Here is a 57,671-nt window from a genome sequence, read left to right on the forward strand (position 1 = left end):
GTCGCTGCCCGCAAACAGATACCGGCCCTGATACTGGGAGTTCAGGAGCGCGGTAAACTCCTCCAGCATCTCCTTGGCCGCCATTTGCAGCGCATCCGTATCCACCGATGACAGCACGGAGGAAATCTCCGTGCGCATCTCGGTCAGGATGTCGGACATGGAGCCCAGAACCGCGTGCTGTTCCTCGACGCGGGTCAGGATCGTCTCCGCCGCGCTGATGGTCGCCTTGGCGCGGGCCACGGAGACTTCCATGTCGACCACAGCCCCGGCGGAGGTGCCAAGCCCGGCATAGTCGGTCGCCAGCAGGCCGCTCGACTGCTGCAGCTGCTTTTGCGCCAGCTTGGCCTGGGTGTTGAGGGCATTTGCCAGAACGGTCGAGGTCTGGCCGAAGGTCGAGACGCGCATTACCATGACGTGGAGCTCCCGGACACTTACTGGACTGCGGCCATCAGGTCGTCGAACATGTCCTGGATGATCGCAAGGATCTGCGAGGCCATCGAGTAGAGCTGTTCGAGCGACGAGAGGGTGGCCGTCTCCTCGTCCACGTTCACCCCGTAGAGGGAGGTGATGGTGGAGGTGACGGTGGTCAGTTCCGTCCGGGTGACTTCCAGACGGGAGGTGGCAGCGGTCGCATCACTTACCACGCTGGACAGGATCTCCGTCGCGTAGCTGGCAAAGTCCGTGGTGCGGGTCGAAAGGGTGCCGGCCGCATCGAAGGTCCGGTCGCCCTGGGCGGCGGACAGGAAGCTCTCCGCCATCTGAGAGATCGACAGGGTGCCCGTGCTGTCGGTCAGGAGCGAGCCCGGGTTGTCCCGGAACGTCGCGCTCACGCCGATGTTCGTCGCGTCCGTTCCGGTCAGCAGACCCGGCTGCACGGCGTTGAAGGCGGAGATCAGGTTCCCGCTGAGTTCGTCCAGCATGTCCTGCACGCCCGGCAGCGTGTCGTCGCGCAGGTCGATCAGCGCCGCGATGGAGCCGGCGGACAGGCGGTCGGTGATGTCCACGCCGTCAATGGTCACGGCGGACAGGCCGCTCGTGCCGTCGCGCACATCATTGGCGGTGACGGAGCTGGCTTCCTTGAACGACAGAAGATGGGCGCTGTTGCCCACCAGAACCTGGCCCGAGGTCGCGTAGACCTTCATCGAGCCGTCGGAGCCGGAATAGCTCTGGACCTCGATGAATTCCGACAGCTGCACCAGCGCCTGGTTGCGCTGGTCCTCCAGATCGGCGGTGCTCGCGCCCCGGGCCTTGGCGGAGATGATCTCCGTGTTCAGGCCGTCGATCTTGGTGATCAGCTGGTTGGCCGCATCGACGGCATCCGCGATCTCGGAATCCGCGTTCTCCCGCAGATCCTGCACGGTTCCCGACAGGGACGTGATCGCCGAGGTCAGCTCTTCCAGCTGCGTGACCACCTCACTGGCCAGCGACGTGGATTCCGGCGTGTTGACCAGAGCCGCGAGGGCGGTCTCCACCTGGGCGATCTTGTTGCCGAGCGACGTGCCGGTCTCGTCGTCGCTTGTGGTCTTGCCCATGGCGGTCTGCAGCTGGTCGAGATAGTTCGCCAGCTTTTCCGCGGCCGCCGTCTCCGACGTTGCGGAGGACAGCTGCGAAATCAGCAGGGTGCTGACCTTGGAGACGATCGCCGCGACCTCGACCCCGGTGCCGACACCTGCCGTGCTGGTGGAAGAAGCCGACGCCTTCTTGGCGGTATAGCCTTCCGTGTCCGCATTGGCGATGTTGGCAGAAGCAACGCTCAGCTGCACCTGGATGGCAGACAGCGAGGAGCTGGCAATCGCGGCAGAGGTGTTGAGCGTCGTCATGTGCGGGGGGTCCGGGCCTCAGGGGCAGGCGTCAGATTTCGCGCGCCGGGCGCAGCGACGTGGAATAGATCGAGTGGGCGGTGAAGCGGCCATTCTTGGCATAGGCCGTCGGAGCCGCGCTTTCGGCGCGGATGGCCTGCATGATCACCTCGACGCGACGCTTGTTCACGGTCATCGCCTTCTTCAGCACTTCCTTGTTCTCGGCCAGCGCCTTGGACAGGGTGCGATTGCAGTCGAGAAGCTCGCTGAACAGGGTCGGGTTGGCATGCATCAGCACCTGCTGCTGCTGCGCCATGGCCTTGATCCACTTCTCGTATTCACCGACCAGCTCGCGCTTGCGCAGCAGAAGGTCCTCGATCTCGGCCTTGCCGCCGGCCTCGATCCGCCGGTTCTCTTCCTCGGCCACCGCCGTCAGCTCGGTCGCGACGCCGATCATGCGCATCACCGAACCGTCCAGCTGGGCGATCATCTCGGGGGTCAGGTTCACTTTCATGGCTGTCTCCACGGGTCTTCCGGACGGGTTCAGGAACGTTGGTTGCGCGCCAGGAAGGCGGCCTGGGTCACATAGGCGCTGGCGACGCGCGCCGACGCGGAAGAACGGGCGATCGTGACGGCCACCTCTTCCTGCGCCGCGCGCATCTCCTTCAGAAGGTCCTCGAAATCCCGCTTGAGCAGCAGCATCCGGAGCTTCTTGGTCGGCTCGTCCGCCGATGCCTCGAGACGGTGCATCTCGGAGGTCAGCCGGCGCAGGGTCGCCATGTGCTGGGGCAGACGGTTCTCGTCACTCATCAGCGGACCGCATCAAGCAGCTTGTCGAACATGTCGCTGGCGGTGGACATGATCTGGGACGAGGCGGAATAGGCCTGCTGGGCGGAGAGCATCGAGGAGAACTCCTTGGAGGTGTCCACGGTGCTGGCTTCCAGATAGCCGCCGTTGATGGTGCCTGCGCCGCCCATGCCGGCCACGTGCAGCGTGCTGTTGCCGGAGCTGGAGGAGCGGGCGTAGATGCCATCGCTCTTTTCCGTCAGGCCGTTGGAATTGGCGAAGGTCGCGACCGCGATCTTGTAGATCACACGCTCCTCGCCATTGTCGAAGAAGGCGGTGACGGAGCCGTCGTCGCTGATCTCGATCGAGGAGAGATTGCCGTAGGCCAGACCGTCCTGGGTGATGGACTGGATCTCGATCTGCAGGTCGTCCTCGTCGGAGGAATACTGGGTCAGGCCGTCATCGCTACCAGCCGTGCCCAGGCCGAAGTCGATGTCGCTGTCGGCGGCGCCCGTGGTCCAGCCGGTGATCTGAATCGCCGGATTGGCCGGGGTGGTCGAGGCCAGCGTGCCGTTCTCGTTGAACGCCACTTGGATCGTGCCGGTGGACACCGTACCGATGACCTTGCCCGCGTCATTCACCGCGTCGGAGAAGGACATTTCCCAGGCGTTTTCGGCGGTCTTGGTCCAGGTCACGGTGACCGTCGCCGAGGTGCCGAGGCTGTCATAGACTTCGACGGTGGTCTCGTAGGAGTCGCCCGGGGTCACGGTGGTCGTCCCCGTCGCCGTGCCGGTGCCGGAAATGCCCAGCGTGCTCAGATCGGCCGCAGCGAGCGAGCCCGAGCCGGTCACGTTGTCGACGGTGAAGGTCGCCGCAGAACCGGTCGCGGTGGAGGAGAGAACCAGCTCGCCATCCGTGTTGGTCGAGGCAGAGACGCCAGTGGTGGCGCTGGACCCGTTGATGGCGGCAACCAGGTCGGCCACGGTGATCGTGTTCGACGCGCTGGCGGTCGCGGTGATCGTGGTGCCGTTTATGTCGAAGGACAGGGTGTCGCCGCTGGTTGCGGCAATGTCCGTGCTCAGGCCGGTCGCGATCTCCGCGGCAGTGTTGGTGGTGGAGGTGGCAACCGCGTTTGCCGGCAGATTGGCCTGCATGTCCACGTGGGTCGTTGCATCCACCGAGCTCTGGATCGAGTCGATGTCGATCGTTGCCAGCGAATCCTCGGTCGTGCCGCCCTTGATGTTGCCGGCATCATCCGTTGCCCAGCCCATCAGGAAATAGTCGCCGTTCGTCAGGTAGCCGTCCTCGTCCACCTCGAACTCGCCGTTCCGGGTGTAATAGGCATTGGTGCCGTCGGTCACGACGAAGAAGCCGTCGCCTTCGATTGCCAGGTCGGTCGCGCTGCTGGTGGCGGTCAGAAGACCCTGCTCGGTCACGTTGGCCTTGCTGGTCGAGATCACGCCGCCGCTGGAGCTGTTCGCGGAGCCGGCAACAAGGCTGGAGAAGCTGGTGCCCGTGGTCTTGTAGGCGGTCGTATTGGAGTTCGCGAGGTTGTCCGAAACGTTGGCCAGTGCCTGGCTGTTGGCATGGAGGGAGGAAATGGCCGAGTTAATGGCGCCCATCAAGCTCATGACTGAAGAACCTTATGAAGTGTGAACGCTGAGGATGTTGTCGATGGCGACTTCCGCGTCGCCGATGTTCAGGACGGCCTCGCCGCCGGAGTAGTCGACGCCGGTCACCACGCCGATCACGGTCGTGAAGCCGTCGACGTCGTCGCCGTCGCTGTCGGTGGCATCGATCTGGATGGTGTAGGTGCCGCCGTCGGCCATCTGCTCGCCGCTGGAGGTCACGCCGTCCCAGGTGAAGGAATGGGCACCCGCGCTGGTGGAGCCGGTCTCGCTGTAGACGACGACGCCGGACTCGTTGAGCACCTTGATCTTCACGCTCTCGGCGTTGCTGTTCAGGGTGTAGTTCCAGCTGGCGGCGCCATCTTCGAGGGTGTTGGTGCTGCCCTTGGCCTCGACGGTCATGCCCACGTAGCCGATGCCGTTCGCGGCCAGCGTCGTGGTGATGTTGTCGACCACGTTCTGCAGGTCTTCGCTGATGGAAACCTGAGTGTCGTAGCTCGCGTAGCTGACCAGCTTGTCGAGGTAGGAATCCGTATCCGTCGGATCCAGCGGATTCTGGTTCATCAGCTGTTCGACCATCAGGGACAGGAAGTCAGAGCTGCTGATGCCAAGGCTTGCTTGTTGCGTCGAAGACGTCGACGAAGACGTTGTCGTAGTTGCTGCTGAATTGACAGTAGAGATGGTCACGACAACACCTTTTCGGCTTTACGAGGGATGTGGAGCTTGTCAGGATGCGCCGTGCGGCACGTTGACTACTCCGTCCTGTAAAGACAAACGGGTGAGTTCCGCTAATCAGGCGGTCAAAAATATAAGAAAAACTAGGCAAAACATGCCTGTTACTTCTTGCCGGGAAGTGTTGCAAATTGCGTCTGCGGAAAGCGCGGAAAGCAGCCGGTTTTCAGCTCTGGAAACACTTCGCACACAAAGACCTAGGCAAAAAAAACCGGGCAGGAAAATCGGGCCTGCCCGGGGGTAAGAGACGCCCCGCATGCTGTGCGGGCGTCGTCAGGATGCGGTCGCGATGCCCCATGGGAAGTGGAGGCGGCGCCGCACGGGAAATGGAGGTGGTGCCGACAGCGTATCGGGACGCGCTCGGTCCCCTCACATGAGGACAGGCTTGCTCGGGGGGGGGGGAAGGGTGCGCGCTTCGCGGGAGCCTGAGGGAGGCGTCGGAGATCCGGGTGGAGGCAGCTCGCTGCGCGCTGAGGTCAGCACGAGCGTCGGGTGCCCGGGCTGCCTGCGAGATCTTTATCGGGGATAAGCGGAAAAAGGGAAGCAGGGCGGGGCGCAGGCGCCCGAAGCGGCAAGATCAGGGCTTGGCGCTTCGGGCGGACGCACAGATGCGATCCACGAGCCCGCGCGGTGCGCGGGGGCGTGGAGCAAGCGTCAGGATCATCTGCAGGCGCTCTGCTTCTGAGTGAAGGAATTGCGCTTCCGGGTCGCCCTGGAGCAGGGTTTCGGCGCGCTTCCTCTCGTTGGGCGACCATGCGGAAAGATCCGGCCCCAGATCATCCAGGGCGTCGGAAAAATCCTCAAGTGTCATTGCCCGATCGGAAGCAGACATGCGAATCCCCCAACGGAAGGTGCGGTAAGGGTACATGTCTGAATATTTCCTGTCTACTGGTCAGCCAATATCGGAAATATTACCGATGCCGTAGATGTCGTTGAGCAAAGCCTCCTCGGATCGCTGGCTCAGGGTCGTCATTTCGGCCCATGCATTACGGTATACAATCAGGCCGCTCGCCAGCTTGGCATAGCGCTCGGTGGCGTCCTTCTTGCCGGTCACGGCCGAAAGGGCGCGGATGTTGGCGGAATACATGGCCAGCATCTGCTTGGCGACTTCCCCGCCCGCATCCATGTCGAGGTTCTGACGCAGGCCCTGGAGAATGCCCATCGCGCGGTTGGTGCGCAGGAAGGCTTCCTCGAATTCCTTGTTCCGGGTGTGCTTGGCGGCCAGCGCGATGGCGTTCAGCACTTCATCCAGAAGCAGGGTCACGGCGGCCGTCGGCGGAACGGTGGTCGTGGCTTGACGATAGGCGGAAATCGCCTGGTTCAACGCATAACTCATGATTAGTCGTCTCCGGCATTCAGGAGAGCCTCGAGATAGTCGAGACTGGATTGGGCGGCGTCGATCTGCGCCTGATACTCTGCGTAGAGAAGGGTGAGGTTGCTGCGGTAGGTCTCGGCCTTGGAGCGGATGTCGCTGGCTTCTTCCTCCAGATCCTCGTTGGTCTCGGTCAGGCTGGTGACGAGATTGGTGAGAATGCTGTCACTCGCATCGGAATACTTGTTCACCGCCGAATAGAGCTTCTCCAGGATGCCCGAAGAGAAGGTCATGTTGACGGTCTGACTGGTGTCGCCGGTGAAGACGAAGGTGATCCCTTCGTATTCGGTCCCTTCCACTCCCTTGATACGGGAGCCGCTGACCTCGAACATGCCCTCCTTGCCGTCCACGAGAATGCGGCTCACGGCCCCGTCTGCGTCCACCTCGATGTCGAGGGACAGGGAGGCCGGCATGCTGGCATTGCGTGACAGCAGGGCGATGTCCTTGGAATCCTTGGTCATGGTGAAGCTGATCAGCTTCTCCACTTCGTCCAGGTTCTGCAGCAGGGCCGAGTTGAGCGTGTCTTCGTCCAGCTCCAGATAGTTGCTCTCGTCGTAGCTCAGGCCGAGCATCGCCATGGACTCCTTGTCGATCACCGTCGACAGGGCTTCGGCCACGGCGGTGTTGACCGAGCGCAGGGTGGCGTCGCCGAAGAGGATCGCGTCGCTCGACGCGCCGCCGGCCGTGGCGGTCTCCGCCTGGGTCAGCGCCCATTCGCGATAGGCGTTGTAGGCTTCCACCAGGTTGGTGATGGCGGACTTGATGCTCGTCAGGTCGTTGGAGATCTCGACGTTGATCGTCGCGTCGTTCTCGGTCTCCTGATAGAGCGTGAAGGTCACGCCCTCGATCACGTCGTCCAGCGTGTTGGTCGAGCGGGTGATCTCGATGCCGTCAATGGTGACGATGGAATTCTTGGCTTCCTGCAGCTCATTGACCCAGTTCCCGTCCACATCGGTCAGGCCGAGGCTCTGGCCCAGCCCGCTGCCTGAGGTGTCCGTGATCTGGATCTGCTGCCCTGTTTGAGAGGCGCTCAGGATCAGGCGGAAGTCGCCATTCGCCACCTCCAGAACCGAGGCGCTGACGCCGCTCTCGTCGGTGGTCAGGTTGATCGCCTCGGCGATCTCCGCAAGCGTCATGTCGTCATCGACCTCGACGGTGACCTGCTCCATGTCCTCCAGCCCGATGGTGAAGGTGCCGGTCAGCCCGAGGTCGGTCGTCTTGTCCGCATAGGTGGAGCCCGCCACCTTCTGGGCGGTCGCCAGCTGCTTGATCTCCAGATCGTAGCTGGTGAGCTCCGCATCCGCGTCCACGGTGACGACCACGGCGGATTCCGCGTTCACGTCGCCGTAACCGGTCAGATAGGCCTCGCGCAGGGAAAAGGCGTCGTCGTTGGCGGTCAGACTGTTTTCCGTGCCGCGGATGCTGCCGGCGGCACTGGCAATCGCCTGGAGGAGCGTCTGCATCTCCTGATAGGCGGCAATCTTGGCTTCGTTCTGCTCGATCTTGGTGTCGATCGTGTCGGCCTTGGTGGTCTTCTGGGCGACGGCTGCTTCGACAAGCGCGCTCCAGTCGAGATCGGTCGACGACGAGGAGGACGAAGAGGAATAGGAGGAGTAGGTGTAGCTGCTGCTCGCCGTCGTCGTGGACGTGGTGCTATCCGTGGTCGCCATCGCAGAGCCTTGCCTTCAGATGAGGGACCGGACCGCACCTGTGTGCGGCCCGGATCCGGTGTCAGATTACTGCAGCAGTTTCAGCAGGTTTTCCGGCATCTTGTTGGCCTGGGAAGCGGCGGCCACGGCAGCCTGCACCTTCACGCTTGCGGCGGAAAGGCGAGCCTGCTCGGAGGCGATGTCCACGTCCGCAATGGCGGACTCGGACGCTTCCAGGTTCTCGATGCTGGTTTCCAGCTGGGTGGAACGGTATTCGAGCCGCGACACGGTGGCGCCCATTTCGGCACGCACGTTGGAGACCTTGTCGATGGCCATGTCCAGAACAGCCAGGGCTTCGCCTGCACCATCCTGGGTCGACACGTTCAGCTCGTCGATACCCAGAGACCCGGTGGTCAGCGAGGCGATCGTCAGGGTGATCGTGTCGGTGTAGTTGGAGCCGACGACGGTCTTGGAGCCGGAGGTGTTGACCGCCGTTTCCGTGCCCGTGTCGGTGGTGGTGGTCATGCCGAGGGTCGTCGCAGTGAATGCGGCGGTGCCATCGGTCGTGCCGGTGAAGTTGTCGATCGTCACTTCGGCCTTGGCGCCAAGGTCGCGCGAGGTGATGTTCACTTCGCCCGTGGCGGTATCCACCTTCGCGCTCAGATCGTAGTTGCCGGCTTCCAGCAGGGCGGTGTTGATCGCCGTTGCAATGTCGGAGGCCGAGAAGGTCGTCGCTGCCGTGCTGTCGGCGCTGCCCAGGGTCACCTTGACGTCGTTGACGTCGAAGGACACGACCTGGCCGGCGGTCAGGGTGAAGGCATCGCTTTCACCGGTCGCGGTCACTTCGCCAGCGGCGGTTTCGACGAGGCCCAGATCGGACGCGACGAAGGCGTCGGACGTGCCGTCGATGTTGCCGGTGAAGTTGTCGATGGTGACGGAGGCAGAAGTGCCCGTCGCCGTGGAGGTGAATTCCAGGCCACCGTTGCTGCCGAGGGCCACGGTCACGTCGGTGACGCCGGCGTCGGTCATGGCGGTCTGAAGGTCGGTCAGCAGGTTGGCTGCGGTGTAGTCCTTGCCGCCGGTCGGGCCTGTCAGGCTGACAGTGGTGCCGTTGACGTCGAAGGAGATGGTCGCACTGGCTGCCAGGGTGAAGAGCGTGTCGGAGCCGTTGACGGTTTCGGTGTCATCGGAACCGGTATCGGTGATGCCGAGCAGGGTGATGTCGGATGCAACGGTGGAGGTGGTGCCGCCGGCATTGTCGATCGTGATTGCAGCTGCAGCGCCGGTCGCGGTGCTGGTCAGCTCCAGGTTGCCGCCTGCGTTGATGGCAGCAGACACGCCGGAGTCGGCGGTCTTGGCGTTGATGCCGTCAACCACATCCTGCAGGGCAATGTTGCCCGAGCCATCGGCGGTGAGGGTAATGGTTTCGCCGTTCACGTCGAAAGCAAACGTCGAGCTCGCATCGACGGTAATCGCCGCGTTGAGCGAGGTGGTCAGCACGGCGGCAGAAGCGCCGGAGGAGCCTTCAACGGTCTTTGCCGCGCCGGAAATGCTGGTGGAGACTTCGGCTGCGGTCAGGATTGTGTCGTCCGCGAAGTCGGAGGTGCCATCGAGCAGGGACTGGCCGTTGTAGCGGGTGGAGGTCGAGATATCGTCGATTTCCTCCATCAGCTGTTCGAATTCAGCCTGGATGTAGGCACGCTCGGTATCGGTCACGGTGCCGGAAGCCGCCTGGGACGCCAGGGTCTTCATGCGTTCCAGGATGTCCGAAACGTTCGAGGCGCCGGCATCGGCGGTCTGCAGAATGGAGATACCGTGAGAGGCGTTGGTCGCGGCCTGCTCCAGGGCGGTCACGTCGGAGGACAGCTTGGTGGCAATGGCGAGGCCCGCCGCATCATCGGATGCGGTGGTGATGCGCGAACCCGAAGCCAGCTTGGCGAGGGAGTCCGACTGCTCGGCGGAGTTCATGTTCAGGTAGCGAACGGCCGTGTTCGCTGCGGTGTTCGTCGAAATAACAGGCATTGTCCACTCCAGTATCGATAGGGGCCATGCTCGAGAAGCGCGCGATCGACGCGCCAGCTTTCTTGCTCGGCGATACAACGGGGGCAGGTGCCGGTTTCAGGCGTTAATAAAAATGGGGAGCCGTTAACCCTTGTTAACTACTTGTTAAGGTAAGGATTAAGTAACTTTCCGCATTTTCGGTGAGGCGGCAGTTCCTGCCGATCACCTTGGCCATCTTCCGTTCGATCACTGTCATTCTCCCGGCAATTCCTGCCGCACGGACTGCCCTTGTCCGGGTGCGAGATGGATGGGAGAGGAACTGAACTCCAGAGAGGGGCCGAAATTTATTTTGAGGGCCGGGCTGCGAACGCGTGTCCGCAGCCCGGGTCAGTCAGCTTAGTTCAGCAGCTTCAGCAGGTTCTGCGGCATCTGGTTTGCCTGGGAAGCAGCGGCCACTGCGGCCTGCACCTTCACGGCAGATGCGGAGAGAGAAGCCTGTTCGGAAGCGATGTCCACGTCCGAGATGGCGGACTTGGCGGCTTCCAGGTTCTCGATGCTGGATTCCAGCTGGGTCGAGCGATACTCGAGGCGGGACACGGTGGCACCCATTTCGGCGCGAGCCTGGGACACGGTGTTGATCGCGCTGTCGAGCACGGCAAGAGCTTCTTCTGCACCAGCCTGGGTCGCAACGTTCAGCTTGTCGATGCCCAGAGCCGAGGTGGTCAGGGACTGGATCGTCAGGGTGATCGTGTCGGTGTAGTCGGAGCCCACGACAACGTCTGCACCGGTGGTGGTTGCGGCGGTTTCGGTGCCCGTGTCGGTGGTGGCGGTCATGCCGAGGGTCGTCGCGCTGAAGGCGGTGGAACCATCGGTCGTGCCGGTGAAGTTGTCGATCGTGACGGTGGCCTTTTCGCCGGTGGCGCGAGACGCGATGCTCACTTCGCCGGTGGTTGCGTCCACGGAAGCCTTAAGATCGTACTTGCCCGCGTCGGCCAGAGCCGTCGTGATGGCGGAGGCAACGTCAGCAGCCGAGAAGGTGGCCGCTGCGGTGCTGTCGGCGCTGCCGAACGAGACCTTGACGTCGTTGACGTCGAAGGAAACGACCTGACCGGCGGTCAGGGTGAAGGCATCGCTTTCACCGGCCGCAGTCACTTCGCCAGCGGCGGTCTCGGTCAGGCCCAGGTCGGAGACGACGAAGGCATCGGACGAACCGTCGATGTTGCCGGTGAAGTTGTCGATGGTGATGGTAGCAGCTGCGCCCTTGGCAGAGGAGGTGAACTCCAGGCCGCCGTTGGTGCCGGTTGCCACGGTCACGTCGGTGACGCCGGCAGCGGTCAGGGCAGCCTGGATGTCGGTTGCCAGAGAGGCCGCAGTGTAGTCGGTGCCGCCGGATGCGCCGGTCAGTTCCACCTTGGTGCCGTTGACGTCGAAGGAGACGGTCTCGCTGGCAGCGAGGGTGAACAGCGTGTCGGAGCCGTTAACGGTTTCGGTGTCGTCGGAGCCGGTGTCGGTGATGCCGAGCAGGGTGATGTCAGCTGCAACGGTGGAGGTGGTGCCGCCAGCGTTGTCGATGGTGATGGCAGCAGCAGCACCGGTTGCAGTGCTGGTCAGTTCCAGCTTGCCGGCGTTGAGGGCTGCGGTCACGCCGGAGTCGGCGCTCACGGCGTTGATGCCGTCGACCACGTCCTGCAGGGCGATGTTGCCGGAGCCGTCGGCGGTCAGGCTGACGGTTTCACCGTTCACGTCGAAGGTGAAGGTCGAGCTTGCATCGACGGTGATGGCCGCGTTCAGCGAGGTGGACAGCACGGCAGCGGTGCCGGATCCGCCTTCGGTGGTCTTGGCGGCGCCGGTGATGCTGGTGGTCACTTCCGCTGCGGTTTTCACCGTGTCGTCGGAGAAGTCGGAGGTGCCGTCGAGCAGGGACTGGCCGTTGTAACGGGTTGCCGTGGAGATATCGTCGATTTCCTCCATCAGCTCTTCGAATTCAGCCTGGATGTAGGTGCGCTCGGTGTCGGTCACGGTGCCGGAAGCCGCCTGGGACGCCAGGGTCTTCATGCGCTCGAGGATGTCGGCGGTGTTGGATGCACCCGCGTCAGCGGTCTGCAGAATGGAGATACCGTGGGAGGCGTTGGTCGCGGCCTGCTCCAGGGCAGTCACGTCGGAGGACAGCTTGGTGGCAATGGCCAGACCTGCCGCATCATCGGACGCAGTGGTGATACGCGAACCCGAGGCCAGCTTGGCGAGCGACGCGGACTGGTCGGCGGAGTTCATGTTCAGGTAGCGAACGGCCGTGTTCGCTGCGGTGTTCGTCGAGATAACAGGCATTATCCACTCCAGTAACTAACGGGGCCACGCCCCATACACAGGCGTGGTTCAGGCACGGGAATCCGCGCACCTGTCGTTACAACGAGAGGAGTTGCCCAAATCAGGCGGTATTATAGATGTGGAATTGCGGGCTATGCTTAACTGTTTGTAAACATCGCCAGTATCTCGCCGCCGTGATTTCGCAGCAAATGCCGTAGTTTCTGTCTTGCCCTCTTGAGCAGAGCTTCGACCGCGGACACCGATGTTTCCATGATTTCCGCGACTTCCGCGTTACTGAGATTCTCCGTGTAGGAGAGCACCAGGGCAATGCGCTGATGCTCGGGAAGGTCCTGGATGGCCTGGTTCAGAAGATCGCTCGCTTCTTGCCGTTCCAGCATCTCCATCTGGTCGCTGCTTTCGTCCTGCAGCTCGGGGAGATCGTCCATGACCTCCACTTTCGGACGGCGCAGCTGGTCGATGCAGCGGTTGGTGACGACCCGGTAGAGCCAGGTGGAGAACTTCGCCCGGCCGGTTTCCCACTTCTCGCGCTTCGTCCAGAGCTGCAGGAAGGCGTCCTGCACCACGTCTTCCGCATCCGTGCCGTTGTGCAGGATGCGCACCGCGACCGCATAGCCGCGATCCACGTGCCGCTCGACGAGCTGGCGGAAGGCGTCCTCGTCGCCGGTCTTGATCCGGACAAGAAGCTCGTCGTCGGTCATGCGGCGCCAATCGGTTGCTGAAAGACGGTGCGGAACAGCATTCGCAACGTCGCGCCCGTTCGCGTGCGGTGCCGCTGCAGGGTCGACCTGAGCGACTTCGGCGTGAGCCATGGACGTGTTGGCGATACCCATACGGGGATCCCTCGCGAAAGTGACATTGCGGGCCTTGATGGATCCGCTTCCACACTTTCAACGGGGGCTAGAAAGAAATCAGGCGCAGAAAATGAAGTAATTTTTTGAGATTTACTAGGAAAATATTGCCGAGTTGTAGGAAATATATGCCTATGTTGGATAATGAATTGATAAAATGCCGCATACATAAAGACGTAATTATGTATTGAGTGCGTATTGTACTCTTCGTTCCTTGCGGCGATGTGTCGGAGTGCGCAGGAGGACATAAGGGGCAAAGGTCGTCGCAAGAAAGGGAACGAAGAGGCATGACGTCAGGGTTAATAAAGCATTTAAACTTAAATGAGTTCCGGCGACAGGGCAGAACGTGAGGAGCGGACCTCTTTCCAGAGTTTTCACAATGGCGTGAAGAACGATCAGGCCCTGCAAGAGCCAGCGGTGACCCTGAAAAGACGAGGAAATTTGGGTGTTTTGCGGCAAATCATGTCCGCATGTTTCCCGTGCCGGTCTTGCGACGGGGACGATACAACTGGCGTGTTGCGGTTCGCGCGCAACAACGTAAATAGCTGATGATCGACCCGGCAGGATGTGCCGCCCGGTGGAGCGAAAAGAATAATGATTTTTTTCGCCTGGTGCGCGCGCGGCGTCGAACCGGTCTCCCGCTCGAGGGTTTGCCCCAGGGTTCGGGCGACCCGGGACCGGCGAGGCGCGGTGGGTTTCCGCAGACCGGGTCACAGGGTGCCAGCAGGAAAGAACGGATTGAATGGCTGAAGTGAAATCGGGTCGCCGACCCGGCAAGCGGGGCTTGCGCTGGCTCCTGATCACCCTTGGCGCGGTGATCGTCGGCGCTCTTGCTCTCTGGCGCTCCGGCACCCTCTCGCCGCAGGATCCCCTCTCCGGACTGATGATCTCCACCGCGCGGATTGGCACGCTCGAACAGACGGTTCTGGCCACCGGCATCCTCAAGCCCCGCAGTCTCGTCGCCGTGGGCGCCCAGGTGTCGGGGCGCATCACCGCCGTGCACGTCGCTCTGGGGGATGAGGTCGCTGCCGGCGATCTTATCGCGGAGATCGACAGCACGACCCAGACCAACGACCTGCGCACGGCCGAGGCCGCGCTCGCCCAGGTCCGCGCGCAGCTCGTCGAAAAGCAGGCCGACCTGCAGCTGGCGCGCAAGGTTCTGGAGCGCGAGAGGACCCTTTCGGATCAACGGGCCACCTCCGTTGCGGATCTGGAAAGTGCCGAGGCCGACGTGAAGGTGACAGAGGCTCAGATCGCGGCCCTCGAAGCGCAGGTCCAGTCGGCTCAGGTGTCTGTGGAGACCGCACAGGCCAATCTGGGCTACACGCGCATCACCGCGCCCATGGCTGGCACGGTTCTGGCCATCGTCAATCAGGAGGGGCAGACCGTGAATGCGGCCCAGTCCGCCCCCACCCTCGTGGTGCTCGGCGATCTGACGACCATGACCGTTCGCGCCGAAATTTCCGAGGCCGACGTGGTGCAGGTGAAACCCGGTCAGAAGGTCCGTTTCTCCATCATCGGCGAGCCGGACAAGGCTTACGAAAGCACGCTGGAAAGCATCGAGCCGGCGCCGGAGAGCATCACGTCCGACAGCGCGATCTCGTCGTCATCGTCCTCATCTTCCGACACGTCTGCGATCTACTACAACGGCATCTTCCATATCGCCAATCCGGACGGACACCTGCGCACCTACATGACCGCCGAGGTGGAGATCATTCTCGGCGAGGCGCGGGACGTGGTGCTCGTGCCCACATCTGCCGTGCAGAAGGGCGCGGGATTGGCCCGTCCCACTGTGAGCGTGGTCACCGCCTCCGGCTCGGTTGAACCGCGCGAGGTAGAGACCGGCCTCGACGACAAGATCAACGTGGAAATCCGCTCCGGCATTTCCGAGGGCGAACGGATCGTCACCGGACAGGCTTCGGGCACTGGCGCTGCCGCATCTTCGGGCCGCATGGGCCCGCCGCCCATGGGTCTGTGAGGGCGCTGCCATGGGATCGCACGAAATCCTGACCCAGCCGACAGACGAAATACCATTGCTGACCCTGCGTGGCATCGGCCGGGCGTTTCCCTCTGGCGATGGCGAGGTTGAGGTTCTTTCCGACATCGACCTGGACATCCGGCGCGGAGAGTTCGTTGCCATCATCGGTCAGTCCGGATCGGGCAAGTCCACCCTCATGAACATCCTCGGCTGTCTCGACCGGGCAAGCCGGGGCAGCTACCGGGTGGAAGGGGCCGAGACGGCGGATCTGGAGGCGGACGAGCTGGCGCGTCTGCGAAGGGAGCATTTCGGCTTCATCTTCCAGCGCTATCACCTGCTGAATGAATTGACGGCCCTGGAAAACGTCGAGATGCCGGCGATCTATGCTGGCCGCAGCCTTTCCGATCGCCAGTCCCGGGCAGCCGCGTTGCTGGAGCGTCTCGGTCTGGGAGATCGCACCCATCACCGGCCGACCCAGCTCTCTGGTGGACAGCAGCAGCGCGTGTCCATCGCGCGGGCTCTGATGAACGGCGGCGATATCATCCTGGCCGACGAGCCGACCGGCGCGCTCGACAGCCGCAGTGGCGAGGAGGTGCTGGCCGTGCTGAAGGAGCTGCATGCCTCCGGCCGCACCATCATTCTCGTCACCCACGACGCGGGCGTTGCCGCCATGGCGGAACGCATCGTCGAGATCAAGGACGGGCGCATCCAGTCCGACCTTCCCAACCCGGTCTCTGCCGACGCGCGTTTGCTTGAGACCGAGGCGGACATCGGCCCGAGCGGGTCTGAGCCCAGCGTCTCTTCGGGCGGTGGCTTCCGGCGCCGGATCGAGCAGGTCTCGGAGTCCTTCCGCATGGCCCTGCGCTCCATGCAGGCCCATCGGGTGCGTGCCCTGCTCACCATGCTGGGCATCATCATCGGCATTGCATCCGTCGTCTGCGTGGTTGCGCTCGGCACCGGGTCTCAGGAAAAGGTGCTGGAGAATATTTCGAGCCTCGGCACGAATACGCTCGAAATCTTCCCGGGCAAGAGTTACGGCGACGTGCGGTCCGGCAAGATCACCACCCTGTCCGTGGGCGACGCGGAACAGCTCGCCCGTCAGCCCTATGTGGCAGCCGTCACGCCGACGGTCTCGACCAGCCGCACCGCGCGCTACCGCGGCGAGGAGGCGTCCGCCCAGATCTCCGGGGTGGGGGAGGGCTATTTCGCCGCCAAGGGCTCGAGGCTTCTGGCCGGAAGCTTCTTCGACCGGTCCTCCGTGCGCAGCCGCGCCCTCGACGCCGTGATCGACGAGAACACCCTTGCCGCCCTCTTCGCCGATGATGCGTCACTGGCCCTCGGGGCGACGATTTTCCTCGGAGACATGCCGGCTCGGGTGATCGGCGTGGTGGAAACCCAGCAGGGGGGCTTTGGCGGCAGCCAGAACCTCGCGGTCTATGTCCCCTACACGACCCTGCAGACCCGAATGCTCGGCGACCTGAGCCTGCGCAGCATCACGGTGCGGGTCTCCGACGAGGTGGACAGCGATCTGGCGGAAACGGCGGTGACCGAGTTCCTCACCCTGCGCCATGGCACGAAGGACTTCTTCATTCTCAACACGGATGACATCCGCGAGACCATCACGGCCACCACCCAGACGCTGGCGCTGCTGATCGCGGCCATTGCGGTGATCTCGCTCTTCGTCGGGGGCATTGGCGTCATGAACATCATGCTGGTCACGGTCTCCGAGCGCGTGTCGGAAATCGGCGTGCGCATGGCGGTGGGCGCGCGGCGCGGCGACATCCTCCAGCAGTTCCTGATAGAGGCCGTTCTGGTCTGTCTCGTCGGCGGCGTTCTGGGCATCCTGCTGGCGCTGGCTTTCGGCTATGCCTTCTCGCTGCTCGGCTCCAGCTTCCGGCTCATTTACTCGACGGACTCCATGATCTGGGCCGTCGCCGTCTCCAGCCTCATCGGCATCGTCTTCGGCTATCTCCCGGCCCGCAACGCCTCGCGTCTGGACCCGGTCGCGGCGCTGTCCGGGGGCTGAGGGCAGGGAAAGGTTGGCGACCCTCCCCGAAACGCGACAAGGCCCGGAATTGCTCCCGGGCCTTGTTCTTGTTGCTCATGATCGTGTCAGCCGTAGACCAGCCTTGGCAGCCAAGTCACGATCTCGGGGAAGAGCATGCAGAGCACCAACCCCATGACCTGCAGCCCGAGGAAGGGCAGGGCGGACTTGAAGATGTCCGACATGGGGATGTCGGCCGGGGCCACGCCGCGCAGATAGAAGAGCGCATAGCCGAAGGGCGGTGACAGGAAGCTCATCTGCATATTGACCAGGTAGAGCACCCCGAACCACAGCACCAGGTCGTCCGGGCTGTCGAGGCCGAAGGCCTGGGCGCCGAGCGCCTTGATGATCGGCACGAAGATCGGCACGCAGAGCAGCAGGATGCCGACCCAGTCCAGGAACATGCCGAGGATGATCAGCACGATCTGCATGATGATCAGGATGCCCCAGGGGCCGAGGCCCGTGGCTTCCAGCGCCCCTTGCACGAACTGCTGGCCGCCCTCGAGCACGTAGAGCCCGACGAAGATCGTCGCGCCGAACATGATCCAGATCACCATGGCCGAGGCCTTGAGGGTGGTGATCGAGGCTTCCCGCAGGGTCTGCCAGTCGAGATTGCGGTGGATCGCCGCCACGATGATGGCACCGAAGGTTCCGATGCCGGCGGCTTCCACAGGGGTCGCCACACCGGTGAAGATCACCCCCAGCACGATGGCGATCAGCGCGATCGGGGCGGACATGCCCGACATCAGGCGGATCTTCTCCCGGGTCGAGACGCGCTCCTCCAGCGGGATCGGCGGGCCCTTCTTCGGGTCGATGTAGCTCATCACGATCACGTAGACGATATACATGCCCGACAGCAGCAGGCCGGGAACGACGGCGCCGATGAAGAGCTCGCCCACCGACTGTTCCGCCACCACCGCATAGATGATCGCCAGGATCGACGGCGGGATGAGGATGCCCAGCGTTCCGCCGGCCATGATCGATCCCATCGCGATCTTCGGGTCATAGCCGCGCTTGAGCATGGCGGGCAGGGCGATGATGCCCATGGTGACCACGGCCGCGCCGATCACGCCCACCATTGCCGCCAGAACGGTCGAGGCGATGATCGTCGCCGCCGCAAGGCCGCCCTTCACGCCGCCCAGCACCTTGTAGATGACGTCGAACATCTCGTTGATGATGCCCGCTCGCTCCAGCATGGAGGCCATGAAGATGAAGAGCGGGATCGCCGAGAGTTGATAGTTGGTCATCAGCGGGAAGATGCGCGAGGGGACGATGTTGAGCGCCCTCTCGTCGCCGAGGATGAACAGGAAGACACACGCGAGCCCCCCCGTGACGAAGGCCAGCGGCAGGCCTGCCATGAGCAGGACGAGCAGCGAGCCGAACATGATGAGTGTCAGCCACTCGATTCCGATATCAAGTCCCATCGGCTCAAGCCTTCTCCGTCAGCGCGCGGAGATCCTGCGCGAATTTCGAGATACCCTGCAGCACCAGCAGCAGGCCGCCCAGAACCATGACCCACTTCATGGGCCACAGCGGCACTTCCCATTCGTTGAAGCTGATCTCGCCCCAGCGGATGTTCGGATCGGTCCACTGCGCCAGATTGAGCGAGGCGATCATGTCGCCGAAGCTCATGGAGCCGCGGGCCCAGTCGGAGATTACGGAATTGCCGGTCGGCACGGCGATCGCGTCGAAGGCAAAGATCCACGACGTGACGAGCAGGGTGCCGGCGAAGATGAAGAAGAAGACCGAGGTCAGCAGGTCGACGAGCGCCTTGCGGCGCTTCGACAGCGGTGCATAGAAGATGTCCACCCGCACATGGGCTTCCGTCAGCGCCGCATAGGCCCCGGCGATCAGATACTGCATCCCGAACATGAGATACATGGCTTCATGGGCCCAGTTGGTCGGGCTGCCGAAGACATAGCGGCTCATGACTTCGAAATAATAGACGATCACCGCGATCACCGCCCAGTAGCTGACGAACTCACCGCAATAAAGCGAGAGCTTGTCGAGCTTGCCCGTCCAGCCGGTCGAGACGAAGCGGCTGTCCTCCTGGCGTTCCGCCGCCTCGATTTCCTTGAGCTTCAGCTCCTCCGGCGTGAGCGCACGCTCGGGCGGAATGTTGTCATTGGCCCGGCGAACAAGCCCGGGAAGCAGGAAGATGTCGATCAGCACGCCGGCCATCAGCAGCCAGAAGGCGTATTTCGCAACATTCGACCACTTGGCCAGATCCGCCTCGCTGGTTTCCAGCAGGGGGCGGGCGGCCGTTAGGTCGCCTTCGGCCTCGCTCACCCGTTCCCGGCCCTGTTCGATGCGCTGTTCGGCACGGCGCAGGTCCCGGTCGGCCCGCCGCGCGGCCATGGATCCCTGTTCGGCGGCCTGAACGGCGGCCTGAAGCGACGGAAGGTCGGCCTCGGCGGTCTTCACCCGCTCGCTCTCGCGCTCCAGCACCCGCTCGGCCTGACGCACCAGATTGGCGTTGTCAGAATAGACGGACCGGGCGTCATGGCCCTGGGAATTGGCATAGAGAATGACGATGAAGACCGGGATGTAGACCAACCCGATCATGCTTTTCACGTAAAGACGGTGAAGGCCGAGAATCCCGCCGGTCACCAGAATGAAATAGCCGAGCACGAGCGAATAGCGCCGCTCTTTCGGCTTGGGCCGCTTGGCGAGACTGGCGGCAATGATCGGAAAGATGATCAGGCCGAGCCAGTAGGCCCAGTGCGGCAGGGTGAAATCGATATGAGGCATGCCTCTGGCTTCCCTAAGGGTAGGAGCGGGCGTCCGAGGCGAATGGGGCCCGCGCAGTTGCCTGCGCGGGCCCGCGGTCCCCGGGCGCGCTGGGGCGCAAAAGGAACGTGATCAGAGCTTGAGCTCGAGTCCTTCGACCAGCTCGGGCGAGACGTAGCCGAGCGACCCGGACATCATGTAGTCCAGCTGGATCTTGAAGACCCGGGCGCTGTCCTTGTCGCGGTTCGCGTAGTTGAACCAGATCGGCACGGCGACCTCGGTCATCAGCTCCACGTCGTCCTGGCTGAGGCGGGTGATCTCGGTGCCGTCGGCCTCGAACTTGGCCCAGGCTTCCTGGTCTGCCTTCTGGATCGCCGCGTGATGCATGTCGGAGTAGACGTGGGTTTCCATTTCCACGAACTGCTGCATCTGCGGGCTGAGCTTGTTCCAGGCGCCCATGCCCACGGTGATGTCCATGATGTCCACCGGCTGGTAGAGGGACATGAAGCCCGGAGGGCCCATGGAGATGTATTTGGTCACCTGGGAGAAGCCGAGGGCGTAGTTCACCGCCGGGCCCACATAGTCGGCCACGTCGATGGTGCCCTTTTCCAGCGCCGGGAAGATTTCAGATCCCGGAAGAACGGTGGTTTCCGCGCCCAGCTCGCTGAAGACTTCGGCCACCATGCCGCCCGGCAGACGCATCTTGCGGCCACGGAAGTCATCGATGGAGCGGATCGGCACCTTGGAGTGGATGATGTTCGGACCGTGATGCACGGGGCCGACGAAATGCATGCCCTGGGCCGCATAGAGCTCGCGGGCAATCTCGAGACCGCCCAGCCCGTAGTAGAAGACGTCGAACTCATGCGGGTTGCGCAGGCCCAGCGGGATCGAGGTCAGGAAGGTGGCGGCGGGAATGATCCCCTGTGCGTAGATGGTGAAGGGGTTCACCGCGTCCAGCACGCCGTTCTTCACCGCGTCGAAGAGCTGGAAGTCCCCCACCACGTCATTGGCGCCGAAGGGCTGGAAGGCGAGTTCGCCCCCGGTCTTCTCGACGATGGTCGCACACCAGTCCTTGAAGATCTGGAGACCGGCGCCACCGGGCCAGCTGGTCTGGATCTTCCAGGTGGTCGTCTGCGCCTGTGCCGAGGCAATGTGCGGGGCGGCAAGGGTTGCAGCACCGGCGGCACCGGCGCCGGCAAGGCTCCGCAGAGCCTGTCTGCGCGTTGCAAGCTGTTTCATGTTTTCCTCCCATTCGGCCAGGAAGGAGAAACGGCGGGCAGGTATTGCGGAACATGAACGCCCTCCGGTCCTCCAACCGTCGGATGTCGACATTCCCTGCCCAGTGATTGTTCTGGGTCGCCGTGCGCTCCTCCAAGCTCCGGCGGGACAATCACTTGAAGCCTCCCTAGCGTGAACCAGTCTACAGCAGTTGCTCCTCCTCGCAAGCGGCAGTCGGTTTTGAGACATCTTTGCTTTCAGGGAACAAATGCGCTTGGTATTACTGTCGAAATCGCCAAGCCGTAACGGGATTGATGCGGCGGGCGGCTTGGCCGGGCAAGAGCCGGGGACCAGTCGAGAGACCATGGAAGGGGAGCACATGACGATGTGGATGCCGATGCGCGGAGCGATCCGCCTGCTGCCCCTTGCGGCGCTGGTCCTTGCGTCGCTGGTCTGGGCCGCGCCCGTGCAGGCGGGGGAGGCGACGGCCGATCCGTTCCGTGCCGGCCCCTCCTTCGATTGCGCCCGGGCCGCGACCCCGGACGAGAGGGCCATCTGCGCCGATCCCCTGCTCTCTGCGATCGACCGGACGGCCGCCGAAGCCTATGGCACCTATCAGGGCGAGTTCCTGCACCGGGACGAGGTCGCCCGGCGCTTTCTCTCCGACCGGGCGCTCTGCGGCGAGGACCGCGCCTGTCTGGCCGGGGTGATGAGCCGCGCTTACACCACCTATCTGGATGTGATGGAAGGCAAGGTCGCCCGCTGGATCGACCGTTACGCCGAGGCGCTGGTGGCGGCCAAGGCGCAGGGGCTTGCCGAGGATGCGCTCCGGTCGCGCTCAGCCTGGCTTCAACGCGCCCCGCAAGTCGTTGGCCAATGTGCCCTGACCCGCATTGCCGAAGTCACGACCCGGTTCGGTGCGCCCGCCAGCTGGGAGAACGAGAGCGAGGGTACGGCCATCCGCTATGAGAACGAGATCTGGCAGGTGTCCTATGATCGGGTGGGTCTCGATGAGGCGCAGGCCGGTCACCGTGTTGTTCTCTGCCTCGTGAGCCGGCCGCATGACTGTCCGGAAGGCGACACGCGCGGGGTTCTCTACTACACGCTCGACGTGGATGCCCGCCGCGACTGGGTGCTCGGCGACAGCCAGCATTTCTGTGGTGGCGCCTGACACCGGCCCCTCGTCCCTGATACGCCGGCAAAAGACCCTGCTGCGATTCTAGGCATTATTGCTTATTTTTTGAGCGAGGCGCAGGGTGAGGAAGCGCCTGTCGCGGCTCCCGTTCGGCGACGGGCGGAAATCCTGCGGGTTTCTCAATCCGACCGGGCGCATGACCTGCCGGGGGGTTTTTCCGCCCCTTCCGGAGGATGCAAGCCACGGGTGGTCGTCGCGGCACTGCACGACCCTTGGGCGTGGCGATTCTTTGTGCGTGCGCAACATTGACAATTCTGGCGGGCTTCGCGATGCTGATTATTACATAGCGGCCTCACGTGCCGCACGGCAATTGCGCCCCGATCTTTCGCGTGCCCCCACCGGGCAGCGGGTCGGGGTTTTTTTATGCCTGATGTCCGGCGGATCCCGATCCGCCTCATCGGGCCGGAGAGGCGGGACATGACGGACAGGGTCATTCCGATCGGCGTTTTATTTTCCAGCACCGGGTCCTACTCGGTGATTGGCCGTGAGGGCCACGAGGGCGCGATGACCGCCATCGCGGAAGTGAATGCCTCCGACCTCTTCGACTTCACCTTCGAGGCGGTCGCCGCCGACCCTGCCTGCCGCGCCGAGCAATACGCCGTGCTCGCGAACCGCATGCTGGGTCAGGACAGGTGCCGCCACATCATCGGCTGTCAGACCTCCTGGAGCCGCAAGGAACTGCTGCCCGTGCTGGAGCGCCATCAGGGCCTGCTCTGGTATTCCGTGCCCTATGAAGGGTTCGAGAGCCATGACCGGGTGATCTATTCCGGCGCCTGCCCGAACCAGAACGTGGTGCCGCTCTTTGCACAGATCCTGCCCCATTACGGCAAGCGCGCCTTCCTGCTCGGTTCCAACTACATCTGGGGCTGGGAGATGAACCGCATCGCCCGCGAGCTGCTGGCCGCCGAGGATGGCGCCGTGCTGGGCGAGCGCTATGTGGCGCTGGGCGATGTGGAGATCGACCATCTGATCGCCGAGATCTGCGACACCCGGCCGGACTTCATCTTCAACAATCTGATCGGGGACAGCAGCTACGCCTTCCTGCGTGCCCTGCGCCGTCTGGGCGAGGCGGATCCGGCCTTCAGTGCCGACGTGATGCCGGTGCTGAGCTGCAACCTGACAGAAGCCGAGCTGCCGATCATCGGCAAGGCGGCCGAAGGGGTCATCTCCACCGCCTCCTATTTCGAGAGCGCGGCCTACCCGAAGAACCGGGAGTTCGTTCAGCGGATGCACGCGCTGCGCGGGCGCTCGCGCGGTGTGTCGGCCATGTTCACCGGGCCCTATCAGGCGGTCTGGGCCTTGGCTCAGGCAATCCAGACCTGCGGCTCGCCGGATCCGGACATCGTTCGCGACATCCTGCCGACCCTGCCCCTGCCGACACCCGTCGGCGATTTGACGATCGACCGCTCCACCCAGCATGCCACGCTCACGCCCTTCATCGGGGTGGTGGAAAGCGCCGAGGCTCTGGGAGATGTGAAGGCCGGTTTCCGCATGCTCAATCCGCAGGCCCGCCGCCTCGCGCCCGACCCCTATCTGGTCAACCTGAATGCGGAGCGTCAGGAACGCGATTTCGCCGCGCCCATGCGCTCGGGGAAGGAGCCGGACGAGCCCGGCCGCAGCTTTCTGAGGGTGGTCAAATGAGACTGAAGGCCTTCAAGACACCGAATTTCCGCGGCCTGCACGCCGTCGTGCTGCACCGGCCCCACACGGATCTCGACCGGCTGACCCGGCAGCTGGAGCGGCTCGGCATGGTGGTGACCTGCGCCTGGCCTGCCCTGGCAGCCGAGCATCGCGACGCGGACATCGTACTCTTCGATGCGGACATGGGTCACGAGGAGCAGTTCCCCTGGCCCCAGTCCGAGCTGCCCATGCCCATGGTCGCCCTCATCGGCTCGGAAGCGCCGGGCCGGGTGGAATGGGCGATCCAGCGCGGTGCCGGAGCACACCTCAGCAAGCCGGTCGGCTCGACGGGCGTCTTCGGCGCTCTCGTGGTGGCGGTCCGGTCCTTCCAGACCCACTGGGAATCCGTGAACCGGATTTCCGATCTGGAATCCAGGCTCGCGCGCCGGCCCAACGTGGTGGAGGCGGTGCTCTTCCTCATGGACGTGCACAAGTGCGGATCGGAAGAGGCCTACGGCCACCTCAGGTCCCTGGCCATGACGGGCCGGGTGTCGATCGAGGATGCCGCGGATGCGCTGGTGGATCAGGCCCGCGGACGCAATTCGGAAATCAAGCGGGGAAGGGAATGAGCGTGGTCGAAATCGCCGTGACACAAGCACCGGCGCAAGAGGTGGAGAAGGGAGCCTTCGCGCGTCTTCTGACGCGAAAGCTCGCCCTCTTTGCCCTCGTTCTCATCGCCGTCATCGTCGGTGCCGCGCTCTTCGCGCCCTGGGTCGCGCCATTTGATCCGAACGAACAGTTCTTCGAGGGCCTGACCCTGGAAGGCGCGCCACTTCCGCCCGGCGCCACCTTCTGGCTCGGGACCGACCTTCTGGGGCGTGACCTGCTGTCCCGCCTGATCTACGGGGCGCAGACCTCGCTCATCATCGGCGTGGTGGCCAACGGAGTTGCCGCTCTGGTCGGCGCATCGGTCGGCATTCTGGCCGGCTTCTTCCGGGGCTGGGTCGAGACCGTGCTCATGCGCTTCACCGATCTGATGATGGCCTTCCCCGCCCTGCTGCTCGCGATCACCCTGGCCGCTCTCTTCCGTCCGTCGCTCTGGATCGTGGCCATGGTGATCGCCATGGTGAACTGGGTGCAGATGGCGCGCGTGGTCTATACGGAGACCCGCTCCCTGTCCGAGCGCGAGTTCATCACCGCCGAGCGCTCCATGGGGGCCGGGACCTTCCGCATCCTCTTCCGCCACATCCTGCCACACCTGCTGTCGTCCATTCTGGTCTTCGGAACACTCGGCATTTCGACCACGGTGCTGCTGGAGGCGACGCTGAGCTATCTCGGCATCGGCGTGCAGCCGCCCACCCCCTCCTGGGGCAACATCATCTACGAGAACCAGACCTACTTCACCTCCGCGCCCTGGCTCGTCTTCTTCCCCGGGCTTGCGATCATCGCGCTGGCTCTCGGCTTCAACCTGCTCGGCGACGCCCTGCGCGAGGTGCTCGACCCGACCCAGAAGGGGAGGCACTGACCCATGGGCAGCTACGTCCTGCGCCGCGCCCTGCAGTCGCTCCTGATCCTGCTCGGCATCTCCTTCTTCACCTTCGTGCTGCTCTATCTGATCCCGGCCGACCCGGCGCGGCAGATCGCGGGCCGCTCGGCGACCACCCAGACGGTCGAGAACATCCGTGAGCAGCTGGGCCTGAACCTGCCCTTCTACGAGCAGTATTTCCGCTATCTGTCTGGCCTCGTTCAGGGCGATCTCGGCCGCTCCTATCTGCAGAAGACGGAAGTGGGCGAGCTGATCGCCTCGCGCCTGCCCGCAACCCTGCTGCTCATGGTCGGGGCCATTGTCTGCGAGCTGCTCATCGGCCTCACCATGGGGCTCGTGGCGGCGCTCCGGCGCAACACGCCCACCGACACCTCGCTCATGGTGCTGTCCTTCGTCGGGGTCTCCTCGCCGCAATTCGTGATCGGCATCCTGCTGCTTTATGTCTTCGCGGTGAAGCTGGGCTGGTTCCCGATCGGCGGCTACGGCACCTTCATGCACATGGTCCTGCCCTCGCTGACCCTCGGGTTCCTGGGGGCCGGCTGGTACTCCCGCATGATGCGCTCGTCGATGATCGACGTTCTGCGCCAGGACTTCATCCGCACGGCCCGCGCCAAGGGCCTGAAGCGCTGGCAGGTTCTCTTCGGCCACGCGTTGCCCAACGCGCTCTTGCCCATCATCGCCATGATCGGCATCGACATCGGCCTCTTCATGAGTGGCATCGTCGTGGTGGAGAGCGTGTTCGGCTGGCCGGGCATCGGCCAGCTCGCTTGGCAGGCCATTCAGCGCGTCGACATTCCCATCATCATGGGCGTCACCCTCGTGTCCGCCTTCGCGATCGTCCTCGGCAACTTCCTCGCCGATCTGGTCGCTCCCCTCATTGATCCCAGGATCAAGCTGCGCTGAGGCGCAACCCCGGGCCGGCAAGCACCCGAACAAGAGCGCACCGGACCACAGACACCGAACCGGAGGTATTTGAAATGAAGAAGGCCCTTCTGGCAGGAGCAACCGCTCTGCTCGCCGCCACCGCCATGACGCCGGCCCACGCCGACGACATCAAGCAGGGTGGCTCCATGGTCGTCACCTACAAGGATGACGTCTCCACCCTCGACCCGGCCATCGGCTACGACTGGCAGAACTGGTCCATGATCAAGAGCCTGTTCGACGGCCTGATGGACTATGAGCCCGGCACGACCAACCTGATGAAGGATCTGGCCGAGGACTACACCATCTCCGAGGATGGCACCGTCTTCACCTTCAAGCTGCGCGAAGGCGTGAAGTTCCACAACGGCCGCGAGATGACCGCGGAAGACGTGAAATACTCCCTCGACCGCGTCACCAACCCGAAGACCCAGAGCCCCGGCGCCGGCTTCTTCGGCTCCATCAAGGGCTTCGATGCGGTTGCCGCCGGCGAGACCGAGAGCCTGGAAGGCGTCACCGTCGTCGATCCCTACACGGTGAAGATCGAGCTGTCCCGCCCGGATGCGACATTCCTGCATGTAATGGCCATCAACTTCTCCTCCATCGTCCCGAAGGAAGAAGTCGAGAAGTGGGGTGCCGATTTCGGCAAGCATCCGGTCGGCACCGGCGCCTTCTCCCTGGAAGACTGGACCCTCGGCCAGCACCTGATCTTCAAGCGCAACGAAGCCTACTGGCGCGCCGGCGTGCCGAAGCTCGACCAGATCACCTTCGAGGTCGGCCAGGAGCCGGTGGTGGCCCTGCTGCGCCTGCAGCGCGGCGAAGCCGACATTCCCGGTGACGGCATTCCGCCGGCGAAGTTCCTCGAAGTGACCCAGGATCCCCAGTACAAGGACCTGATCATCGAGGGCGGCCAGCTGCACACCGGCTATGTCACGATGAACGTGAAGATGCCCCCCTTCGACAAGCTGGAAGTCCGTCAGGCCGTGAACATGGCCATCAATAAGGACCGGGTGATCCGCATCATCAATGGCCGCGCCGTGGCTGCAAACCAGCCGCTGCCGCCGTCCATGCCGGGCTACGACACGGCCTACGAAGGCTACAAGTACGATCCGGAAGGGGCCAAGACCCTGCTGGCCAAGGCCGGTCTCGGCGACGGGTTCGAAACCGAACTCTACGTCTACAACACCGACCCGAACCCGCGCATTGCCCAGTCCATCCAGGCCGATCTCGCCGCCATCGGCATCAAGGTCGAGATCAAGGCGCTGGCTCAGGCCAACGTGATCGCGGCCGGCGGCGAAGCCGATCAGGCCCCGATGATCTGGTCCGGCGGCATGGCCTGGATCGCCGACTTCCCGGATCCGTCCAACTTCTACGGCCCGATCCTCGGTTGTTCCGGCGCCGTTCAGGGCGGCTGGAACTGGTCCTGGTACTGCAACGAGGACCTGGACAAGCTGGCGACCGAAGCCGACAGCATCACCGACCCGGCCAAGAAGGCCGAGCGTGAGGAACTGTGGCGCAAGATCTTCATCTCCGTGATGGACGACGCGCCCTGGGCTCCGGTCTTCCACGAGCAGCGCTTCACCATGCGGTCCGAGCGGCTGGGTGGCCCCGACGCCATCTTCGTCGATCCGGTCCACATTCCCGTCAACTACGACTACGTCTGGGCGAAAGATGTGCAGTAACTGCAAGGCAGCCGCCTATACCATCCACTCGGCACAACACCATTTCGGCTGGGACAACTCGCTTGTCCCGGCCCAGAAGGTGACGCCGGGCACGGTTCTGGAATTCGAGTGTCTCGACAGCTCCGCCGGTCAGCTGACCCCGCAGAGCACGGTCCAGGACGTGGCCGACATGGACTTCGGCAAGATCAATCCGGTCAATGGCCCCATCTATGTGGATGGGGCCGAGCCGGGGGATTCCCTCGTGGTCAAGATTCACGAGTTCAAGCCCTCCGGCTTCGGCTGGACCGCCAACATTCCCGGCTTCGGCCTGCTGGCGGACCAGTTCAAGGAACCGGCCCTGCATGTCTGGTCCTATGACAAGGACAAGCTGGGGACCTCGGCCTATGCGCCCTTCGGCAAGGTTCCGCTCAAGCCCTTCGCCGGCACCATCGGGGTCGCTCCGGCCGAGGCCGGCCTGCATTCCATCGTCCCGCCCCGGCGGGTCGGCGGCAACCTCGACATCCGCGATCTTGCGGCCGGCACCACGCTCTACCTGCCGGTGGAAGTGGCGGGCGCCCTGTTCTCCATCGGCGATACCCACGCCGCCCAGGGGGACGGGGAAGTCTGCGGAACGGCCATCGAAAGCCCGATGAACGTTGTCGTGGAGCTGGACCTGATCAAGGGCGAGAACCTGAAGATGCCGCGCTTCGAAACCCCCGGCCCGGTGACCCGTCACCTGGACGAGATGGGCTACGAAGTGACCACCGGCATTGGCACGGATCTCTACGCCGGAGCTCAGGCTGCCGTCTCCAACATGATCGACCTCCTCTGCGCTCGCTACAACTACAGCGCGGTCGAGGCCTACATGCTGTGTTCCGTCTGTGGCGATCTGCGGATCTCCGAGATCGTGGACATGCCGAACTGGGTCGTTTCCTTCTACTTCCCGAAGGTCGTCCTGAACTAACCCCAACTGGCCGGGCTTCGGTCCGGCCATTTTTTCCCGTCACTTTCCGGATTTGCCATGTCGACCCTGCCGCCCGAGCCTGCCGTCCCGTCTTCGCTCTCCGAGCGATCCTCCAGGGTCGTGCTCGGCGTGTCCGGGCTCCAGACCGCCGTGGCGACCCCTCAGGGCCGCAAGATCGTGGTCGATGGTCTGAGTTTCGACCTGCATGAGGGCGAAACCATCTGCGTCGCCGGGGAATCCGGCTCCGGCAAGTCCATGACCGCTCTCTCCATCATGGGCCTTCTGCCCGAGCCGATGGCGAAGGTGGTCGGCGGCTCCATCCATCTCGAGGGGCGCGATCTGACCACGCTGCCCGAAGCCGAGATGCGGACCATTCGTGGCAGCGAGATCGCCATGATCTTCCAGGAGCCCATGACCTCGCTCAATCCGGTGCTGACCATCGGGCGCCAGGTGCGCGAGGCGGTGCTGGCCCATGAGCCGCTCTCCCGGCGCGAGGCGGATGCCCGGGCGCTGGAGGCTCTCAAGGCCGTGCGCCTGTCCGAGCCCGAGCGCCGCATGACCCAGTATCCCCACGAGCTCTCCGGCGGCATGCGCCAGCGCGTGATGATCGCCATGGCGCTCGCCTGTCATCCCAAGGTGCTGATTGCCGACGAGCCGACCACGGCGCTCGACGTGACCATTCAGGCGCAGATCCTGCAGCTCATGCGCGACCTGCAGAAGGAAACCGGCACCGCCATCATCCTCATCACCCATGACATGGGCGTGGTCGCCGAAATGGCCGACCGGGTCATCGTCATGCAGCACGGCAAGATCGTGGAGGACAACCTCGTCCGCCCGCTCTTCGCCGCGCCCGAGGCCGCCTATACGGAAGAACTTCTCGCCGCCGTGCCCAAGCTGGGCGCGCTTGCCGGGGTCGATCCGGTCAATGCCCATGCCGGGACCGCCGCTGCCGCCAAGGTTCTTGAGGTCGATGACCTGACCGTGCGCTTCGACCTGCGCGGCGGGGTGCTGAACCGCGTTGTCTCACGGGTCCATGCGGTCGAGGGCATCAGCTTCGATCTGCACCGGGGTGAGACCCTGGGGCTCGTCGGGGAAAGCGGCTGCGGCAAGTCCACCATCGGCAAGGCGCTGATGAACCTGGTGCCCTGGGAAGGGTCGATCCGGGTTTGCGGCGAGCACGTCTTACGCGCCCGCACCGCCGCCGGCGACCGGGCCTATCGCCGCAATCTGCAGATGGTGTTCCAGGACCCTTATGCCTCCCTCGATCCGCGCATGACCGTCGGCGACCTGGTCGGCGAGCCGCTGGTGATCCATGGTCTCGCAAGCGGGCAGGAGCTGCAGGACCGGGTGGCCGGTCTTTTCCGCCGCGTGGGCCTCACCCCGGACCAGATGAAGCGGCATCCGCACGAGTTCTCCGGCGGCCAGCGCCAGCGCATCTGCATTGCCCGCGCACTTGCCCTCTCGCCCAAGGCGATCATTGCCGACGAGAGCGTTTCAGCCCTCGACGTGTCCGTGCAAGCCCAGGTCCTCGACCTCCTGAAGGAGCTTCAGGACGAGCTGGGGCTCGCCTATCTCTTCATCTCCCACGATATGACCGTCGTGGAGCAGGTCTCCCATCGGGTCGCGGTGATGTATCTCGGGCAGATCGTCGAGATCGGCACGCGGCGCCAGATCTTCGAGAACCCGCAGCATCCCTATACGCGCCGTCTCATGTCCGCCGTGCCGATCCCTGATCCGGCGCGCCGCCGTGCCGTGTTCGATGTGCCCCAGGGCGAGATCCCCTCGCCGGTGGTGCCGATTGGTGAGAGTGTCAGTCGCGTCCGCTATCAGGACGTGGGCGCGGGGCACCTGGTCGCAGTGGCATAAGAAAAACCCGGCGGAACAGTCCGCCGGGTTTCGTCATTCGTGGAGAGCCTTGCGTGCTCAGGCGGCAGCAGCCTTGCGGCGACGGCCGACGAGCGCCAGACCGCCGAGCCCGGCAAGCCCGAGAAGGGCGCCAGCGGGCAGCGGAACCGCAGTCACATTGCCGAAGGCCGTGATGTGGCTCAGGCCGCTGTGCTCCGTCAGCTGCGTGAAGGTCAGATCCAGCTGGCCACCGCTCAGATTGTGGATCATGGCCATGTTGTAGGTCTTGCCGCCACCGATCTTGAGCAGGAGGTATTCCGCCGTGGTCGAGAAGATGCTGCCGACGCCGTTGTCCTTGGTCCCACCGCTGAAGGCGGTGCTGCCGGTCTGGAGGTTGGCGTTGACGAAGTTCAACTCGTTCTCCTCGTTGGGCGGATGAACGGTGAAGACAGTCCCAAGCAGAGCGGCGGTGGAGTCGAACACGCCGGACAGGTTGACCAGAACCTCGAACGCATTGTCCTGCGTCGCGGTCAGCGTGAAGCGCGCCGTCGCCGAGTTTGAAACGTCATTGTAAAAAGTTGCAATAGTGCTGGCCTGGCTTGCGCTGGCTGCTGCAACCAGTGCAAGGCCTGCGATCGCCAGAAGTCTGAAATTCTTGAAGAAATTGCTCATCATTTCGACGCTCCCCGTCAAAGGGTACCTTACGGAAATATCGCAAATCTCCTATATCCGGGGCGCTCGTCAAGCTCTTAGTGATCCGTTAACCATGAATATTTGACGGCTACTGTTCCAATCTGTGTTCGCTGTCTCGAAATGCCGCCTGGGCAATGATCAGGGCGGGCAATTCACGGCATTTCATCTTTCGCGCGCAATGTCCAATCACGCAGATTTCAGCTCCTGGGATGCGTGTTCCGCCGCAAGCACGCAGGCGGCCGTGTGACCGTTGCCGAGGTCTGCGACCGGCGGCAGGCCGGCAAGGCAGGCGGGGCGGACATGAGCGCAGCGCGGCGCGAAGGAGCAGGCGGTGGGCGGGGTTTCCAGGGCGGGCGGCGACCCGGGAATGGCATCGAGACGCGCGCCCTTCACCGCGCCATGGAGATTGGCCGCAAGCAGCCCGCGCGTATAGGGATGCCGCGGGTTCTTGATCACGTCGCGCGTGGTGCCGGTTTCGACCAGATTGCCCGCATACATCACCGCGATCCGGTCCGAGACTTCAACGGCCACGCCGATGTCATGGGTGACGAAGATCACCCCCATTCCGAATTCCTTCTGCAGCTCGCGTAGCAGCAGCAGGATCTGGATCTGAACGGTCGCATCAAGGGCAGTGGTCGGTTCGTCGGCCAGCAGCAGCTTGGGGCGGCAGGAAAGCGCCAGGGCGATCATCGCCCGCTGCCGCATGCCGCCCGACATCTCGTGCGGATAGGCCTTCAGACGCCGCTCGGGCGAGGGGATGCGCACCCGGGTCAGCATGTCGAGGGCCACGTCCATGGCGGCCGTCTTGCTGATCCCCTTGTGACGCATGACGGTCTCGGCAATCTGATCGCCGATCGTGTAGACCGGGTCGAGCGCCAGCGCCGGTTCCTGGAAGATCATCGAGACCTGGCTGCCCCGGAAGGCCGAGAGCTTGCGCCCGGAAAGCGACATGATGTCCGTGCCGTTCACCCGGATCGAGCCCTCGATCTCCGTGCGCTTGGGCGGCAGAAGCCGCAGCAGGGTCTTGAGCGTCACGCTCTTGCCCGAGCCGGATTCCCCCAGCAGTCCCAGCATCTCGCCCTGGCCCAGGCTCAGCGTCAGACCGTTGATCGCATGCACCGTGCGGTCGCCCTTGAAACGGACCTTCAGGTGATCGAAATCGACGAGAGGAGTGGCGCTCATTCGGCAGCCTCCTTCAGGGCAAGGGAATGACCGGAGGCGGCGTCATGCATGTGGCAGGCCGCCAGATGGTCCGCATCGCCGCCGATGGTCGCGAGCTTCGGCTTGCGGCTGGCGCAGACCCCTTCCGCAAAGCGGCAGCGGGTGTGGAAGCGGCAGCCGCTCGGCGGGTTGATCGGGTTGGGCGGATCTCCGGCGAGCGGCGGTTCTTCGGTGCGATTGTCCGGATCCATGGAGGGCATCGCGGCAAAGAGAGAGGCCGTGTAGGGATGGGCCTGGGTCTCGTAGATCGACTCCACCGGCCCGACTTCCACGACTTCACCCAGATACATCACCAGCACCCGGTCGGAGATGTAGCGCACCACGTTGAGGTCGTGGGAGATGAACACATAGGTGAGGCCCAGCTCCTCGCGCAGGTCATTGAGCAGGTTGAGCACCTGTGCCTCGACCGACTTGTCGAGCGCGGAGACCGCCTCGTCCAGGATCACCAGCCGCGGCGACATGGCAAGCGCACGAGCGATGTTGACCCGCTGTCGCTGGCCGCCGGAAAGCTCGTGCGGATAGCGATGGGCAAAGCGGTCCGGATCGAGCCCCACGCGCCCGAGCAGGTTGCGGGCGATCCCGGCCGGGTCCTTCAGCCCGTGGAGTTTTGGTCCGAAGGCAACGGAATCGAGGATCGTCAGCCGCGGATTGAGCGAGGCATAGCTGTCCTGGAACACCATCTGCACGCCACGGCGCAGCTCCTTCAGCGAGATGTCCGAGCCCAGCTTGTCGCCGTCGAAGATGATCGAGCCATCGTCCAGCTCGATCAGGCCGATGAGCAGGCGGGCGGTGGTGGACTTGCCGCAGCCGCTTTCGCCCACGATGCCGAGCGTCTCGCCCTTCTTCACCTCGAAGGACACGCCGTCGACGGCGTGGACCGTCGCGGTCTGCCGGTTCAGCAGGCCGGAGCGCACGGGGAAGTGCTTCTTCAGGCCGCTGGCGATGATCAGTGGCTGATGCGGTCCGCCGCGATCGGCAGCGGGTGTCGTATCGGTCTCAGTCTTTGACATTCATGGCACTCCGGAGACCGTCGCTGAGAAGGTTCAGGCAGAGGGACGTGATGAAGATCATCAGGCCGGGAAGGGCGGCGACCCAGGGATTGACGTAGATGGCCGTGCGCAGGGTGTTGAGCATGAGCCCCCATTCCGGCTCGGGCGGGCGCACGCCGATGCCCAGGAACGACAAGCCGGCGGCCAGGATCATGCAGACGCTCGTCAGGCTGGTGGCATAGACGAAGATCGGGCCCAGAACGTTGCCCAGCACATGCACCCGCACGATGGTGAGCGCGCCGCCGCCGGACGCCCGTGCCGCATCGATATAATCGAGCGAGCGGACACTCGCCGTCGCGCTTTCCGCCACACGGGCGATGGGTGGAATGAAGACGATGGTGAGGGACACGAGCGAGTTGACGATGCCTGCTCCCAGCGCGCTGGAAATGGCAATGGCCAGAAGCACGGAAGGGAAGGCGAAGAAGATGTCCACCGTGCGCATGATCACCGTGTTGACCCAGCCGCCCACATAGCCCGCGATCAGCCCGAGGGTGGAGCCGAAGACGAAGGCCAGAACCACGGGAACGAGCCCGACGAACAGGGTCAGCCGCCCGCCATAGATGAGGCGGGCCAGCATGTCGCGGCCCTGCTCGTCGGTGCCCAGCGGGAAGCCCGGATAGCCGATGGGCTTCAGGCGCTTGATCATGCTGGCCTTGTACGGGTCGTTGAGACCGAGATAGGGGGCGAAGATCGCGGCGAGGATCAGCAGCAGCACGATGACGGTGCAGGTGACGGCGACCGGATCCTTGAGGAAGCGGCGGAACACGCCGCTCCAGTAGCCAGGTGCCTTGCGCACCGGTTCGGCGAGATCGGCCTGATCGGCGGTAAGCGTCATGGTCAGGACCTCTTGATGCGCGGATCGATGGCGGCCTGCGCCACGTCGACGATCAGGTTCATCGTCACAAAGAACAGGGCCAGCACGAGGATGGTCCCCTGCAGCAGGGGCAGGTCACGCTGGAAGATGGCGTTGGACAGCAGGAAGCCGGAGCCCGGCCAGTTGAAGACCGTCTCGATCAGGATGGAGCCGCCGAGCAGATAGCCGAGCTGCAGGCCCATGACCGAGAGCGCCGTGGGTGCCGCGTTGCGGATGACGTGGCGCAGCACGTCCAGCGGGCGCATGCCCTTGGCCTGAAGCGCCTGAACGAAGTCCATAGAGAAGATGTCCCCGACGAGCGCCCGCACCGTCCGGGCAACAATGCCGATCGGCACCACGGCCAGCGTCACGGAAGGAAGGATCAGGTGCTTGATATGGGCAAAGTCCCAGGCCCAGGCACCGGAGCCGCCAGGGCCGGCGCCCATGGACGGCAGCCAGCCGAGGGTCACGGAGAAGATGATCACCAGCACAATGCCGAGCCAGTAGTTAGGCACCGACACGCCGGTGATCGCAAAGGCCGTCACCGCCCGGTCGATCAGCGTGTCGCGGAAATAGCCCGCGACGAAGCCGAGGAAGAGACCGATGGGGAAGGCGATCACGCTGGCGGTGAAGGCGAGCAGCAGCGAGTTCTTGACCGCAGCGAAGACCTCGTCGGCGACGGGGCGTCCGGTGGCAATCGACTTGCCCAGGTCCCCGGTGACTGCCTTGCCCACCCAGATCGCGTATTGCACGGGGAGCGGCTTGTCGAGACCATAAGCGGCGCGCATGGCCGCCTGCTCCTCCTGGGTCGCATCCACGGGCATGATGGCCGTCAGCGGATCGCCCGGGGCAATATGCACGAGCAGGAAACAGATGATGCTGACGCCGATGGCGACGGGCAGCACGTAGATCAGGCGGCGAACGAGATAGGCGAACATGGAGACCGCTGGTCCTGAGAGTGGCTGGGCCGGCAAGGCACCGGCGCGGGGCTGAGCTGGCTGGCAGCCGGTCGGCGGGCGGATCGGTGCCCGGAAAGGAAAGGTCCGCGGAAGGTCTCCCCGCCGCGGACCCGTTGAGGCTTATTCCTCGATCGTGATGCCGGAGAAGTTCTGGTACCAGTTCTGCGCCTGCACGAAGCCCTTGACCTTGGCGCTCATGGCGCGCGGGGCAACGTCGTGGGTGACCATCAGGAAGAGCGCGTCGTTGACGTACTTCTCGTGGGTCTTGCGCAGCACTCCATCCTGAGCTTCCGGATCGAAGGTGGTCTTGATCTGCTTGAACAGGTCCTGCATCTCGTCGTCGCAATAATGACCCCAGTTGGTGCCATTGGGCGCGATCAGGTCGCAGGACAGGTGGCGGATCAGACCGGTAAACGGATCCTGGATGAAGTAGGTGAAGTTGATGGACTGGGAGCCGTCGACGCTCGGATCCGCAGCACCAGCGCGCCACAGATTGATCATCTGGTTCCACTCGACCACCATGAACTCGACCTCGATGCCCACTTCGGCGAGGCTCTGCTGCACATATTCGTTCATGGGCAGCGGAAGCATCTGGCCGGAGCCGGAGGGCGAGATCAGCGCCTTCACCTTCAGCGGGTTCTCGGGGCCGTAGCCGGCTTCCTTCATCAGCGCGAGCGCTGCTTCCGGATCATACTTCACTTCGAAGGTCGGGTTGCCGAACCACTGGCTGGAGGGCGGCAGGAAGCCCTTGGCCGGCACGGCCAGACCGCCGAGCAGTTCCTTCAGGCCTTCCCGGTCGATGGCGAGGTTCGCCGCCTTGCGGACGCGGATGTCGTTCCACGGCGACCCTTCCAGGCGGGAGAGATGCCAGGTCCAGTTGTGCGGATAGGCGTTGGAGACGATCTCGAAGCCATTGCCGGTGAGGGCCGGAATGGTGTCCGGAGCCGGCGCCTCGATCCAGTCGACCTGACCGGACAGCAGGGCCGCGGTGCGTGCATTCGGCTCGGGCAGCGGCATCAGCACCATCTTGTCGAGCTTCGGGATGCGGGTTTCATCCCAGTAGTCGGCGTTCGGCACCATTTCGGCGCGTTCGCGCGGCACGAAGCTGGAGAGCTTCCACGGGCCCGTACCGGACGGTTCCTTGGCCACTTCTTCCCAGTTCTTGCCATGGGCTTCCCAGTTGGCCTTGGAGGACATCAGGATCCAGGCGAGCTGGTAGGGCAGGGTGGCGTCCGGCTCCTTGGTGATGATTTCCAGCGTGGTGTCGTCGACGGCCTTGTAGGAGGCGACGGCCGGAATGCGCGACTTGCCCTGGGCGGACTGGCGCGGATCATACTGCTCGCTGTCCGGGTTCAGCAGCTTTTCGAAGTTCCAGACGACGTCATGGGCGGTGAAGGCGCTGCCGTCGTGGAACTTGACCCCTTCGCGGATCTTGAAGACCCACTTGGTCTTGTCCTCGGCGTCGACGGCCCATTCGGTCGCAAGACCGGGGGTCAGGACGGAAGGCTTGTCGGCGCTGGTCATGTCCCATTCGACAAGGCTGTCATAGACCGTATAGCCCATGAAGCGCATGCCTTCGCCGCCCTGGTCGGTCTGGCCGGTGGTCAGCGGAATGTCGGAGGCGGTCATGCCCACGCGCAGGGTGCCGGCCGCCAGTGCGTCCAGCGATGCGCCCGCGAGGGCTGCGAGGGAAAGGGCGGCGAGGGCTGCCCCCCGGAATTTCCTGAATGCCATTGCAATCGTCCTTCTTCAAAACACCTGGCCGCGCATGGCCATGCCTCGGGCCGCGCGCCAGTCGAACCATCCTCCGGACGCGTTCCCCCTGAATGAAACCCGATATCCCTGAGAAGAGAGGTCTCGGGGTGCGACGAAGAGACAAAGTATTCGAGTATCGGCATGAGTTGCCGTTCGCGAAAACCGGCCGGCCTTCATCGTCTGAATTCGTCGAAACTCAATTTTTGCTTGGTTCTTGCTTTTGATTTGGCGCTCAGGCTATGACTTTCATCTGGCCTGACCAGATGACCGTATTTTCCGGTCAATTTCTATGCAAGACGATTTATTGAGCAAAAGTGACTAAGATCGCGCCAGACCCCGCCCGTTCCCAGCCCGTTGTCCCGGTGCTTGAGAATTTGTCAGCCGACGAAGCATCTGTGCCCGCCCGCGTTGCGCGCTGGGTGCAAGGGCATATTCGCGACGCGGGTCTTTCCGCCGGCGATCCCTTGCCGTCCCAGCGCGAGCTCAGCGTTCTTCTCGGGGTCTCGCGCCCTTCCGTGCGCGAGGGGCTGTCCATGCTGGAAACCCTGGGACTAGTGCGCATCGAGCAGCGGCGCGGCATCTTCGTGTCCTCGACCTCGGACGGGCGCCCCGCCGACTTCTGGCCGTTCGAGAAAGGCTACGACCTGCGCGACGTCTATCGCTTCCGCGCCGATTTCGAGCCCTCGGCTCTCGCGCTCGCGGTTGTCGATGCCCGGCGGCTGGCGCAACTGGAGGCTTCCGTTCAAGCCCTCGTCAATGCTGCCGCCATCGGGGATGCAGTCGCTGCCGCCGAACAGGACACGCTCTTTCACGATCTCCTGTTCGAGGCCTGCCCGAACCGGCTCTACCGCGACATCCGGCGTCACCTGGCCAAGGTGATGCAGGACAGCCAATGGGTGCCCATGGTGCTGGTGGAGCGCATTGGCGACACGGCTCGGGAGCATGCCGAAATCGTCACCCATCTGGCGGCCGGCGACATTCCGGCCGCCTGTGCGGCCCTGCGCAACCACATCCGTCTCGCGGCTCTGCGCTGCGATATCGACCTTTCCCTCGGCGGCTGATCAAATCCGAGACTGCCGCCTTTCCGTTGCTCCTGCCCAGCCCCAACCCAAGCCCCCAGCCCCCAGCCCCTGCGAGGACCCATGATCGCCGATACCGTTGCCGCCTTCTCCGAAATCCTCGACACGCCGCTGCACTCCGGGGCCGGGGCGCTCGATGGCCTGACCTTTGCCGCCAAGGACAATTACGAGCTCGCCGGTCGCGTCGCCGGCAACGGGACGCCGGACTGGAAGACAAGCCACGGGCCTTCCACCCTCACCGCGCCGGTGGTGCAGACCCTGCTGGACGCGGGCGCATCCCTTGCCGGTTTCGTGCACATGGACGAAATCGCCTACAGCATCATCGGCGCCAATCATTATTACGGAACGCCGGTCAATTCCGCCGCGCCCGACCGGGTGCCGGGCGGCTCTTCGTCCGGGTCTGCCTCTGCCGTGGCGGCCGGGCTGGTGGACTTTGCCCTGGGAACGGACACGGGCGGCTCCGTGCGCGCACCGGCCTCTTTCTGCGGTCTCTACGGATTGCGGCCGACCCATGGACGCCTGTCGGCACAAGGGATCCTGCCGCTGGCGATCGGCTTCGATGTGCCGGGCTGGTTCGCCGCCGACTGGTCGGTCTTTGCACGCGTCGGCGCCGCACTCGGCATCGAGGCCGGGAAGGGCGTGGCCCCGACACGTCTCTGGGCGCCCGCGACGGTCTGGGACAGCGTGGCGCCCTCCGTTCGCGAGGCGCTGGCCCCCATGCTCTCCCGTCTGGAAGCGTTGGTCGGGCCGGCCGTGACGACCCCGCTGCCCCAGCCGGATCTTGCCGGCTGGTATGAGGCCTTCCGCATCATCCAGGCGCGCGAAGTCTGGGAAGCGCTGGGCGCGTGGGTCGAGAGCACGTCGCCCACCTTCGGGCCGGGCGTCGGCGACCGGATCGAGATCGCGCGTGCCATTACCGACCTGCAGGTGGCACAGGCCAAGGCCGTTCAGGCCAGCATCCGCGCCGACATGGACGCGCTGCTGGGCGCAGGCACTGTTCTTGTCATGCCCACGTCGCCCGGTCCTGCCCCGCTGCGCGCGGCCTCACAGGAGGATCTGGGCGTCTTCCGTGCCGCCATCATGCAGCACACCTGCATTGCCGGGCTGAATGGCTATCCGGAGCTCACCGTCCCCGGTGCTCGGGTCGACGGTGCCCCGGTCGGCCTTTCCCTGATCGGCTCGCGCGGTGCCGATCAGGATCTGCTTGCCCTCGCCGGCGCCCTGTCGGAGACCCTCTGATGATCGCGCTGCCCGCACTTGCGGATCAGGTGATCAACGCGGCCGCAGATCCCGCCTGTCTCTATGGCCCGATTCAGCAAGAGATCCTGAATGACGAGGCCTTCGCCCGGGCGCTGGCGGCGGTGTCTTCCTGGCCAGGCTATGCGCCGACCCCTCTGGTCGAGCTTGCCGGTCTCGCCCGGCAGGCCGGTCTTGCCCGGCTCGCCTACAAGGATGAAGGCGCACGCTTCGGCCTCGGCAGCTTCAAGGCCCTGGGTGGCGCCTATGCCGTCTGGCAGGTGCTTCGCCGCTCGGCGCAGGCCGCCGGAATTGCCCCGGACGACGCGGACCGGATGCGCCTCCATGCGGCGGGCCTCACGGTCTGTTGCGCGACGGATGGCAATCACGGTCGCTCGGTCGCCTGGGGAGCCCGGACCTTCGGCTCTGCCTGCGTCATCTTCATCCACGAAACCGTGAGCGAAGGCCGCAAGGCAGCGATCGAGGCGTTTGGCGCGCAGGTCGTCCGCACCCCGGGCACCTATGACGACAGCGTTCGCGAGGCCCAGAGACGGGCGTCCGAAGAGGGATGGGTCGTGGTCTCGGATACGTCCTATCCGGGCTATCGCGACATCCCGAAGGATGTGATGCAGGGCTACGAGATCATGGCGCACGAGGCCCTTGCCCAGTGGGAAGCGCGTTGGGGGGCGGACAGTCCTCCGACCCATGTCTTCCTGCAGACGGGCGTCGGCGGCATGGCGGCTGCGGTCGCCGCACACCTCTGGCGCCGGTTTGGCGCTGCCCGTCCCGTCATCGTGCTGGCCGATCCTGATCGCGCCGCCTGTTGGGTCGAGAGTTTGCGGGCGGGCCACCCTGTCCCCGTTCACGGGGCGCTCGACACGTTGATGGCGGGTCTTGCCTGCGGAGAGGTCTCCGAGCTCGCCTGGGAGATCCTGTGCACAGCCGCCGATGGCGCGGTCGCGGTCTGCGACGAGGCTGCCGTCGCCCTCATGCGTCTGCTGGCCGAAGGTGTCGACGGCGATCCCGCGCTGGTCGCCGGGGAATCCGCCGTCGCGGGGTTGGCGGCCTGTCTGACGATTTCCCCCCTCCTGTCCGGAGCCTCGGCCACGGCCTTCGGCCTCACGCCCCAATCGCGGGTGCTGGTCTTCGGCACGGAAGGGGCCACGGACGCTGAACTTTACCATCAGATCGTCGGCGCACCCGTGCCGCATCAACCAGCCGTTTCCCAGAACCCGGAGCCCCTGCCGTGACCCGAAGCCTCAGGATTGCCGCTGCCCAGCTGGGCCCCATCGCCCGCACCGAGACCCGCGCGCAGGTAGTCGAACGCATGACTGCCCTGATGCGCGCAGCAAATGCGCGCGGCGCGGAGCTTGTCGTCTATCCGGAACTAGCCCTGACCACGTTCTTTCCGCGCTGGTACATCGAAGACCAGACCGAGGTCGACGCCTTTTTCGAGACGGAAATGCCCTCGGACGAGACCGCCCCGCTGTTCCGCGCGGCCGCAGAACTGGGGGTGGCCTTCAGCTTCGGTTATGCGGAGCTGGTGCGGGAAGGGGAAGGGCGGATCCGGCGCTTCAACACGTCGGTTCTGGTCTCCTCTCAAGGCGAGATCCTGCTGAAATACCGCAAGATCCATCTGCCCGGTCACCGGGACCATGAGGCGTGGCGTCCCTTCCAGCATCTGGAAAAGCGCTACTTCGAGGTTGGGGATCTGGGCTTCCCCGTCGCGGACGCTCTCGGCGGGCGCATCGGCAGCGCCATCTGCAACGACCGGCGCTGGCCCGAAACATTCCGCATGCTCGGTCTGCAGAACGCGGAGCTGGTGCTGATCGGCTACAACACGCCGCAGCATTATCCTCCCGCACCCGAGCATGACCATCTGCAGGACTTTCACAACCATCTGTGTCTGCAGGCAGGGGCCTATCAGAACGGGACATGGGTGGTCGGCGTTGCGAAGGCCGGGCTGGAAGAGGGCTGCGAGCTGATCGGCGGCAGTTGCATCATCGCGCCCACGGGCGAGATCGTTGCCCGTTGCCTCACGCGGGGCGACGAGGTCGCCGTCGCCGATTGCGATCTCGACCGCTGCCGCGAGATCCAGGACAACATCTTCAGCTTCGAGAAGCACCGCCAGCCGGACCAGTACGGGCTGCTGGTCAAGCCGGGGACCTGAGGTGGCGCCGGGCGGGGTGAGGGGCGGAGCGCCGGGCGGGGCATCAGCGCCTGAGCGCAGGATCGTCCTGATCAATCCTAACACCAGTGCGGCGACCACCCAGGCGATGGTGGGGATCGCCCGCGAGGTGCAGGCGGGGGAAGGCAGTTTCGAGCTCGTCGGCCTGACCGCGCCCTCCGGCCCGCCGATCATCTCGACCCCGGCGGAACTGGCGGCGGCCGGAGACGTGGTCGCAGGGCTGGTGGCGGAGCTTGAGGGCAACTGTGCCGGCGCGATCGTCTCTGCCTTCGGCGATCCGGGGCTTCAGCGTCTTCGCGAGCGCCTGAGCGTCCCCGTGGTGGGGATTGCAGAGGCCGGCATGCGCGCCGCGGCGGCGGGTGGCCGCCGCTTTGCCATCGTCACCACCACTCCTGATCTCGTCGCGCCGATCACGGCGCGGGCGCAAGCCTATGGCGTGGGGCGCCAGCTCTGCGGAACCTTTCTCACCGAAGGGTCGCTTGCCGAGGTGATGGCGGCTCCGGAGCGGTTGCGGGAGGCTCTGGCGAAGACGATCAGGCGCGCGCTCGGGGCCACCGACGCCGGGGCAATCGTCATCGGCGGCGGTCCGCTGGCGCGCGCCGCCCGTGAGCTCGGCTCCACCTGCACTGTGCCCCTGATCGAGCCGGTGCCCGAAGCCTGCCGCGCCCTTCTGCGCCAGATCATGCCTTTGCGCTAGCTCGCGAAGCGCTCACTCAAGGCGCTCCAGAAGCCATCCTGCAGGCCATCTGGCAAAGTTTTTTCCCGCCCTTTGACGCTGCGGAGACAGCGGATTGCGCCGTGCTGAGACACCCGGCGCCTGCGTGCATCTGCCTGAAATATTGACAGGGGTTACAGAGTGATCAATTATTAAAAATGAAGAAAACAATTCTCGAAAAATGAGAATTCAAGATGTCCGCTGCCGAACGCGTCCTCGACGCTCTCATTGCCATCACCAGCTCGCCGCGCGCCATGACGGCGGCAGAGCTTGCCCAGCAGCTGGACGTACCCGTCTCCTCGGTCTACCGGCACATCGCACTCCTCAAGCAATATGATCTGGTGGCGGACATGGGTCGCGATGGGGGCTTTGCGCCTGGGCCTGCCTGCTGGCGCATCGGTCAGAGCTTCGACGGTCTGCAGCTGATCTCCGCCATCGCCCGCCCGGTCATGGTCGCCCTCTCCGAGACGACTCAGGAGAGCGTCGGCCTGATGCAGGCAGTGGCGACCGATGTGGTCTGCGTCGAGATGGTGGAAAGCTCCCAGTCGCTCCGCTGTTCCTTCGCCAAGGGGCGCTCCCAGCCGCTGCGGGCAGGGGCCTCCGCCAAGCTGCTTCTTGCCTATCAGCCCGAAGTCGTCCGCCGCCTCGTGCAGCAGGGCGCGCTCCGTCGCGATGCCCTGGAAGCGCTCGAGGCCGAGCTGGCTTCCATCCGCGCCCAGGGTCATGCCCAGAGCGAGAGCGAGGTCGACATGGGCGTCTGGGGCGTGAGCGCTCCCGTCTTCGACAGCGCCGGCCGGCTGGTCTGCGGCCTCAGCCTCATGGCGCCGGTCGTGCGCGTGGGCACAAGGACACAGGAATTTGTCGCGGCAACCGTCAAGGCTGCGGCGGATATCACTCGGCGTCTCGCCGAGAGCATCGATAACCAGAACCAGAACCAGAACCAGAATGGGAACAGTCAATGAAGATGATCAAGAAACTCGCCCTCGGCGTCGTGTGTGCCCTGTCGCTGGCAGGTGCCGCTCAGGCCCAGGATACCAAGACCCTCAACGTCGCGACCGACGCCACCTTCCCGCCCTTCGAATATTTCGACAACAACGTCCGCACCGGCTTTGACGTGGAAATGGTCGAAGCCCTGGCTGCCAAGATGGGCCGTCAGGTCAACTGGACGCAGATCGACTTCAAGGGCCTGATCCCGGGCCTCGTCGCCAAGCGTTTCGATGTGGCGGTTTCCGCCATCTACATCACCGACGAGCGCAAGAAGGTCGTTGACTTCACCAATTCCTACTATCCGGGCGGTCTCGTGGTCCTCGGCAAGGCCGATGATGCCTCCATCACCGGTCCGGAAGACCTCAAGGGCAAGAAGGTTTCCGTCCAGGTCGGCACCAAGTCCGTGGCCTATCTGAAGGAACATTATCCGGAAGCTCAGCTCGTCGAAGTCGAGAAGAACGAAGAAATGTTCAACCTGCTGCTGACCGGCCGCGTGGATGCTGCCGTGACCGGCAAGCCGGCTGCCCTGCTCTTCGCCAGCAAGAACGACGCGGTGCACGTGCTGCCCAAGCAGGTCACCACCGAGGAATACGGCATCGCCGTGCGCAAGGACCTGGCCGACCTGACCGCAGAACTGAACGCGGCGCTCGACGCCATCAAGGCCGACGGCACCTATGATGCCCTGGTCAGCAAGTGGTTCGGCGGCGTCAAGTAAGCCCTCGAACGCAAGAATAACAGGAGTTCTCCGATGGAACTGGATTTCTCGCCGGTCTGGCGAGGCTGGCCTGACCTTCTTCACGGTGCGTCTGTCACCGTGGAGATCACCGTGGCATCGCTCGTCCTGAGCATCATCGTGGGTCTGTGCGTGGGCATGGCCCGCCTCGATCCGGGCAAGCGCATTCTCTACGGCACGGCCTCCGCCTACGTCCTGTTCTTTCGGGGAACGCCCCTGCTGGTTCAGCTCTTCCTGCTGTTCTTCGGCCTTCCCCAGTTCGACATCCTGCTGCCTGCCTTTGTCTGCGGCGTGATCGGTCTCGGGCTCTATTCCGGCTCCTATGTCTCCGAGGTGGTGCGCGGCGCGATCCAGTCCATCGACCGGGGCCAGATGGAAGCCGCCCGCTCCATGGGCATGTCCTATGCCCATGCCATGCGCTACATCATCCTGCCTCAGGCGGTGCTGCGCATGGTGCCGCCGCTGGGCAACGAATTCATCGCCCTCATCAAGAACTCCGCTCTCGTGTCCCTGCTGACCATCTCGGACCTGATGCACGAGGGGCAGAAGATCATCTCGGTCAGCTACCGCTCGCTGGAAGTCTACATCGCCGTGGCCCTCATCTATCTGGTCCTGACCACCCTGGCCGGACAGACCCTGCGGCTCATCGAAAAGCGCCTGCGCGTGGGAGGAATGGTGCAATGACGACGTCCGATATCCGCCCGATCCTCGAGATCCGCGACCTCGGCAAGGATTTCGGCGACTTCAACGTCCTGCGCGACATCTCCCTCGATGTGATGCCGTCTCAGGTGGTGGTCGTCATCGGTCCCTCCGGCTCCGGCAAGAGCACCCTGCTGCGGTGCTGCAACTGTCTGGAAGTGCCCCAGCGCGGCTCCATCCGCATTTGCGACAAGGATCTGGTGGTCGACGGCAAGATGCTGCCCGACCGGGAGCTCAACGCCCTGCGCATGCAGGTCGGCATGGTCTTCCAGGGGTTCAATCTCTTCCCGCATCTCTCCGTTCTCGAGAATGTCTCCATCGGTCCGCGCAAGTTGCGCGGTATGTCCGCCAAGGCCTCCGACGAGCTTGCCCTGTCCCTGCTGGACAAGGTCGGGTTGAAGGAACGCGCGTCCGCCTATCCGGCCCAGCTGTCGGGCGGTCAGAAGCAGCGCGTGGCCATCGCCCGGGCGCTGGCGATGGAGCCCCGGGTCATGCTCTTCGACGAGCCGACGTCGGCTCTCGACCCCGAACTGGTCGGCGAGGTGCTTCAGGTCATGAAGGCGCTGGCCGCCGAAGGCATGACCATGATCGTCGTCACCCACGAAATGGGCTTCGCACGGGAAGTGGCCGATGAGGTTCTGGTAATGGACGGAACCATCATCGAGCACGGCAAGCCGGAAGACGTGTTCTCCAACCCGAAGCAGGAACGCACCCGCACCTTCCTGAAGTGCATCCTGAGCCATTGAGCGTGCCGGGGCTTTGCGGGTTGCACCGCCGAGCCCTCGCGCCGCACAAGCCGACCGTCACAGGACCCATCTCATGACCGATCATCCGTCGCCGTCCGCCCCCTTCGAGATCCGCCGCGGGTCCTCGCCCGTAATTCTGGGCATGCCCCACACTGGCACCCATGTGCCGCAGGACATTGCAGCCCGGCTCAACGCCCATGGCCGCACCGTCGGGGACACCGACTGGCACATCCACCGGCTCTATGAGGATCTGCTGCCCGAAGCGACCGTGGTGCGGGCGACCTTCAGCCGTTATGTCATCGACGCCAACCGGGATCCCTCCGGCCACAGTCTCTATCCGGGCCAGAACACCACGTCCCTCGTGCCCCTGACCGACTTCGACGACGTGCCGATCTGGCGCGACGGCGAAGCGCCGACCGACACCGACATTGCCGAACGCATCGCCGGGTTCCACCGTCCCTATCATGCGGCCATCGAGGCAGAGATCGCCCGGGTCAAGGCAGAGCACGGGGTGGCCGTTCTCTTCGACTGTCATTCCATCCGGTCGAAGATCCCGTTCCTTTTCGAGGGTGTCCTGCCGGCCCTGAACCTCGGTACCGACGGTGGCCTGACCTGTGACGCGGCCATCGAATCCGTCGCTGTCGAGGTGGCGAAGGCCTCCGGCTTCAGCCACGTGCTGAACGGCCGCTTCCGCGGCGGCTGGACCACCCGTCACTACGGCAAGCCGGAAGACGGCGTCCACGCCATCCAGCTGGAACTGGCCCAGTCCACCCATCTGGCAAGCGAGAGCCTGCCCTATGACTACGATCCCGAGAAGGCGGCCTCCCTGCGCCCCGTGCTGGCACGGATGCTGTCGGAGATCGAGGCCGCAGCCCTCCGCCTGGCGGGCAAGAGCGCGTAAGGCCCAAGGCGCCAGCCTTGGCCCGCCCCATTGCGAGACAGACAACAGAACCGGCCGGCCCCAATCGGCAACCGGCCGCACCTTGAGGAAATCCTCCAAATGACCGTCGAGACGTTCCACGCCCGTCAGGCCCTTCTGGCCGAGGGATGGGCCGAGGACACCCGCATCTCCGTTCAGGACGGGATCATCACCGGCATCGAGAGCGGCGTTGCGCCGGCCGAAGGCGACCAGCGTGTCGACCATCTGCTGCCGGCCATGAGCAATCATCACAGCCATGCCTTCCAGCGGGCCATGTCCGGTCTGGCAGAAACCCGCGGCTCCGGCACGGACACGTTCTGGACCTGGCGCGATGTCATGTACCGCTTTGCCCTGGCCATGGATCCGGACCAGATGGAGGCCGTTGCCACGCAGCTCTACATGGAAATGCTGGAGGCGGGCTTCGTCCAGGTGGGCGAGTTCCACTATCTCCACCATGACCGGGACGGCCGTCCCTATGCGGAGATCGGCGAGATGTCGGAACGGCTGGTGGCCGCCGCTGAGGCGACCGGCATCGGTCTCACCCTTCTGCCGTCCTTCTATGCCCACTCGACCTTTGGCGGCCTGCCGCCGGTGGAAGGACAGCGCCGCTTCATCTGCGATCCCGATGGCTTCGCGCGGATCCTGGAGCGGTGCCGCGCCCTGGCAGCGTCACGAGCTGGTGTGAACGTCGGCGTGGCCCCCCACAGCCTGCGGGCCGTCACGCCTGCCGAGCTGGAACAGGTGCTGGCCATGGCCGACGGCGCGCCGGTGCATATGCATGTGGCCGAGCAGATCAAGGAAGTGGACGACTGCGTGGCCTGGTCGGGCCTGCGTCCGGCCGAATGGCTGCTTCAGAACGCGCCTCTCGATGATCGCTGGTGCTTCATCCACGCCACCCACCTGACCGAAGCGGAGCTCGAAGGCCTGCTTGCAGCCGGGGTGCACATGGGCCTTTGCCCGATCACCGAGGGCAATCTGGGCGATGGCATTTCACGCAGCCGCGCGGTTTTCGAGCAGGGCGGCTCCTTCGGCATCGGAACGGATTCCAACGTCTCCATCAGCATTCCCGACGAGTTGCGTCAGTTGGAGTATTCCCAGCGTCTGACCCATCACAATCGAGCCGTCATTGCCCGTCAGGGCGCCTCGACCGGTCGAGAGCTCTATCAGGGCGCCCGCGCCGGCGGCAGTGCGGCCCTTGGGGTCAGCACCGATCTGGGGGCAGGGGCACCGGCCACCTTCCTTGCCTTTGACACCGCGCGCGAACCCTGGCTGCAGCGCGACCGGCTGATGGATCGCTGGATCTTCGGCACGGCACTGCGTCCCGACGGGCTCTGGGTGCGGGGACGTCAGGTCGTCCGCTCGGGCACCCATGTGGAGCGCGAGCGCATCGAACCTCGATTCCGCGCCACCATGACGGAGCTCATGTCGGTGACCGGGCTCATCTGAGCAGGTTCCTTCGCAGCTGAAATCCTCAAGGCCCGGTTCTCCCCATGGAACCGGGCCTTGTCGTTTCGACTTGGAAACAGGAAGTGAGTGCTGTCGCATCCCTGTGACAGGTCCATGGTCTTGTTGGGCAATTGCATGCCCCGCCGAAAACGTTAGATTGGGCCCGACGCGGGAGAGACATGCGCCTCGCGATGCTCTACAGGGGCGCGGCGGCAACCGACGCACGTGCCTTGTCCCTTCTGCCCCGTTCCCATTAGGATAACGCGATGAAATTTCGTTTCCCCATTGTCATCATCGACGAAGACTTTCGCTCCGAGAATTCCTCCGGTCTGGGCATCCGGGCGATGGCCCAGGCGATCGAGGCAGAGGGGTTCGAGGTTCTCGGGGTGACGAGCTACGGGGATCTGTCGCAGTTCGCCCAGCAGCAGTCGCGCGCCAGCGCCTTCGTTCTCTCCATCGACGACGAGGAGTTCACCTCCGGCCCGGATCTGGATCCGGCCGTGGTCAACCTGCGCAGCTTCATCGAGGAAGTGCGCTGGAAGAACGCCGACGTGCCGATCTACGTCTATGGCGAGACCAAGACCTCCCGCCACCTGCCGAACGACATCCTGCGCGAGCTGCATGGTTTCATCCACGCCTTCGAGGACACGCCGGAATTCGTCGCGCGCCACATCATCCGCGAAGCCAAGAGCTATCTGGAGAGCATCCAGCCGCCCTTCTTCAAGGCGCTGCTCGACTATGCCGAGGACGGGTCCTATTCCTGGCACTGCCCGGGTCACTCCGGCGGCGTGGCCTTCCTGAAGTCGCCCATCGGCCAGATGTATCACCAGTTCTACGGTGAAAACATGCTGCGCGCCGACGTCTGCAACGCGGTGGAGGAGCTCGGTCAGCTGCTCGATCACAACGGTGCCATCGGTGCCTCCGAGCGCAACGCGGCCCGCATCTTCAACGCCGACCACTGCTTCTTCGTCACCAACGGCACCTCGACCTCCAACAAGATGGTCTGGCACCACACGGTGGCACCGGGCGATGTGGTCGTTGTCGACCGCAACTGCCACAAGTCGATCCTGCACTCGATCATCATGACCGGAGCGGTGCCGGTCTTCCTGAAGCCGACCCGCAATCACTACGGCATCATCGGGCCGATCCCCCATGCCGAGTTCGAGGTGGAAAGCATCAAGGCGAAGATCCGCGCCAACCCGTTGCTGGAAGGGGTGGATGCCGACACGGTCAAGCCGCGCATCATGACCCTGACCCAGTCCACCTATGACGGGGTGCTCTACAACACCGAGACCATCAAGGGCCTGCTCGACGGTTATGTCGACAATCTCCACTTCGATGAGGCCTGGCTGCCGCACGCCTCCTTCCACCCGTTCTATGGCAGCTACCATGCCATGGGCCGCAAGCGGGGCCGCACCAAGGAATCGGTGACCTACGCCACCCAGTCGATCCACAAGCTGCTGGCCGGCATCAGCCAGGCCAGCCACGTGCTGGTGCAGGACAGCGAGAACACCAAGCTCGACCGGCATCTCTTCAACGAATCCTACCTGATGCACACCTCCACCAGCCCGCAATATTCCATCATCGCCTCGTGCGATGTGGCTGCGGCCATGATGGAGCCCCCCGGCGGCACGGCGCTGGTGGAGGAATCCATTCTCGAGGCCCTCGATTTCCGCCGCGCCATGCGCAAGGTGGACGCGGAGTTCGGCAAGGACGACTGGTGGTTCCAGGTCTGGGGTCCGGACGAGCTGGAGGAGGAAGGCATCGGCCGCAACAAGGACTGGGTCCTGCGCCGCACCGACAGCGAAGGCGTCCAGCGCGATGGCGAGGACAGCTGGCATGGCTTCGGCGACATGGCGCCGGGCTTCAACATGCTCGACCCGATCAAGGCCACCATCATCACCCCGGGCCTGAACCTGGATGGCCGCTTCGAGGAAACCGGCATTCCGGCCTCCATCGTGTCGAAATACCTGGCCGAGCATGGGGTGGTTGTCGAGAAGACCGGGCTCTACTCGTTCTTCATCATGTTCACCATCGGCATCACCAAGGGCCGCTGGAACACGCTGCTGGCCGCGCTGCAGCAGTTCAAGGACGATTACGACAAGAACCATCCCCTGTGGCGGACCATGCCGGAATTCTGCGCCAAGCATCCGCGCTACGAGCAGATGGGCCTGCGCGATCTCTGCCAGCACGTCCATGCGCTCTATGCCAAGTATGACGTGGCGATCCTCTCCACCGAGATGTATCTGAGCGACCTTCAGCCGGCCATGAAGCCCTCCGACGCCTTCTCCCACATCGCCCGGCGCACCACCCAGCGCGTGCCGATCGACGAACTGGAAGGCCGCATCACCACCAGCCTTGTCACCCCTTACCCGCCGGGCATTCCGCTGCTCATCCCGGGCGAGGTCTTCAACAAGCGCATTGTCGAGTATCTGAAGTTCAACCGGGAATTCGCTCGCGAATGCCCGGGCTTCGAGACCGACATCCACGGCCTCGTCCAGGAAGTCGGCGCCGACGGCCAGGTGCATTACTTCGCCGATTGCGTGGCGGAGTAAGTTAAGAGCATCTGATTGGCAGCGGGGGCCCAATGGCGCCCGAGGTCCTCGACAGTCGGTATGCCCCTTTTTTGGGTCCTCAACTCCGATTATCGGATGGTATTTCGGATGCTGCAATGCTGAGGGCTGGCGGACTCGAACACGGCTGGGGGAGCTCGCCTCCGTCAGGAGAAGGCACGGCGAAATTTACCTCTCCCGGGATCGGGAGCGGTCGACGCAACGCGTCGGGTGAGGATCGACAAGGGCGTGGTAATGTTCCGGAGCATGCGGGGATGATGGTTTCAACCCTCACCCGGACTTGTCAGTCCGACCTCTCCCAGCTTGGGAGAGGTAACGCCGCTTCCCGATTCGCAAGGCAGTGCTACCAGACGCCGCCCTATCAGGTCGTCATTCCGGATCTCCGGCTTCGCCATTCTTCCGGGATGACGATGGAAAGGTTTTTCAAACTTCACGGGCGCCCTTGGGCGCCCGTTTTCATCTCGATCCGCTGTGGCGGCCGGACCTGATCAGACACCCAGCCGGTCGCGCAGGGCGTACCACCAGGAGCCGACGACCGAGTAGGGCACCCGGAACATGCGTCCGCCGGGGAAGGGGAACCACGGCACCTTCTCGAACACGTCGAAGCGGGTACGGTCGCCGCTGATCGCCTCGGCCAGAATGCGGCCGAAGGTGTGCGAGCCCGTCACCCCGTGACCACTGTAGCCATGGGCGAAATAGGTGTTGTCTCCCAGGCGGCCCATCTGCGGCACCCGCGAGAAGGACAGCGCGAAGTTGCCGCTCCAGGCATAGTCGATCTTCACCGACTTCAGCTGCGGGAACACCTTGTGCAGGTTCGGCAGGATCTTTGCCTTGATGTCGTGCGGATCCGTGCCGCCATAGACCAGGCCGCCGCCGAAGATCAGCCGCTTGTCGCCGGACAGGCGGTAATAGTCGAGGATGTAGCGCACGTCCTCCACGCAGACATCCGTCGGCAGCAGGTCATGGGCGCGGGCATCGCCCAGCGGCTCCGTGGCCAGCATCTGGGTGGAGACGGGCATGACCCGGCTCTCCAGCGCGGGCACCACGTGGCCCAGATAGGCGTTGCCGCAGAGCACCAGCGTCTTGCAGGTCATCGTGCCGCCGCGCGTGCGCACCACGGGCCGGGGGGCATCCGTGTCGACGGACGTGACCACCGTGTTCTCATAGATCGTGCCGCCCAGGCTCTCGAAGGCCGCAGCCTCCCCGAGCGCCAGGTTCAGCGGATGCATGTGCCCGCCCGAGTGGTCGATCACGCCGCCCGCATAGACGTCCGAGTTGATGTGCCGCCGCAGCTGGTCCTTGTCGAGCATCTCCTGGTTCTTGATGCCGTAGCTTTCCCACAGCTTCACCCGCTCTTCCAGGTCGCGCATGTGGGCGCCGGTGAAGGCGGCAAAGACGTTGCCCTCCTTCAGGTCGCACTGGATGTTATAGGTCTTGATGCGCTCGCGGATGATCTCGCCGCCTTCCTGGACGAGACCGGCCACGAAAGTCGCCGTGTCGGCGCCATAGCGCTTGCGGATCGTCTGCAGACTGGCGTTCAGGCCGTTGACGATCTGGCCGCCATTGCGCCCCGAGGCGCCCCAGCCGACGCGGGCTGCCTCGATGATGGCGACCTTGTAGCCCTTCTCCACCAGATGCAGGCCGGTCGACAGACCGCTGTAGCCGGCCCCCACGATGCAGATGTCGATCTCATGGTCGCCGGAAAGGGCCGGACGCTCGGGCGAGGGGTTGGCACTCGCCGCGTAATAGCTCGAGGTATGGGGGGTGATGCCGGTTGCGGCAAAGTCCTGTCGCGCCATCACACGACCTCCAGATAGGTGTCATACTCGAAGTCGGTCACGTGCCGGGCAAAGCGCTGCAGTTCCTGGATCTTGCTTTCCACGAGCATCGTCTGCAGGCGCTTCGAGTAGATGTCCTTGACGTTCTTGCCCCGCCGGAAGGCCTCGATCGCGGTCGCCCAGTCGAGCGGCAGGTGGTCGAGCTTCATGGAATAGGCGTCGCCCGTGATCGGGGCTTCGGGCTCCATCTTGCGCTCGATGCCAATGAGCGCCCCACCCAGAATGCTGGCCAGAACCAGATAGGGGTTGGCGTCCGCGCCGGCGACCCGGTGCTCGATGCGCCGGGCCTTCGGGCTGCCGCCGGGAATGCGGATGGCCGCCGTCCGGTTTTCATATCCCCAGGCGACGCTGGTCGGCGCATGGGCCCCGGGCAGCAGTCGGCGATAGGAGTTCTCGTGCGGGGCAAAGGTCAGGGTGTTTTCCTGCATGGTGGCCAGCAGGCCCGCCACCGCGTTCAGCATCAGCGGCGTTCCTTCGTCGCCGCCATTGTCGAAGAGGTTCACGCCGTTCTCGTCCACCAGCGAGAAATGCACGTGGAAGCCGCTGCCCGAGCGCACGCCATAGGGTTTGGCCATGAAGGTTGCCGCCAGCCCGTGCTTGCGGGCAATGCCGCGCACAAGCCGCTTGAAGAGAACCGCGTCGTCAGCGGCCTTCAGCGCATCGTCCACGTGCATCATGTTGATTTCGAACTGGCCGGCGCCGTTCTCCGAAATCGCCGCATCGGCGGGAATGCCCTGTTCGGCGCAGGCGTCATAGACGTCGTCGAGGAACTCGTCGAAGTGTTGCAGCTCGTCGAGGGACAGCGCCCCATCCGAGCCGAGCCGCTTCTGGGTGATCGGCGAGCAGGGGGGCTCCGGCTGGGTGCCGCTCGGGTCGTAGAGATAGAATTCCAGCTCGGTCGCCACCACCGGGGTCAGGCCGAGTGCCTTGTAGCGTTCGACCACCCGGGCCAGCGCGCGGCGCGGATCGCCGGCAAAGGGATCGCCGTTTTCCTCGCGCATCCACAGCATGGCCAGAGCCGACGGCCGGTTGGTCCAGCTGATGAGCACGATCGGCCGTCCGGTGAATTCGCAGATGCCGTCTGCATCGCCCGTCTCGAAGACCAGCTCGTTGCGCTCCACGTCCTCGCCCCAGATGTCGACGTTCAAGATCGACAGGGGCATGCGCAACCCGCCCCCGAGGATCTTCGCGGCCTGCTCCACCGGCAGGCGCTTGCCGCGCAGGGTGCCGTTCAGGTCACACACGCAGGCGAAGACGGTTTCCACCTCGGGCCGCTCTTGCAGCCACTCGTTCAGATTGTCGACAGACACGCTCAAGCCCTACTCCAGCCTGGAAGAGATGGCTCAGGTTACGCTGATTTGTGATCACTTGTCGCGAACTTCCTTTAGGGGCGGACCCGATGGAGCTCAGTGAGTCAGCCGAGGAACGAATTCCGGCCGGATGCGGACAAGCTCGGCGGGAGCCGAAGGGGTGTCGAGCCGGCGCGCGAGCAGGCGCATCATTTGCGACACGGTTTCCTCGATGTCATTGCGGATTGTGGTCAGACCGAAGCTCGGCCACCGGGCCAGCGCGATGTCGTCAAAGCCGATGATCGAGAGCGTCTCGGGGACTCGGCGTTTCATTTCACCGGTTGCCACAGCAAGGGCGCCCAGGGCCATCGCATCATTGGCGCAAAACAGTCCGTCGATCTCGGGATGCTGCTCCAGCAGGGAGCGTGTGCTTTCAAGCCCGCCGTCATAGCTGTAGTTGCCGGTCGTCAGGGCAACTGGCGCGAGTCCCGCCGCTGCCATGGCCGAAAGAAAGCCGGCCCGCCGCTCGCGCTCGGAACTCAGATCCGCCTGACCACCGAGATAGGCGATGCGACGGCGCCCCTTTTCGACCAGCGCCTGCACCGCCAGCGCCGCACCCTGTTCGCTCTCGCAACACACGGAATCGATCCCAGGATGATCGAGAATGCGGCCGGAGACGATCATGGGGATCTGCAGCTTGGCGCAGTGGTCCACCACCTCGTCCGGCACGGATCCCCCGCGCACGATCATCGCATCGAGCGGAAACCCGAGCACGGCCATCACGTCAGCCTCCGGCACATCGTCGCCTCCAAGGACGACCGGCCATTTTCCCTGGGCAATGAGCTGCTGAACCAGGCGCGACAGGATCTCGCTATCGTAGAAGTTCTCGAGGCTTCCGGTGACGATGGCGACCAGATGGGAGCGGCCCTTTCCCTGAAGCACGGCCGCCAGCGCATTCGGACGGTAACCGAGCTCTGCTGCGACCTTGAGGATGTGTTCCCGCTTGTCCTGATGCAGATAGGCCCCCGGTGTGAAGGCGCGCGACACGGCAGATCGCGACACCCCCGCCTGGTGGGCGACATCGGCGGCGGTGACCCGGTGCGGTCGCGGCTGGACAGGTGTGTCTTGCGCCATATTGTCTGCATTCCTTCTTGCTGGCGTCATAACGGTGTCATGGGAGGCCGGTATGTGAACACGTGTGCACAACTTGTGTAGCAGCTTTATGAACGTGTCACAGAATGATTGGTCGCCCCATGCCCCAGGAAGGCAAATCTCCCGCCCTTGGATCCGGTATCGCCCTGAAAGATCTGCACCTCGGCTATGAGAGGGCTGACGTGATCTCCGGACTTTCGCTGGATGTCGCAGCAGGGGAGTTCATCGCGCTCCTGGGGGCGTCCGGCTGTGGCAAGACGACCCTGTTGCGGGCGCTGGCGGGCTTCGTTCCCGTGCGTCGCGGCGAGATCCTTCTCGATGGACGCGACCTCAGCCAGACCCCGCCGGAGGGGCGCGGCATGGCGATGATGTTCCAGTCCTATGCCCTGTGGCCCCACATGAGCGTTGCCGAGAACATCGCCTACGGGCTCAAGCTGCGGGGGTGGTCGAAGGAGCGGATCCGCGACCGGGTAGCGGAAATGGCGGCACTGGTTGGATTGGAGGGCCTGACCGCCCGCCGGATTGCCGCGCTGTCCGGTGGTCAGAAGCAGCGGGTGGCGCTTGCGCGCGCCCTTGCCGTTTCCCCGCCCGTTCTCCTTCTCGACGAGCCTCTGTCCAATCTCGATGCAGGTATCCGCGCAACCATGCGCCACGAGATCCGCGCTCTCCAGCAGCGTCTGGGCCTGACCACGATCCTCGTGACCCACGACCGGGAGGAAGCCATGTCCATGGCCGACCGGGTGGTCATCCTGAACAAGGGCGAGATCGCCCAGGCGGGCACGCCGGAACAGGTCTATCACCGGCCGGACAACGCTTATGTCGCCCGCTTCATGGGCGCGGAAAACACCCTGCCGGTGGGGGTGACAGTCGAAGGCGACCTGCGCCTGCCGGACGGGAAGACCCTGCGTCTGGCCCCGGACGCCATGCACATCCCTCAAGCCATTCGCAGCGGCTCGGCGGACCTGATCTTTCGGGCCGATGCCGCGAGCTTCGACCCCGTCTCGCGGTCGATGCAGGACAGGGCGCCGGAGCCGGATCTGCGCTTGCGCGGGCAGGTTCGCCAGCAAGCCTATCTCGGCTCGGTCTATCGCCACGAAATCGAAATCGGAGCGCATCGCATTCTCGTCGATGCCCCCCGGAAAATGCCCATCGGCGCTGTCGTCGAGGCATGTATCCCGGCCACGGCCTTATGTCTGTTTCCTGCAAGATCCCAGACGACCGTGACCGGGCAAGAGGCGGCAGCTCACGCCGCATGACACCTCTGAACTCTTCGGAGAAACACCATGGCACCTAAAATTGCAAAGCTTTTCGCCTCGGTCGCGATGGCGCTGGTCACCACCGGCGCGGCGCATGCCGAGACCCTTTATGTCGCCACCGGCGGCAGCCAGAACATGGTCGACTACGTGACCGACTATCTGGGCCCGCTCTTCACCGAGCATAACCCGGGCTGGACCGTCCAGGCCGTGGGTACCGGCCCCGGCGACGCCGGCAGCCAGGCCATTCTGGAAAAGCTGAGCGCCCAGAAGGATCAGGATGTCTGGGATACCGACGTGATCGTCGTCAACCAGCTCAAGACCGCGGAAATGGTCGAGGCCGGCCTGCTGCAGAAGTACCGCTCCGACATCAAGACCGGTGACATGGTCACCTCCGACGTCTCCCGCAAGGCTCTGGGCACCGACGTCGATGGCTTCGTCATGCCGATGTTCTCGTCCCAGACGGCGATTGCCTACAACCCGGACATGGTCGAGCAGGTGCCGCAGAGCCTTGAGGAGATCAAGGCTTGGGCCTCTGCCCATCCGGGCGCCTTCGGCTATAACGGCATCAAGAACGGCATGTCCGGCGTCGCTTTCGCCACTGCCTGGATCTACGCCTTCGGTGGCGACGCCGCCAAGCTGATCGACGGTCCCTATGACAAGGCCGACGAAGCCGGCTGGGATCAGGCCTTCGCCGACCTCAAGGCCTTCAACCAGACCGTCACCTTCACCCCGGGCAATGCCGGCACCCTGGACATGCTGAACCGAGGCGAAATCGTCATGGGTCCGGTCTGGGTCGACATGTTCTACACCTGGCAGGCCGATGGCCGCCTGAACCCGAACCTGAAGCTCATGCTGCCGGAACCGGGCATGCCGGGCCAGCCCTACTACTACGCGATCCCCGCCAAGGCCGCCCATGCCGAAGCCGCCCGCAAGTTCATCGAACTGGCGACGTCCCCGGAAGTCCAGGCCGAGGGCATCGTGAAGAAGTTCAACTGGTACCCGGGCATCGACGCCAAGCACCTCGAGGGCATTCTCGATCAGGCATCCTGGGACAAGCTCTTCACCGACGTGTCGCCGGAAGATCTGGCCGCCAAGGCCAAGCCCTTCCCGCTCGGAGCCTATTTCTCCGACCTGCTGGAACAGTACGAAACCAAGGTCTCCAACTGAGGCCCGGGCCGCGGGGCGGCAATCGCCCCGCGATCCTCTTCCGGACACTGACGATGATTTCACGCAAGGCTTCCCTGGTGCTCGTCGGGCCTGCATTGGCCCTGATGGCAACCCTGTTCCTCCTGCCTCTCGGCTATTCCCTCATCTGGGCCTTCCGCGAGGAAGAGGCTGACCGCTGGGGGCTTGGCAACTTCGCCAAGGCTTGGGAGTTCTACTCCGCCGACATCCTGTTTTCCCTGGTCATCGTTACCCTGTCGAC

At 64.3% G+C, this 57,671-nt stretch carries 49 protein-coding genes and 2 pseudogenes (2 of these 51 cut by a window edge); 25 read left to right on the top strand and 26 right to left on the bottom strand.

What is annotated here, in order from left to right:
• The 14 genes and pseudogenes from FR728_RS14925 to FR728_RS14985 all read right to left on the bottom strand — a co-directional run.
• Positions 1–411, bottom strand: partial view of a flagellin gene (locus FR728_RS14925; RefSeq protein ID WP_149893528.1) — the beginning only. It extends 486 nt beyond the left edge of the window; only the first 411 of its 897 coding nucleotides appear in the window; its start codon is at positions 409–411; the stop codon falls past the left edge of the window.
• 20 nt (positions 412–431) lie between these two features.
• Positions 432–1,820 carry a flagellar hook-associated protein FlgK gene (gene flgK, locus FR728_RS14930; RefSeq protein ID WP_149893529.1) on the bottom strand — a complete coding sequence of 463 codons (1,389 nt, stop codon included), beginning with the start codon at positions 1,818–1,820 and terminating at the stop codon, positions 432–434.
• A 31-nt stretch (positions 1,821–1,851) separates the two neighbouring features.
• A complete protein-coding gene (locus FR728_RS14935; RefSeq protein WP_149893530.1) occupies positions 1,852–2,313 on the bottom strand; it encodes a hypothetical protein in 462 nt (153 codons plus the stop codon).
• A gap of 29 nt (positions 2,314–2,342) precedes the next feature.
• Positions 2,343–2,609 carry a hypothetical protein gene (locus FR728_RS14940; RefSeq protein WP_149893532.1) on the bottom strand — a complete coding sequence of 89 codons (267 nt, stop codon included), beginning with the start codon at positions 2,607–2,609 and terminating at the stop codon, positions 2,343–2,345.
• The gene (locus FR728_RS19720; RefSeq protein WP_149893533.1) at positions 2,609–4,216 is read right to left on the bottom strand and encodes a flagellar hook protein FlgE; all 1,608 of its coding nucleotides are present in this window, start codon (positions 4,214–4,216) and stop codon (positions 2,609–2,611) included. Before FR728_RS19720 ends, FR728_RS14940 begins: the two co-directional genes overlap by 1 nt.
• 12 nt (positions 4,217–4,228) lie before the next feature.
• Positions 4,229–4,900, bottom strand: coding sequence for a flagellar hook assembly protein FlgD (locus FR728_RS14950; protein WP_149893534.1), 672 nt, complete (start codon positions 4,898–4,900; stop codon positions 4,229–4,231).
• A 622-nt stretch (positions 4,901–5,522) separates the two neighbouring features.
• Positions 5,523–5,777: a hypothetical protein gene (locus tag FR728_RS14955; RefSeq protein WP_149893535.1), complete on the bottom strand. Its 255-nt coding sequence runs from the start codon at positions 5,775–5,777 to the stop codon at positions 5,523–5,525.
• Between the two features lie 60 nt (positions 5,778–5,837).
• Positions 5,838–6,281: a flagellar export chaperone FliS gene (locus FR728_RS14960; protein WP_149893536.1), complete on the bottom strand. Its 444-nt coding sequence runs from the start codon at positions 6,279–6,281 to the stop codon at positions 5,838–5,840.
• A gap of 2 nt (positions 6,282–6,283) precedes the next feature.
• On the bottom strand, positions 6,284–7,987 hold the full coding sequence (gene fliD, locus FR728_RS14965) for a flagellar filament capping protein FliD (RefSeq protein ID WP_149893537.1): 1,704 nt from the start codon (positions 7,985–7,987) through the stop codon (positions 6,284–6,286).
• 66 nt (positions 7,988–8,053) lie between these two features.
• Positions 8,054–8,995 carry a flagellin gene (locus FR728_RS19750; protein ID WP_341872939.1) on the bottom strand — a complete coding sequence of 314 codons (942 nt, stop codon included), beginning with the start codon at positions 8,993–8,995 and terminating at the stop codon, positions 8,054–8,056.
• A 563-nt stretch (positions 8,996–9,558) separates the two neighbouring features.
• Positions 9,559–9,988, bottom strand: a pseudogene (locus tag FR728_RS19630) (flagellin); the annotation flags it as partial.
• A 375-nt stretch (positions 9,989–10,363) separates the two neighbouring features.
• Entirely contained in the window at positions 10,364–10,801 is a 438-nt protein-coding gene (locus FR728_RS19790; RefSeq protein WP_208998857.1) for a flagellin, read from the bottom strand.
• A gap of 1,058 nt (positions 10,802–11,859) precedes the next feature.
• Positions 11,860–12,292 (bottom strand): annotated as a pseudogene (locus FR728_RS19795) (flagellin); the annotation flags it as partial.
• A 137-nt stretch (positions 12,293–12,429) separates the two neighbouring features.
• Positions 12,430–13,122 carry an RNA polymerase sigma factor gene (locus FR728_RS14985; RefSeq protein ID WP_208998847.1) on the bottom strand — a complete coding sequence of 231 codons (693 nt, stop codon included), beginning with the start codon at positions 13,120–13,122 and terminating at the stop codon, positions 12,430–12,432.
• Between the two features lie 760 nt (positions 13,123–13,882).
• Between FR728_RS14985 and FR728_RS14990 the strand changes: the two genes are divergently transcribed.
• A complete protein-coding gene (locus FR728_RS14990) occupies positions 13,883–15,118 on the top strand; it encodes an efflux RND transporter periplasmic adaptor subunit (protein ID WP_149893539.1) in 1,236 nt (411 codons plus the stop codon).
• A gap of 10 nt (positions 15,119–15,128) precedes the next feature.
• A complete protein-coding gene (locus FR728_RS14995) occupies positions 15,129–17,144 on the top strand; it encodes a MacB family efflux pump subunit (protein WP_149893540.1) in 2,016 nt (671 codons plus the stop codon).
• A gap of 86 nt (positions 17,145–17,230) precedes the next feature.
• Here FR728_RS14995 and FR728_RS15000 read toward each other — a convergent pair whose 3' ends face one another.
• From FR728_RS15000 to dctP, 3 genes are all read right to left on the bottom strand, one after another.
• Positions 17,231–18,586 (bottom strand): TRAP transporter large permease, encoded by a 1,356-nt coding sequence (locus FR728_RS15000; RefSeq protein ID WP_149893541.1) that lies wholly within the window; start codon positions 18,584–18,586, stop codon positions 17,231–17,233.
• 4 nt (positions 18,587–18,590) lie between these two features.
• A complete protein-coding gene (locus FR728_RS15005) occupies positions 18,591–19,913 on the bottom strand; it encodes a TRAP transporter small permease subunit (RefSeq protein ID WP_149893542.1) in 1,323 nt (440 codons plus the stop codon).
• A 111-nt stretch (positions 19,914–20,024) separates the two neighbouring features.
• Positions 20,025–21,131 (bottom strand): TRAP transporter substrate-binding protein DctP, encoded by a 1,107-nt coding sequence (gene dctP / locus FR728_RS15010; protein WP_149893543.1) that lies wholly within the window; start codon positions 21,129–21,131, stop codon positions 20,025–20,027.
• A gap of 358 nt (positions 21,132–21,489) precedes the next feature.
• Between dctP and FR728_RS15015 the strand changes: the two genes are divergently transcribed.
• From FR728_RS15015 to FR728_RS15050, 8 genes are all read left to right on the top strand, one after another.
• On the top strand, positions 21,490–22,281 hold the full coding sequence (locus tag FR728_RS15015; RefSeq protein WP_149893544.1) for a lysozyme inhibitor LprI family protein: 792 nt from the start codon (positions 21,490–21,492) through the stop codon (positions 22,279–22,281).
• 441 nt (positions 22,282–22,722) lie between these two features.
• On the top strand, positions 22,723–23,946 hold the full coding sequence (locus FR728_RS15020) for a transporter substrate-binding domain-containing protein (RefSeq protein WP_188318923.1): 1,224 nt from the start codon (positions 22,723–22,725) through the stop codon (positions 23,944–23,946).
• Entirely contained in the window at positions 23,943–24,554 is a 612-nt protein-coding gene (locus FR728_RS15025; protein WP_149893546.1) for an ANTAR domain-containing response regulator, read from the top strand. Before FR728_RS15020 ends, FR728_RS15025 begins: the two co-directional genes overlap by 4 nt.
• Entirely contained in the window at positions 24,551–25,450 is a 900-nt protein-coding gene (locus FR728_RS15030) for an ABC transporter permease (protein ID WP_149893547.1), read from the top strand. Before FR728_RS15025 ends, FR728_RS15030 begins: the two co-directional genes overlap by 4 nt.
• A 3-nt stretch (positions 25,451–25,453) precedes the next feature.
• The gene (locus FR728_RS15035; RefSeq protein ID WP_149893548.1) at positions 25,454–26,374 is read left to right on the top strand and encodes an ABC transporter permease; all 921 of its coding nucleotides are present in this window, start codon (positions 25,454–25,456) and stop codon (positions 26,372–26,374) included.
• Positions 26,375–26,448: 74 nt separating this feature from the next.
• The gene (locus FR728_RS15040; protein WP_149893549.1) at positions 26,449–28,071 is read left to right on the top strand and encodes an ABC transporter substrate-binding protein; all 1,623 of its coding nucleotides are present in this window, start codon (positions 26,449–26,451) and stop codon (positions 28,069–28,071) included.
• Positions 28,061–29,014, top strand: coding sequence for an acetamidase/formamidase family protein (locus tag FR728_RS15045; RefSeq protein ID WP_149893550.1), 954 nt, complete (start codon positions 28,061–28,063; stop codon positions 29,012–29,014). The genes FR728_RS15040 and FR728_RS15045 overlap by 11 nt, the downstream gene beginning before the upstream one ends.
• A gap of 57 nt (positions 29,015–29,071) precedes the next feature.
• Positions 29,072–30,880 carry an ABC transporter ATP-binding protein gene (locus tag FR728_RS15050; RefSeq protein ID WP_149893551.1) on the top strand — a complete coding sequence of 603 codons (1,809 nt, stop codon included), beginning with the start codon at positions 29,072–29,074 and terminating at the stop codon, positions 30,878–30,880.
• A 57-nt stretch (positions 30,881–30,937) separates the two neighbouring features.
• Here FR728_RS15050 and FR728_RS15055 read toward each other — a convergent pair whose 3' ends face one another.
• From FR728_RS15055 to FR728_RS15080, 6 genes are all read right to left on the bottom strand, one after another.
• Positions 30,938–31,534 (bottom strand): VPLPA-CTERM sorting domain-containing protein, encoded by a 597-nt coding sequence (locus FR728_RS15055; protein ID WP_149893552.1) that lies wholly within the window; start codon positions 31,532–31,534, stop codon positions 30,938–30,940.
• A gap of 204 nt (positions 31,535–31,738) precedes the next feature.
• Positions 31,739–32,734 carry an ABC transporter ATP-binding protein gene (locus FR728_RS15060; RefSeq protein ID WP_149893553.1) on the bottom strand — a complete coding sequence of 332 codons (996 nt, stop codon included), beginning with the start codon at positions 32,732–32,734 and terminating at the stop codon, positions 31,739–31,741.
• Positions 32,731–33,783 carry an ABC transporter ATP-binding protein gene (locus FR728_RS15065; RefSeq protein WP_149893554.1) on the bottom strand — a complete coding sequence of 351 codons (1,053 nt, stop codon included), beginning with the start codon at positions 33,781–33,783 and terminating at the stop codon, positions 32,731–32,733. Before FR728_RS15065 ends, FR728_RS15060 begins: the two co-directional genes overlap by 4 nt.
• Entirely contained in the window at positions 33,770–34,657 is an 888-nt protein-coding gene (locus FR728_RS15070; RefSeq protein WP_149893555.1) for an ABC transporter permease, read from the bottom strand. The genes FR728_RS15065 and FR728_RS15070 overlap by 14 nt, the downstream gene beginning before the upstream one ends.
• A 2-nt stretch (positions 34,658–34,659) precedes the next feature.
• Positions 34,660–35,613: an ABC transporter permease gene (locus FR728_RS15075; RefSeq protein ID WP_149893556.1), complete on the bottom strand. Its 954-nt coding sequence runs from the start codon at positions 35,611–35,613 to the stop codon at positions 34,660–34,662.
• Positions 35,614–35,754: 141 nt separating this feature from the next.
• Entirely contained in the window at positions 35,755–37,368 is a 1,614-nt protein-coding gene (locus tag FR728_RS15080; protein ID WP_149893557.1) for an ABC transporter substrate-binding protein, read from the bottom strand.
• 416 nt (positions 37,369–37,784) lie between these two features.
• On the opposite strand from FR728_RS15080, the gene FR728_RS15085 reads away from it, so the two are divergent.
• The 12 genes from FR728_RS15085 to FR728_RS15140 all read left to right on the top strand — a co-directional run bounded on the left by FR728_RS15085 (position 37,785) and on the right by FR728_RS15140 (position 50,692).
• Positions 37,785–38,450, top strand: a complete 666-nt coding sequence (locus tag FR728_RS15085) for a FadR/GntR family transcriptional regulator (protein ID WP_188318924.1) — start codon at positions 37,785–37,787, stop codon at positions 38,448–38,450.
• Positions 38,451–38,531: 81 nt separating this feature from the next.
• Positions 38,532–39,707 (top strand): amidase, encoded by a 1,176-nt coding sequence (locus FR728_RS15090; RefSeq protein WP_149893559.1) that lies wholly within the window; start codon positions 38,532–38,534, stop codon positions 39,705–39,707.
• Positions 39,707–40,954: a diaminopropionate ammonia-lyase gene (locus tag FR728_RS15095; RefSeq protein WP_149893560.1), complete on the top strand. Its 1,248-nt coding sequence runs from the start codon at positions 39,707–39,709 to the stop codon at positions 40,952–40,954. The genes FR728_RS15090 and FR728_RS15095 overlap by 1 nt, the downstream gene beginning before the upstream one ends.
• Positions 40,951–41,874, top strand: a complete 924-nt coding sequence (locus FR728_RS15100; protein WP_149893561.1) for an N-carbamoyl-D-amino-acid hydrolase — start codon at positions 40,951–40,953, stop codon at positions 41,872–41,874. Before FR728_RS15095 ends, FR728_RS15100 begins: the two co-directional genes overlap by 4 nt.
• A 16-nt stretch (positions 41,875–41,890) precedes the next feature.
• Complete coding sequence (locus tag FR728_RS15105) at positions 41,891–42,589, top strand: aspartate/glutamate racemase family protein (RefSeq protein WP_208998848.1); 699 nt, start codon at positions 41,891–41,893, stop codon at positions 42,587–42,589.
• 212 nt (positions 42,590–42,801) lie between these two features.
• Positions 42,802–43,569 carry an IclR family transcriptional regulator gene (locus tag FR728_RS15110; protein WP_149893563.1) on the top strand — a complete coding sequence of 256 codons (768 nt, stop codon included), beginning with the start codon at positions 42,802–42,804 and terminating at the stop codon, positions 43,567–43,569.
• Complete coding sequence (locus tag FR728_RS15115; RefSeq protein ID WP_149893564.1) at positions 43,566–44,309, top strand: transporter substrate-binding domain-containing protein; 744 nt, start codon at positions 43,566–43,568, stop codon at positions 44,307–44,309. Before FR728_RS15110 ends, FR728_RS15115 begins: the two co-directional genes overlap by 4 nt.
• 33 nt (positions 44,310–44,342) lie before the next feature.
• Positions 44,343–45,011 carry an amino acid ABC transporter permease gene (locus tag FR728_RS15120; protein ID WP_149893565.1) on the top strand — a complete coding sequence of 223 codons (669 nt, stop codon included), beginning with the start codon at positions 44,343–44,345 and terminating at the stop codon, positions 45,009–45,011.
• Complete coding sequence (locus FR728_RS15125) at positions 45,008–45,772, top strand: amino acid ABC transporter ATP-binding protein (protein ID WP_149893566.1); 765 nt, start codon at positions 45,008–45,010, stop codon at positions 45,770–45,772. The genes FR728_RS15120 and FR728_RS15125 overlap by 4 nt, the downstream gene beginning before the upstream one ends.
• 73 nt (positions 45,773–45,845) lie before the next feature.
• Positions 45,846–46,673, top strand: coding sequence for an N-formylglutamate deformylase (hutG, locus tag FR728_RS15130; protein WP_149893567.1), 828 nt, complete (start codon positions 45,846–45,848; stop codon positions 46,671–46,673).
• 99 nt (positions 46,674–46,772) lie between these two features.
• Entirely contained in the window at positions 46,773–48,137 is a 1,365-nt protein-coding gene (locus FR728_RS15135) for a formimidoylglutamate deiminase (RefSeq protein ID WP_149893568.1), read from the top strand.
• A gap of 266 nt (positions 48,138–48,403) precedes the next feature.
• Positions 48,404–50,692, top strand: coding sequence for an arginine/lysine/ornithine decarboxylase (locus tag FR728_RS15140; RefSeq protein WP_149893569.1), 2,289 nt, complete (start codon positions 48,404–48,406; stop codon positions 50,690–50,692).
• Between the two features lie 506 nt (positions 50,693–51,198).
• On the opposite strand, the gene FR728_RS15145 is transcribed toward FR728_RS15140, so the two are convergent.
• The 3 genes from FR728_RS15145 to FR728_RS15155 form a co-directional block, all read right to left on the bottom strand.
• On the bottom strand, positions 51,199–52,509 hold the full coding sequence (locus FR728_RS15145) for an NAD(P)/FAD-dependent oxidoreductase (RefSeq protein ID WP_149893570.1): 1,311 nt from the start codon (positions 52,507–52,509) through the stop codon (positions 51,199–51,201).
• Entirely contained in the window at positions 52,509–53,864 is a 1,356-nt protein-coding gene (locus tag FR728_RS15150; protein WP_188318925.1) for a type I glutamate--ammonia ligase, read from the bottom strand. The genes FR728_RS15145 and FR728_RS15150 overlap by 1 nt, the downstream gene beginning before the upstream one ends.
• A gap of 90 nt (positions 53,865–53,954) precedes the next feature.
• A complete protein-coding gene (locus FR728_RS15155) occupies positions 53,955–54,971 on the bottom strand; it encodes a LacI family DNA-binding transcriptional regulator (RefSeq protein ID WP_149893571.1) in 1,017 nt (338 codons plus the stop codon).
• Positions 54,972–55,171: 200 nt separating this feature from the next.
• On the opposite strand from FR728_RS15155, the gene FR728_RS15160 reads away from it, so the two are divergent.
• The 3 genes in view from FR728_RS15160 to FR728_RS15170 are tightly spaced (at most 53 nt apart) and all read left to right on the top strand, a layout consistent with a single transcriptional unit that may run on beyond the window.
• Positions 55,172–56,245, top strand: coding sequence for an ABC transporter ATP-binding protein (locus tag FR728_RS15160; RefSeq protein ID WP_244304672.1), 1,074 nt, complete (start codon positions 55,172–55,174; stop codon positions 56,243–56,245).
• 27 nt (positions 56,246–56,272) lie between these two features.
• Complete coding sequence (locus FR728_RS15165) at positions 56,273–57,412, top strand: extracellular solute-binding protein (RefSeq protein ID WP_208998849.1); 1,140 nt, start codon at positions 56,273–56,275, stop codon at positions 57,410–57,412.
• Between the two features lie 53 nt (positions 57,413–57,465).
• Positions 57,466–57,671, top strand: the 5' end (the start) of a protein-coding gene (locus FR728_RS15170) for an ABC transporter permease (RefSeq protein WP_149893573.1). It continues 634 nt past the right edge of the window; 206 of the gene's 840 nt are visible here — the first part of the coding sequence; its start codon is at positions 57,466–57,468; its stop codon lies beyond the right edge, outside the window.

Origin of the sequence: Roseibium aestuarii (assembly GCF_008477545.1) — a bacterium.
In the GTDB taxonomy this organism is placed as follows: Bacteria; Pseudomonadota; Alphaproteobacteria; order Rhizobiales; family Stappiaceae; genus Roseibium; species Roseibium aestuarii.

Bases quoted from the DNA above. Each gene is read 5' to 3' on its own strand.
- FR728_RS15060 (WP_149893553.1), bottom strand. From the start codon at position 32,734: ATGAGCGCCACTCCTCTCGTCGATTTCGATCACCTGAAGGTCCGTTTC.
- FR728_RS15015 (WP_149893544.1), top strand. From the start codon at position 21,490: ATGACGATGTGGATGCCGATGCGCGGAGCGATCCGCCTGCTGCCCCTT.
- FR728_RS15110 (WP_149893563.1), top strand. From the start codon at position 42,802: ATGTCCGCTGCCGAACGCGTCCTCGACGCTCTCATTGCCATCACCAGC.
- FR728_RS15135 (WP_149893568.1), top strand. From the start codon at position 46,773: ATGACCGTCGAGACGTTCCACGCCCGTCAGGCCCTTCTGGCCGAGGGA.
- FR728_RS15140 (WP_149893569.1), top strand. From the start codon at position 48,404: ATGAAATTTCGTTTCCCCATTGTCATCATCGACGAAGACTTTCGCTCC.
- FR728_RS15000 (WP_149893541.1), bottom strand. From the start codon at position 18,586: ATGGGACTTGATATCGGAATCGAGTGGCTGACACTCATCATGTTCGGC.
- FR728_RS15165 (WP_208998849.1), top strand. From the start codon at position 56,273: ATGGCACCTAAAATTGCAAAGCTTTTCGCCTCGGTCGCGATGGCGCTG.
- FR728_RS15080 (WP_149893557.1), bottom strand. From the start codon at position 37,368: ATGGCATTCAGGAAATTCCGGGGGGCAGCCCTCGCCGCCCTTTCCCTC.
- FR728_RS15030 (WP_149893547.1), top strand. From the start codon at position 24,551: ATGAGCGTGGTCGAAATCGCCGTGACACAAGCACCGGCGCAAGAGGTG.
- FR728_RS19720 (WP_149893533.1), bottom strand. From the start codon at position 4,216: ATGAGCTTGATGGGCGCCATTAACTCGGCCATTTCCTCCCTCCATGCC.
- FR728_RS19790 (WP_208998857.1), bottom strand. From the start codon at position 10,801: ATGACCGCCACCACCGACACGGGCACCGAAACCGCCGCAACCACCACC.
- FR728_RS15070 (WP_149893555.1), bottom strand. From the start codon at position 34,657: ATGACGCTTACCGCCGATCAGGCCGATCTCGCCGAACCGGTGCGCAAG.
- hutG (WP_149893567.1), top strand. From the start codon at position 45,846: ATGACCGATCATCCGTCGCCGTCCGCCCCCTTCGAGATCCGCCGCGGG.
- FR728_RS15020 (WP_188318923.1), top strand. From the start codon at position 22,723: ATGACGGACAGGGTCATTCCGATCGGCGTTTTATTTTCCAGCACCGGG.
- FR728_RS15145 (WP_149893570.1), bottom strand. From the start codon at position 52,509: ATGGCGCGACAGGACTTTGCCGCAACCGGCATCACCCCCCATACCTCG.
- FR728_RS14935 (WP_149893530.1), bottom strand. From the start codon at position 2,313: ATGAAAGTGAACCTGACCCCCGAGATGATCGCCCAGCTGGACGGTTCG.
- FR728_RS15120 (WP_149893565.1), top strand. From the start codon at position 44,343: ATGGAACTGGATTTCTCGCCGGTCTGGCGAGGCTGGCCTGACCTTCTT.
- FR728_RS15075 (WP_149893556.1), bottom strand. From the start codon at position 35,613: ATGTTCGCCTATCTCGTTCGCCGCCTGATCTACGTGCTGCCCGTCGCC.
- FR728_RS15155 (WP_149893571.1), bottom strand. From the start codon at position 54,971: ATGGCGCAAGACACACCTGTCCAGCCGCGACCGCACCGGGTCACCGCC.
- FR728_RS15050 (WP_149893551.1), top strand. From the start codon at position 29,072: ATGTCGACCCTGCCGCCCGAGCCTGCCGTCCCGTCTTCGCTCTCCGAG.
- FR728_RS19750 (WP_341872939.1), bottom strand. From the start codon at position 8,995: ATGACCGACGCCGGCGTCACCGACGTGACCGTGGCCCTCGGCAGCAAC.
- FR728_RS15115 (WP_149893564.1), top strand. From the start codon at position 43,566: ATGAAGATGATCAAGAAACTCGCCCTCGGCGTCGTGTGTGCCCTGTCG.
- FR728_RS15025 (WP_149893546.1), top strand. From the start codon at position 23,943: ATGAGACTGAAGGCCTTCAAGACACCGAATTTCCGCGGCCTGCACGCC.
- FR728_RS15040 (WP_149893549.1), top strand. From the start codon at position 26,449: ATGAAGAAGGCCCTTCTGGCAGGAGCAACCGCTCTGCTCGCCGCCACC.
- FR728_RS14940 (WP_149893532.1), bottom strand. From the start codon at position 2,609: ATGAGTGACGAGAACCGTCTGCCCCAGCACATGGCGACCCTGCGCCGG.
- flgK (WP_149893529.1), bottom strand. From the start codon at position 1,820: ATGACGACGCTCAACACCTCTGCCGCGATTGCCAGCTCCTCGCTGTCT.
- dctP (WP_149893543.1), bottom strand. From the start codon at position 21,131: ATGAAACAGCTTGCAACGCGCAGACAGGCTCTGCGGAGCCTTGCCGGC.
- FR728_RS15055 (WP_149893552.1), bottom strand. From the start codon at position 31,534: ATGATGAGCAATTTCTTCAAGAATTTCAGACTTCTGGCGATCGCAGGC.
- FR728_RS14995 (WP_149893540.1), top strand. From the start codon at position 15,129: ATGGGATCGCACGAAATCCTGACCCAGCCGACAGACGAAATACCATTG.
- fliD (WP_149893537.1), bottom strand. From the start codon at position 7,987: ATGGCGACCACGGATAGCACCACGTCCACGACGACGGCGAGCAGCAGC.
- FR728_RS14955 (WP_149893535.1), bottom strand. From the start codon at position 5,777: ATGTCTGCTTCCGATCGGGCAATGACACTTGAGGATTTTTCCGACGCC.
- FR728_RS14960 (WP_149893536.1), bottom strand. From the start codon at position 6,281: ATGAGTTATGCGTTGAACCAGGCGATTTCCGCCTATCGTCAAGCCACG.
- FR728_RS15095 (WP_149893560.1), top strand. From the start codon at position 39,707: ATGATCGCGCTGCCCGCACTTGCGGATCAGGTGATCAACGCGGCCGCA.
- FR728_RS15090 (WP_149893559.1), top strand. From the start codon at position 38,532: ATGATCGCCGATACCGTTGCCGCCTTCTCCGAAATCCTCGACACGCCG.
- FR728_RS14985 (WP_208998847.1), bottom strand. From the start codon at position 13,122: ATGGGTATCGCCAACACGTCCATGGCTCACGCCGAAGTCGCTCAGGTC.
- FR728_RS14990 (WP_149893539.1), top strand. From the start codon at position 13,883: ATGGCTGAAGTGAAATCGGGTCGCCGACCCGGCAAGCGGGGCTTGCGC.
- FR728_RS15045 (WP_149893550.1), top strand. From the start codon at position 28,061: ATGTGCAGTAACTGCAAGGCAGCCGCCTATACCATCCACTCGGCACAA.
- FR728_RS15125 (WP_149893566.1), top strand. From the start codon at position 45,008: ATGACGACGTCCGATATCCGCCCGATCCTCGAGATCCGCGACCTCGGC.
- FR728_RS15065 (WP_149893554.1), bottom strand. From the start codon at position 33,783: ATGTCAAAGACTGAGACCGATACGACACCCGCTGCCGATCGCGGCGGA.
- FR728_RS15035 (WP_149893548.1), top strand. From the start codon at position 25,454: ATGGGCAGCTACGTCCTGCGCCGCGCCCTGCAGTCGCTCCTGATCCTG.
- FR728_RS15005 (WP_149893542.1), bottom strand. From the start codon at position 19,913: ATGCCTCATATCGATTTCACCCTGCCGCACTGGGCCTACTGGCTCGGC.